This window comes from Halobacterium yunchengense (genome assembly GCF_037031165.1).
Taxonomy (GTDB): Archaea; Halobacteriota; Halobacteria; order Halobacteriales; family Halobacteriaceae; genus Halobacterium; species Halobacterium yunchengense.
The window spans coordinates 495,107-552,777 of the sequence record NZ_JAYEZL010000003.1; the positions used below are offsets into that span (position 1 = coordinate 495,107).

Genomic DNA, 57,671 nt, shown 5'->3' on the forward strand with positions numbered 1-57,671 from the left:
TCACCAAGCCGACGTGGGGCGGCTGGGAGATCCCGGACGATCTGCGTCGTCGTCTCGCACCATACAACACGATTCGTCTTGCTGACGGAGAACCTGACCTCCTCGGTGTGGGGATGCCTGCTCTCGAAGTCCTGAATGCTGACGCCGCGACGACCCCTGTCGCCGTCATCGAAGCGAAAGGCCACAACACCGACCCGAGCGCAGCCAACGTCAAAACCGGAATCAACCAGGCGCACGGCCACCTCTCCGAAGTCAACATCGGGTACGTCGCCGCCCCCATCCAGAGCATCTCTGACCAGGCACGCGCTCTCGCCCGCGATCTCAACATCGGCGTCATCGGCGTCGAAAGCCCGCACGACGCAACGCTCGTTGAACCTGCCCGTATCACCGGCGTCGGTGACTTCTCAACCACTATCGACGCCATCCGATTTCAGGCCACGACGCACCGACTCACCGAAGGCAGCTTCCCGGTAAACCATCCGAAGAACTACCTCGGCTACGCACTCGCCCTCGCTGCAGATGGCGACACCGCTGACATCTACTCCGAACATGTGATCAACAGCGTGTCCGGTGGTCGCCGCGGAGCAATCCTTCTCGGTCTCGTCGACAATCAGCCCGGTGGAGAGACGCTCACCCATCTTGGTGCAGAAGTCGTCCGCTTCGCGCGTTCCCAACACGGGACCGTTGCTGCCGCACTCAACGAATTCGCCTCGTGGAAAGGACGGTCAACTCGATTCACGATGCTCGCTCCCCGCTGGGCGCAACTCGCCCGCTCAGTCGCCATCCAGTACGAGCCAACGCAGCTCATCATCGAAGCACTCGAACGCCTCCACCAACGCGGCATCAACCCCGCAACCATCGACGCCGTCGCCCGAGAAGCCTCCCGCATCAACCAACCCCTCACTGTCGAAGTGTTCTTCACCCAATCCCGGCGCGAAGACGTCCTCACAGCTGACGGCGAAATCAACGAATCAGTCCTTACGGATCCGACCGTGTACAAATCAGGGATTCACTTCCAGTTCAAATACCACCTCCGTCACATCGGACTCCTCACAGAAGGCGGAACAGACGACAAGGACGAGGTTCTATCGAACGAGTGGGCGCTAAATCAGGCAGTCGGGCTCTGACTGGCTCACTATTCGCCTGACTTACTCACCTCGGTGATGAGATTCCCGAACCGTCGGAGCAGGACTTCTGCATTCTCCTTGGTTGTTGTCGGCTGGTATTGCCCCTCTTTGTACTCTGCCAGTTGGATGCTTGGGTGAGCTAATAGGTTGAGTGACTGTTCAATGACGTGTTGCTCCGGAACGCGCTCCTCATTGTACATGCCTTTCAAAATCAAGCGGAGCCGGTTGGCGGTTCCTTCCTCTGGGTCTGCTCGTTGAAGCGCTTCCATCACGGCCAACAAGTCCTCAGTACCGCCAAGCCGAGTCCGGAGTTCATCATCGATCTGATCAAGCCGGTCATCTTGGAACGCCCCCGGTTCGGTGAGATACGTTGAGAGTGCTTCCGGCGGAATCCCATAGGCATCACGCCGTTCCAAGAGCGCCTGGAGGTGATCGGTCGCAAGGAGGACAATCCCTTGTCTGTCGGCATCTTCAATTGCTGCCGGAGTGAAGCCAGGCGCAACAACAATCGCTTGGTCAGCCGAGTGCCGCTCCTTATGCCCCTGGATTCGTGTCGCATCCGGCGAGGCCAACGTCCCACTGCTTCGCGCCTTCACCTCGATGACCGCGTGAATCGGAGCCGTGATTTCAACGTCCGTATCATCTCCCCCTTCAATCCAACGCGCTTCAAACCCCAACCGAGAGAACGCCTTGGCGACCAGTTCCTCCAACTCCTCATATTGGTCACCATCCCGACTCGCCGCAACAATACGCTCTCCCAGATCCAGTTCTTGTACCTCTTCAGATTCCTCCTGCGACGGCTCCTCATCGAACTCATGAACCCGGACACCGCTCCCTGTCAACTCATTAACCGCGGTTTCGACGGACTCATACGCATCCTCTATGTCGCGGATACGCGAATCAGACACACGACTGAATCCCTGCGGGATATAATTGTCTTGGTACCCCGCAAGTTCGTTGAACGACTCAACGTCCACATCAATCTCCTCCACCCCAGTCAAGAACACCAAATACCGCCACGGACTTTCAGGATCCCACGGATTCCCCTCCGTCCGCCAGAGATGCTCAGCCAGGTCAAGATCTTCACGTGTCCGCACAACCGTTGCCTGCGCGATGTACCTCCCATCCCGGTAGATTAACGCGATGTCCCCACCCTCCACGAACTGCCACTTCGAGTCAACTGATGTCCCCCACAGATGCACTTTCCCCGTCTCCGAATCAGTAACCGCGTCAACTTCGGCATCAGAAAGATACTCCTCAAACTCTGCCGGGTCATGCCCTTCCTTCACAGACTGCAAATAATCCTGATAGGCGTCCTCCCGTCCAGCTGTAATAATGGCAATCCCCGTCATTCGTGTGTAACAGAATCACTACTTGGCCAGGAGAAAAATCAAAGGGGTAGACACTCACCGAACCTTCCGTTCTCGCTTACACTGTCACCGAAACCCCAATTCACTAAACGAAGGTTAGTCTGTGAGCGTTACCTCCGCTGCGTAGTCCAAGTGCGGGGTCTGACGGTCGCGGTGTCTGGCGACCGCGTCGTATAACGCCTCTTTCGAGATGTCTCGGATGGTCGCTTCCACGTCATCACTCACGTCGTAGTTGACATAGTTCTCGATGAACTGCGTTGTTGCCCGCTCTGCCTCAATTGACAGAGCCTCCTCTTCGTGCGCGGTCCACGCGGTGTGGTCCATCCACCCGGCTATCCCTTCGTATAACCGTTCTCTCACGACGTGGTCTGCGCCGGTTTCCCACTCTGTCACGAGGAGTTCCGCGACATCCTCGGCGTGCCGAACAAGCGCGGTAAACGGTTCCACGGGCCGCCCGACCGCGTCGTGACTGTCAATGGCGGCAAGCGCTTCGTTACAGATCCGGTTTGCAACCTGGTCTTGGTCCAGTTCCACCACGTCCAACGCCAGCGTTTCACCGTGACTGTCCACCGCGATCCCGGTGTCGCCGCCAGGCTCTGCCCACGTTCGAATCGCCATCCATTCTTCCTCAGTCCTGATGAGATGGTGCGTCACGCCATTGTTATCGCACTCCCGGTTGTGCGCGCGAACGGTAACAGCACAACTCTCCAGAGGATCATCGTGCGTAAGTGCTTCTCTGGCTTTCTCTACTATCGTTTGGAACTGCTGGCGGTCATTCTCCTGCGCTGTGCAGTCGTCATCTTCAGTCGAGTGTTCTCGCGCCATTGGTATCACATGCTAGCCGCTGTTCGCACAGCGAGCATGCGACGTCCGATGACGCGCTGGCACCGCGCCGGCACAGTGCTAGGATACCAGGGTTTGAGGTATCGGTGGGTCTGCCAGAGATATTTACGCATCGTCCGGTGTACAGATGCAAGGGTGATCTCGGGCGTCGCGTAACCCGAATTATTACTGAGTCACGTATAAACACTCGCCCTCAGATAGGGCAAACAACAGCCCCGCTACTCCACCTGTACGCCTCACTCAGAGCCACGCAAGCGATGAATTGTGCTGCGTGACGTACTGCGGGTTCAGGCTCTCTTCTTGAATCGAGATTCGCTCCCCTTCGCGGTCAATAATCGTCCGCTGTAACACGTCACTCTCAGTCTCGAACTCAGGATTTACGCGCAGTCGGTAGTCCTGGTCAATCGTGAACAGCTCCCGGTCGAACGCCGCGTGATGCGTCTTACTGAGCGCCAGCACGTTCGAGAGATCGGCCCTGTACTCCGGGTAGTCACTCCACGACAGGACATGCGCCACGTCCAACAGGCCGGGATGATCCACCCCGGACACCGGGCACGTCCGGCCATGACGAGACAACACAGTCGCGCGGAACTCCGGATCGACCGACCGTGCGTGGGCAGTCGTTTCGTACGTCCCGGCCTGACTCCCAGCATCGCTCACCGATGGCGTCCAGTCAGAATCCGCCCACTCCTCCACCGCGCTCTCAACGAACTGTAGACCGTCATCCGTCAACGCGTACTCGTCGCCACGCTTCTCAACGAGTCCCATGCTCCGCAGCCAATTCACCCGCTGCTTCGCCATGTCCGTCTCGCCACGGCTCCACCCTAACTCCGGGTGGGTATCGAGTTGCTGCTCACTCACCTCCGCCATCGTCATCGGCCCAGCAACCAACGCATACAGAAGACTCCGAAGCCCGACGTTCCGATCACACATAATTCGAAGCAACGTCGCCACATCGCCCTGCTCAATGTACTCCCGACCAGCATCACCGAGTTCCCAGTGGTCATTCGTCTGATGGAGGAATCCGACCTGCTGTAGATAGCTCACCCGCCGAATAATCGAGTCCCGACTAGAAACATTCTGGAACGAACCACGGTGCCACCCGACAAGTTCGTCCGTCGTCGGCTGATGCGCTTCAACGAACTCAAGAATCGTATCCAACGTCTCAACATACCGAGTCCCACCACCAAACATCGGGACGATACTACGGAGCCGATCCGGAGGCATGAAGAAACAGTGACAGAGCCAGATGATGATCCTTTCCCCAGTAGATCTGTCCTGGAACTGGTCGAGAGCTGCCGAGGTCTATGCTTGTGAGGCGTCGTCGACTGGTGGTCGCAAGTCACGCCACCGGAAATCAACCGTCTCACCTGAATCAAATGCGACCCGGTAGAGCTGCGCATCCCGCTCGTCAGCAGTAACCGAATCCGCATCATCACTCAACACGGCAACGACCTGCCCGTGTTCGCCGTGATACTCCTGATGATCGGGATCCGTCTCATCAGGAATATCGATCCGGACGCGATCTCCCTCAGAGAAGCGCTGCATTATCGGATCAGACGACAGCGATGGTTATCAGCACTCGGTATTCAGTAGCATTCACGTCCATATTGAGGGAGTTTGATGAAACGCGTTCAACAGACCTAGCTGGTCAAATTGTTCTCAATACGTCCGCTACTTGTTCAATATCAGTAATAGGGACTACACGATATCCCATCTGTTTGAGTCGGGTCCGCTTTTGCTCGTCGTCTTCTTTGACGTAATCCTTCTCGTGGGCAGGCCCATCTACGAATACAGCGATAGATCTTCCTGACCGCTCGTAGAAGAAATCCGGCTTTGCGACTGGCTCATCTCCGTCATAGATGACTTTCTGGGCATCGTCGGGTAGCTCGAACCCTTGATCTCGGATGGTATGAAGCACTTCACGCTCAAAGCTGGATTCACAAGCCTCCAGTAGCTTATCGAAGTTCCCCTTGTCCTCACCACCACTTCCTCCGGGCAGTTCCGTCAGCGTCCCAGATTCCATATTCTCTAACCACGACTCAACGAGTGTTCTGTCAAGGAACTCGTGTTCTGGCTGATTGTAGAAAGACAGGAGGCATTCATAGCACGCTCGCTCACAACCATCGTCATCGGGATCTCCGTGAAGGACGGTCTGTGCCTCTCGAACTGCCTTTCTGAAGCGTGCCTCGTCCATCAGCGAGTGGAGCACACCTGCGCCACCCTCACTGGTTTCGTAGATTACGATGGTAACCTGTCCGTATTCCCCTGTTCCTGGTTTGACGAACGTGTCGATCTCCTCCTCGTCCAAATCGAACGCAACCAGAATGCCCTGATAGACGGTTTCCTTGAGGGTTCGATAGAATTCCTCAGTCTGTTCTGGCTCCAGATCGCTGGGGAGTGGCGTAGTCAGTGTCACCGTGTCGTGTTGCCCCTCAGAGAACAACTCGATTTCACGCTTGATCGCCTCCTCTGACGCATTAGCGTAGCAGTCCGGATCGTCTTCGTCGACGTGACTCTCGATTTGGTCCTCGCTCGTCAGCCAGCGGTTACACTCCATACAGAGGGCGAATCCGTTGAGGTCGTCTTCGTCAGCATCTCGAAGCCCGCTATTGACTAAGACAATATTCGCACTCCCTTCGTATGTCACTCGGGCCTCGATCCCGTTTCCTTCTAAGTCGTATGCTTGGGGGTCGGACCGTTCGTAGTAGCTGTTGATGTCGTAGCCCTGTCGACGGCGTTCCTCCTCGTCGCTGGTGATGTACTCTTCCGGTCGAGCGTGTTGGTTCGGGAGCTCCATCGCATTCGGATTCGGATGGGTCCCATCGAAGGAGGTCTCACAGGAGGGACACGCTGCGGCCTCCTGAGCATCCTCTCCCATCAGGATGGTTTCGCACTCCGGACAGACACGGAGATGTCGAGTGACTGGCTCCGAATCTTTCGTCCGAGGCCGAGCATACCGAACAGCAAACCGCTCTCCAGCGTAGTAAACGTGGTTTCCAGGTGCGAATTCGCTGATAGCCCTTGTCTGATCTCGCTGAATGTCGTCCTCTCGGGAAGTGAACGTTAGCGTCGTACTCTGTCTGGGGAATCCGTAGTTCGGCAAGAATCCCTGTGAGCGGAGGTACTGATACGTGTAGAAGCGTTTCTTCCCCGAACGCATATCCTCTAGGCGGTCCTCGATGGCGTTGCGCTCGATCCGATCCTGATACGATCCTCCTTCTGTGGCGAGGAGTTGGTTCAACCGCCGCAGTTCACGGCTCAGTCGGGTGTACTCACGCCGCCATGGATCGAATGCCGCATCGAGATTCTCGACGAAGTTGTCCACCTGGCGCTCGATGAAGGCATCAGTGAACCACTCCCCGACGGTATCCTGTTCACGCTCACGGGCGAACGCTTGCTTCACCGCTTGAATAATCTTCTGTCGGTTGTTCTTGACGGCATTCTCCAGATCTGCCCGATAATCGGGCATAATCTCGTAGTCGCTTCCCTCCTCGATGACCAGCATCTGGCGGGGCTTGCTCTGGAACTTCAGTTCGATCTGTTCGAGAACGAGGGCGTTGATGTGCGCCTCAACCAAATCCTGATTGTTGAGCAGGAACGTTGGCGGACTGATCTCCCCAGCGATAATCCGTTCCGGATTTCGGTAGAAGTACTGGTCGTGGGAGCCACGTCCGAACCCACGGCCACAGAACGTCGTGACGAGTGACGGTTGGTTTTGTCGCCCGGCTCGCCCGGAACGTTGGGCGTAGTTACTCGGGTTCGGCGGGACGTTTCGCATATAGACGTTCGAGAGGTCACCGATGTCGATCCCGAGTTCCATTGTCGGCGTCGAGACGATGGTGTTTACCTTCTCGCCTTCTCGGAAGTCCGACTCCAGCTGCTTCCGCTTCTCGTTCTCAACCTGACCGCTGTGTTCGCCGGCGATGATGTCGACGGCGTCGTCGAACGATTCGGTATAGAGATCGTAAAAGTAGGACGATTCGAGATCCGTCTCCTCGGGCGTAATCGAGTCGCAACTGTAGTTCAGACAGACGTCGAGTTCATCCCGAGTCGTCGGTGTTCCACACTTCGGGCAGACTCGCACGTCCTCAGGATCGGCCTGCGTGACCCGAATCGCACTGTGGTTGAGCATATACACCTTCCCGGTGTACTTCAGCGACTCCTGCGTCAACAGTTTGAGTACCTCGTCGTCGCTGATGAGGTCGATGACGCTGTTGATGATCGCTTTCGCAGTATCGGTGTCGACGTCTAACGCACGGGCTGTCCAACGGACGTGTCGAGAACGGGGGTGTGTGAGTCGACGGACACGGTGTCTCCCACTGGTACTTGCCGTATCGCTGTATCCGACTGGGAAGTTGAAGAACTCCTGTCCGTGGAAATGGACCTCTTCGTCGAGTTGGTTGATGACGTTCCGCTTGAAGTCGGCGAAGTTCGTGGTGCTTTCGTGGTCTATCGCAATGCTCCGGCGGAAGATGTCTAAGAATCCGTGGACGTATTCCTCCCGCACCGTCGGATTTGCATTCGAAAGCACGGGGATCGAGTCCCAAACGTCGTCGACGTCCGCCAGCTTGTCGAGGTTCTCGTATTCGACGTCGATCAACCCGACGTCTTCGAGACTCTGCTGGGTGCGTTGCTGTTCACGACCGAGTTCGAGAATGACGTTGAACAGCAGGTAGTCGCTGTAGTTCTGACGGTCCTCTGCCGACGGCCCGAACATTCCCGTGTCGATGGCTGGCGGAAGGGCTTCCTCGTCATCAAGGAGGTCGAAGACGTCGTTCCCGAGCGTGGTGAGGCTAACGTCGTCGCCCTCTGCGAGAGTATGGTACAGCGAGCGTCTGAATCGAACCCGCTGGTAGAGGTTGTTGAGGTGAGCCGCTTGTAGCGCAGTGTCCTGTCGATTGTCGGAGAAGGCGATAGTCTTCTGCTGGTCGTCGGGGAGATTCCGCATCGTGTTTCCGATAAGAACGTCCGTCGCCGTCGAACGACCGACCGTCCCGAACGTGAACAGCTTGTTGAACTCGTTCTTGACCCGACGAGTGTAGTGAACCCCGCAGTTCGGGCAGAACAGGAACGGCTGGTTGACTCGCATCACCTCGACGCCCTGTGCAGCGAAGCATCCGCATTCGAGCTGCCCCTGTTCCACTCGTCCGGGGGTAAGCTGGTCGCATTCCGGGCAGTAGGTAGCTGGTCGGGGTTCGGCCTCAACGTAGGTGTCTCGAAGCTGGCCGTTCTCATTTAGCCACTCATCGGGGAGGGGAGCGGTTTCTCGGTCCCAATCGCCCCGCATCAGGTACGCCTCTTCTTCGTCCTCTTCGGTGTCTACGAAGGTACTCAGCGCACCCTGTGTGACGGTGTTCTCTTGATCGACGACCGTGGTGTAGTACTCCTGACCGCATCCCCGACAGAACGAGAGCGGGTAGGCAGTCCGGGTACGGTCGTGTTCTTGGGCGCACGTACGACACTCGATGTCGCCGGCGTCACTCAGGTGGGGATCGTCGTCCTCAAAGGATTCCTCGGTGAGACAGGAGACGAGACCACTCCCTTGACTGAAGAAGGTGTGGAGCTTCGGGATGAAGATCGGTTGTTCCTCGCCCTGTATCTCGGTCGTTCCAACCGTTCCGACGAGCAGAGCGGCCTGAAGTTCTTGCTCGATGTCGTACCGAGATGCATCGGGTCGGTACTGTTCCTGATAGCTACTGACGAGATCCTTCCCGTCTTCGCTTTCGTCGTCCTCGCCGGCGAAGATCTGCTGGCTCTGGGTGCTGAGCTCTTCGTCGAGGAACTTGATCGTGGGATGATTCTCCAGTGTGTTTCCGAGTGCTGACGCATCGGTCGTTTCCGCCGGCATTAGATCCCGGTCGAGGAGCTTCTCGGTGAGGTCCTGTGCGGCTTCGAGACTCCCATCGAAGGTTGCGATATCGCCCTCGGTGACTTCAATATCGTTGGGGAGTGGTTCGTCGTCAGAGAGGGGCAGCGGATAGTGGGACTCCCGAACGACGTTGTCGGCGTCGACTTCCTCGCCGAAGATCTTCCCTGTAAACTCGGCGATCTCGTCATTGGCGTCGATTCCCTCGTCACTCTGGACCGTCGCAGAGGTACCGACACAGACGAGTTCCTCTCCGGCGTCGGTGTTCTGCTTCAGCCGGCGGACGAGTGCGGCGACGTCGGCTCCCTGATGGCCGGTGTAGGTGTGGATCTCGTCGAGAACCAGATACTGCAAGGCTCCTTCGTGCATCTCTGGGAAGAGCTTCTTGTCGTCATGCCTGGTAAGGATGAGGTCGAGCATGACGTAGTTCGTCATCAGGATGTCCGGCGGGTCGTTCTGCATTTCTTCCCGAGAGACAACTTCGGAGTCGAACGCCTCCTCACGGCCGAACTGCCGGAGGAACTCAGGTGCTTCGTCAGGGTTGTGAGGCGTGTCCCCTGTGTAGAGCCCCAGTCGGAGCCCCGTCCCTTCGAGCCGCTCCGCGAAGTCCTCGTACTGGGAGTTCGCCAGAGCGTTCATCGGATAGATGATGACCGCCTTGATCCCGTCCTCATCCCGCTCCTTGGCTTCGAGACAATGGCTGACGATGGGGATCCCGAAAGCGAAGCTCTTCCCCGATCCCGTTCCCGTGGAAACGATGGTGTTGTTCCCGGACTGGATAGACTGAATCGCCTCTGTCTGATGTTTGTACGGCTCGATGGGATCGCCGCCAGCACCGGTGAACACGTCCAGAATACCCTCGTGGAGCTTATCGTCTGCAACAAACTCTTCGAGGGTATCGCCGTACTGGAAGCGCTGATTCAGTTGGACGAACGGTTCCTTCCACAGTACCTTTCCCGTCTCGATGCGATTCTCAATCCAGGCGTTGATCGTCTCGTCGTCGACGTTCTGGAATGTCTCGACGTAGGAGCGATAAGATGATTGGACGTTATCGAGGGCGTCGAAAGGATTGAGACGAGTGGCCATTACATTGTCAGATGGCCAAGTGCGACAAAATGCTTGTGCTGAGTTAGTCTAGAATGCCCCATTCAGATAATTCGCTAATTAAATCCCGGAATAGTTGTTCTGCGCCATCAATAGTTGATGTGCCTGTAATCACAACTTTTCCACTAGCAAATATAAGGTATACTGCTTGGGAATTGATTGCTCGATAAATTAATCCAGGAAATTGTTCCGGCTCATATTCTATCTGTTCAAGGCCGGCTTCAATAGCAATACGTTCAAGATTGAGGTTTTGCTTTATTTCTCCAACACAAACTAAATTTTTGACTTCTAAAGTAGGACTTTCCCGTATAACGGGACTCATACTATCTATGATTCTCTCAGAGATCTCATTCAATTTTTGAATTGAATTACAACCCACTATTGCACAAGTTCCAGAACGATAGAACGCCACATATTTTGACTCATTATCTATTTTGAACCTGGTTTGAAGCCAGTGGTTCTCTGCTGGTGAATAATTTACTTCAGATACCGTATCTGTGGACTCCAATAAGTCGGCAACAGCTTTTAGATCGAGCTCTCGATGAAAATCGAGAACACCCACAATATTGGCTATAGTAACTTCGGTCACACTTGTTGCTCTTCAGTAAAAGAACGGTCGGGATAATTGTATTGTTAATCTCGGCAGACGGAGAATATAGCTGAGATGAATAGTGATGGTTCAATAGGTGGCTAACTCTTTTACTTTATAAACAAGAACTCAGACTAATGTCTGGGAACAGTTATTCAGTGGAAAATGGTCATCCTGCCCTTGGCAAATTAGAAGACGGGACCAAACTACGGCATAAATATAGACGAGGAGATCAAGCGGGCGAGATGATTAAAGCAACAGTTCGGGAGGGGCACGTCGTGTACCAAAATGAAAAATACTCCCCGACAGGAGCCGCTCGCCAAGCCAATCTGGATGCTACTGGGAAAGAATACGAGGTTAATGGATGGCGGTGGTGGGATTATTATAATGAGGAAGACGATGAGTGGAAACAACTGAAGACCTTACGTGGGAACGAAGAATAGATACACCACTTATTCCCTCAACTTAATATCATCATATGTATTGAGGCAATCTTTCTTTTGTTTATAATCTCCATGGAGACTTACTTGCTGTTTCTTTAATATATCGAAGGAATCTAATACAAATTCAAAGTCTGATCTGTTCAGTCCGTATAGCTTTGCTATTACCGCATCAATTTCGGCTCTCAATTGTTCTCTTTCTTGAGTGTCCCACTCATAAGGGCCAGAACTTATGTCGAGATCTTCCCCAAGAGGATCCAGAGAATGAGAAGTCCACATCAACTTTAAACCTCTCTTATACAGAAATTCTTTCAGTGAAACTGATCTCCCCTCATATTCAACTTCGAACTTGTTGAGGTATGTCGGCTCAGGCATGGGAAGTTGTTTTAAAATGTAGAGATTTATGGAAGCACCACTCAGAGATTGTCTAAGAGCAAAATCAAAGGTGAAAGACGTGAATAAAGTTGTGAAACACACCGCTTCCTCAGCATCGACCCAGTCTTCAAACGTTAGGAATGGGGCTTTGTTGCTGAAAGGGTAAAACGGAGTAATAGTTCCCATAGCAGTACGTCGATCACTAGTGACTCTCGCAACATCTCGAAATGCGAAAACCCACTCTTGATCCCATTCTAAATTCTCGATATCTTCTCTGAAATCGTCTTCTGCCACCCAATATCGAGGGATTATTTCGTAGTCTACATCCTTCTTCTGTTGGTCTGTGAGATCCCTAGTGCTTGCTCGCCTTTTGAATCGGTCTTCTTTTGGGATCCCCTCGAAAGTACCGTATCTGTGGTCAAACTGGTGTATATACTTCGCTTCATAGAGAGGAAGATACGTCTCAGAACCTTTTTTGAATATTCCGTCTTTACCCAATGAGAACCCATCATCCTCAAGTGATTCTTTTGTGTTTTCATCGAACACATCAGAGTCATTCGTCATGTGATATAGCGTGTGGTAAGTTATTCCCCAAGGATTCGTGTTTTCGACGTCATTAATTAGGACAGGGAATTTATTGTAAATAGACACGGCAATATCCCTTACTCTCTGATTTTCAAAAGTTGGGGCTCCTTTCGTATTCGGATTAATCTTTGCCAGCTGATCAGCTGTCAATGTGTATCTTCGCTCCTCATCCCTCAACATCTCTATATTTGTGTTATAAAATGATAACGAGAAATTGTCTATATTGATCTGAGAACCACATGTCGTTAATAAACAGAACCGTTCATTTGGATGAACATCTGGGAAGAGACCTTCACTATTTACAAAGCTGAACAGGGACACTATGGAATTGCTGTCAACAAGATCAGCAAATAAATCTTGAGTGCCGAAATCAGTAGCAATACCTGTTTTAACAACCATCCCCATTTGACCTTTTGGTGCAGTCAACTCCTTGTGTCCTAATTCAGCGAATATTGGGTATGTGTTTATCTCACCCCTGCCAGATAAGGGAAAACGACCCGATTCTCGTATAAACTTCGATGTTTGAGCCGCTCTCTTGGATGCAAGTTTCCAAGAATCATAGATCTCTTTATTAGAGTTCGATAATTCTTCAATTAGTTGTGTTCGTTTACGTTTCGACTCTTTCTCTGCTATTTCATTTACTCTGCCTGCGAACCATTCGCGTTCTTCCACTTTCACCTTATCCCAAGGAGGATTACCGAGGATACAATCAAACCCCGGTGAAATACCTCCAAATATCTCCGGGAATTCTAGCTCCCAGTGGAAGAACAGTTGTTGTTCTGCAATCTTCGTAGCTCGCTCTATCAGATCCTGGAGTGCGTCATCATCTGGATTCGGATTCCGGCGAACCTTTTCGATGGTGGATGGAGACGGATATTCTTTCGTAGAGCCATCCATTGGCCAGTAAAACGCTGCTGTCCAGATATCGTATGCTAGCTTCTCTTGCTGGTACGCTTCTGTCTGTTGCAGTTCGTTGTACAGCTCTCTCTTCTTCTCAATATCTTCAGTATCTTCCTCTTCAATCTCATCAAGTCGTTCAGCAATATCCACGTACTCCTCTTTACCCGCTCCCCATTGTTGTAGCGACGACTCGGAAGAACCCTTAGACCGCTCTTTGTTTTCGCTCCTGACTCGCTTTCGGATCTCGTTCCCGAGATGCCAGTCACGTCCTCCGGAGGTTTCGTAGGCGTCTATGGGGAACTCGCCTTCGACAAGCTCCGAGTTGGCTCCAATTAGGGAGTTCCCGCATTTGATGTGATGGTCAAGGAAGTTCAGCGGTTTGTCCTCCACAGCGGAGTTGATCCACAGACTGACCTTGGCCAGTTCGACGGCCATCGGATTGAGGTCGACAGCATAGATGCAATGTTGAAGGACGTCTCGACGGGCCTCTCGAATCTGCTCTTCAGGCGGATAGTCGCTGTCAGACCGAATGCGAGCGAGGCGCTGTGCGAGGAAGTTGTTTGCAGCAATCAGGAACGCCCCACTTCCGCTTGCTGGGTCACAGACCGAGATATCGAGGAGAGCATCTTCTTTTTCGTCAGTTGTGGCAGCATCTTCGAGGCGGTCCTCTACGACGGGCTTGAGCGAACTCTGAACGAGTTCTTGTACCAGTCCGGGATCGGTGTAGTAGCTCCCGGTCTCCTTTCGCTCCGTACCTCGATCATCAAGATAGAATTCACCGTGAGAGACCGTTCGGTCTTCTAGCTCGACAACCTCGGTTGCAAGCTTCGGTGTGAATTCGAGAAGGCTCTCGTAGACGGAACCGATCTCCTCAACGCCGAGGTCGGCGTACGAGATGCGCTGGCGAGTTCCTTCGTGTTCGATGAGCGTTAGATCCTCTATTGCGTCCAAGAGGTCGTCGTTGTAGCACTCGCTTTCTGACACCCATTCGAGCCGATCCGAGTCGAAGAGCATCCCGTTGTAACAAGGGACACCCAGTTCATCATCGCCCTTCTCGACGAGACGAAATGTGGACTGCAATCCGTGCCACAGGTCGCTGTTCCGGTCACTACTGTTCGTGCGTGTTTCCGCCTTCTCACGGAGGTTTGTGATGCTGTACTCGTCGGTGTACAGACTATCACGGGAAGCCATCATTCCCCGCTGCTCCGCATACATCAGGAAGAGCAGGCGATACACCAAGAGCAGAACCTCCTGATAGTACTCCTTGGCCTCTTCTTCTCCACCTTCTTCGAGGTATTCTCGAATCTCCTGATTGAGTAGCCCCGTTCCCAGCGTCTCGATGGCGCTTACGACGTTGGACTGGAGGTCTTTGCCAACCTTGACCCCAGTAGACAGAGCGACCTGATACAGCTGCTCCAGCGGAGTCTCGATGTCATCGTCTTCATCGTCGGCGACGACCGGCTCGATGAACCGTGTAGCGTGGCAGAGCCGGTAGAGTGCCCGGAAGTCCCCATAGTTCCGGCTCGTGAACATATTCTCCAGATCGAACTCCACGTACCCACGGGTATACGTGTGATAGAAGTCACGAAGAATCCGGAGCGTCAGTCCGTTTGTTACGACTGCCCAGTCGTGTTCGTCGCTGGCGTTCAGGAACTCCTGGAGTGTGTCGTGGGGACTCTTGGCACCACGGGGAGCATCCTCCGGTTTCTCGTCCAGCTTCTGTTCTGGTTCGACGGTATGGATAATCGGAGCCGTCCGCCCCTCCATCTCACCGTAGCTTTCGATCTCGCCGTCGGGCCACCCCTTGTGTGAGAGGTTCGCCTCGATGCCGCCCGCTTCGAGATTCTCCCGCTGGAAGACCGGCTCGAACCCGAGATTCTGGAACAACTTGAGGATCCACTTCGTACGAGCGTCCGAGACGTCCATATGGAACAGCGTCTCGTCCATCGTGAGCTCGTCCCACCGCTCTCGAAGCGTGTCCCACGTATCCCCGATCTCCGCTTCGACGTCGGCCTCTTCGGGCGGCTCTGTGTTCGGTAACGCAAAGGTCTCCGGTCGGACGGCGGACTCCCCGCAATGACGCTGGCGGAGCTTGCTCACCAGTTCGTCCGTGAGCAAACCGCCGCTGGTGTTGATGAACGTCGTCGATCCGGTTCGTGGCGTACTGGAACTCGATTCGGCTTCGGCGTCGGTAGAGGGTGTATCGATACTCATCGTTAGTTGCTCCCGTAGTAGACGGTGACAGTCAGCAGATCTTTGCTCGCAATCTCGACGTCGTCAATCCCGGACAGCCAGCTTCCACTTCCGGACTTCTCAAGCTCCGCTCGCATCTCAGTCCGCTGTTCGACGATCTTGTCCCGCCGCTGTTCTGCTCGCCGTTGTAGCGTCTGCTCGAACGCCTCGTGTCCGAGTGCTGCTTCGAGATCGTCTTCCTTCTCCATCTGTGTCAGCTGAACCGGTTTGGCTTCGCTTTCCTCCAGCGCCTCGACGATGTCCTGATCGAGGGGCTCGTCCCTGTAGATCGGCAACCCGACCTGCACCAACTCCTCCATAATCGTTGGGTCAGGCTCGGTGTCCGCCACGTACCGAACCAGTGCTGTATACACTGCCGTCGGCTCACTCACCTCATCGGTTCCCCGTATGGCAGTTCGCCCATAGCGATCCTCGTCGGTCAACGCAGTTTCTTTGACGGCTTCGATGAGCCGCTGTACGAGCGGATGGGCGATGTCGAGCATCACCGTGTCCGAGGACTGGGACGCCTCGTTCGGATCGAACGTCACGTCCTCGTACTCTCGGTCGATATCCGGTCCTTGAAGCCGGTCAGCGGTGATCTTGATGTCGAGGTGGCCTTGGACGTTCATCTCGTACGAGCAGCTGAACAAGTCCAAAGCGCTCTTCACGAACTGTTCCAGGGTTCCCTGACCGCCGATCCGCTGGTGCGTCTCTTCTTGGCGCTTCTGAACCTCTTGCAGTCCGACTTCGGTGTGTCCGTAGAAGGACTCGGACTTAATCCGGTCGAGTGTCTCGTCGTCGAAGACGCTTGCACTCTCACGCTCTGCTGGTGCGGAACCGCCTCCGAACTCTTCGAGTGTCGCCTGTGGAACGCCGGCGTCGATCCCCTCGTCTTTGAGGAGTTCGAGGATACCCTCGTCGTCACCGAAGTACGGCGGTGAGAAGCCGTACTCCTGCCTGATGTTGTTCGCTTTCTGGACGAGCTTTTCGAGGATGGCGACGTCCATCTGGTCCTCGACCACCATCGTCCGGATGACGACCTCGTCGTTCTTTTGACCATACCGGTCGATTCGGCCGTTCCGTTGCTCCAGACGATTGGGGTTCCACGGCAGCTCGTAGTGGATGATCTGGTTCGCCGCGTGCTGGAGGTTCATGCCCTCCGATATCACGTCGGTGGCGATGAGAACGCCCCGTGTAGAGTCCTCAAACTCTTTGAACCGTTCCTTCCGCTGGGCTTCGTTCAGCGATCCGTGAAGCGTGAAGACCTCTGTTTCGTCGCTCTGCGAGTCCTTGATCTGCTCTTCGAGGTACTCCAGCGTGTCCACGTACTTCGTGAAGATGATGACACGGGGGTACTGGAACCGATTGGGAAGTGTCTCGTCGAGAAGCCGCTGAAGCTTTGCGTCACGGGTTTTGGTGACTCGCTCCGCCTTCTCTGCGACGTCTTCGAGAACGTCCAGCTCCTGTTCGATGGCGGCTTTGTCACCCGTGACGACTCGCTCGACTCGTTCCCCGACCTCCTCCTCGCTGTACTCTTCACCGGGGTCGTCGTCGAGTGCATTTGCCTGTGCCATCGACTCAGAGATCCCGGCTGTTTCCTCGATTACAGTCTGGGTGTCTTCCTCGTCAAGATCCTCCAACCGACCTTCGAGTTTGTCCTGGCGGTTCTTCAGAGATCGTCGGAGGGCTTCGGGACTGCTCAGCGCTCGCTTGAGGAAGTGAATAACGGACCAGCGTGCCAGTGTCTGGCTCTTGGAACTGGAACGCTGTGCGGAGGACATCAGCAGTTCACCGTACTCCCGAACGGCGTCGTACGTCTCCTTCTCGTACTCCGTGGGTGTGACCCGAACCTCGTCTTGGTCACGCTCCGGGAAGGGACTCTTCCCCTCGCTATCGGAGAACCACTGCTTGACGTCATCTCGCCGGCGTTGAACCACGTGCTTTCGGGCAACGTCTCGATGAATAGTGGGATCGTGTCGAGGCCCGGAGACAGCGTCGACGTCGAGCATCCGGATCAGACTGGCGAACGAATCCGTGTACCCGTTGTGAGGCGTAGCCGTCAGGAGGAGACAGTGTTCGGCGTGGTCGGTGATCTCGGTCGCAAAGTCCCAGCGCTGCATATCGACCGTTTCGTTCGCCCCGGATTCGTGGGGCTTCGCCGCTTGGTGCGCCTCGTCAATGATGACGAGGTCCCAATCTTGATCGAGAATCTCGTGCCGGACGCTATTCTGCTTCGCATAGTCGATGCTGACGATGAGCTTCGAGAAGTGTTCCCACGGACTGGTTCCTGGCGGGATCTCCTTTTCCATCGCCTTTCGGTGGCGTCGACTGATGATGTCCGCATCGATGTGGAAGAAGTAATTGAACGCCTCACGCCATTGTTCCCGAAGATTCGCAGGCGTGATGATGAGGATTCGATCCGCCTTGTTGCGAGCCATGAGCTCGCTGGTAATGAGCCCTGCCTCAATGGTTTTCCCGAGACCGACGTCGTCCGCCAGTAGCATCCGAACACGAGGCATATCGAGTGCCATCACCACTGGAGTGAGCTGGTACTCGGTCGGGATTACCCTTGAACGCTGAAGGCTCACAAGCGGGGCTGTCCCGTGGAGCATCGAAAGGCGGTACGCTCGATTCAGTAGGCGTTGAAACTCGGGATTGCCGAGCTTCTCTGAGTCCGGGGGTTCTAAGCTCCCCTCTCTGATGTTCTCGACAGGGGTATAGAACCGGTGCCTGTCAGCTGTATTCCCGTCTAGAGGGGTTGCCGTGACCACGTTTCCATCAACGGCGTCAACCCTCCAGAGTCTATTGCGGTTTTCTACGACGGTTCCAGGTTGGATATTCGAAGGGAGTTTTGAACTCATTTGTTAGAGGTTAGTATGGTCTCGCGTTAGCTGCTGAAGATGCTTGTTACCTGCAAAGAGAACGCACTTATCTCTACCGGGGACATTTCGCTGTTCGGTGATTATGTGAACTATTCGTCCCGTTCCCAGAGAAGAGAATTTCCGACCTTTCGGCTTCGGATTTCTCCTTCGTCTTCGAGCGTTTTCAATTTGAGATAGGCCGTTCGACGATCACAGCCAATGTAGTCTGAAATATCCGTCGTCCCACTCGGACCTAGCTCAGACAAAGCTTCTAAGAACTCTTGGAGAGGGTATTCCTCTGTAAATTTCCCACTTTCTTCGTCCCGATCCCGGTCGCCCATAGTAGTGGTGTGAGTGCCATTTCACATATGACTGCTGGGAACGATGCCATTAGTCGGTCGTCCAAAGGTTTATGCCAATAGACGCTCGACTAATGGCTGGGAACGCAGCCGCTGGGCACTAATCAACAGAAGTGCCCGGGTGTTGCAGCACCCAGGCTGGGTTCCAAATACGGTCTGAGAACCCATGAAGAACTCAAAATTGGAAACACAAGAAGGCGGCGACAGACCACTAATTGAAGACATACATCAAATAAATAAAGTTTCGCTCGGGGAAGGGGCCGCGACGTATCAAGTGTGCGGTTCTTCTCTTCGGGAGGGTGATTCGGTTGTTGTGTACGTGTTTCGACCGGCTGGGGAGGTGATGTTTCAGGTCGGGTATGTAGTGTGCGGTGACGAGGAACATGAGCTCCCGAGGGAGTACACGCTGGGTGTGCGTGAACTGGTGGTTGAGGGTCGTGTTGGATGGTGTTCTGATGGCGCGACCCAGTCGTCGTGGCCGGTGTTGCTCTCACCGGAAGTTGTGGCGGTGAGTGCGGCGGCGACGAAGTCCGTCCGTCTGGTCTTAGATGGTGGCTCGGTTGCAAACGTTGTATCTGACGTTGAGACGCCGGAAACGACCAAGTCGTCGGCGGAGGTGTCTTTGGGTGAGACGAAGCGTCGTGCGGGTCGTTCAGATGGCGGCGTGGTTCGTGGGTTGTTCTGGGGTGGTGAGCGATGACGTCGAACGAGCCAGCGCTCGTGGATTCGCATCTCGATGTCGAGCTGGACCTGCCGCGGTCGGTAGAGGAGATGTTGCTGCCGGACGTGTACGTGGGGCTTGAAATCGATCTGCTGTCCCCAGGAGACGGGATCGTGACGGACCGGCATCATGCGTCGGCGGATCGGTATGAGGCGGATGATCCGATGAATCAGATCGAAGGACAAATCAGCCCGTTCACGCTGTCGGGCTGGCTGCGGCACGGTTGTGAGCAGGTGCTCCAGGTTGCTGGGTCGACGGCGTGTCATCCGGGTGAGCCGAATGCGGATTACATGCGGGCCGAGACGTACGAGCGTGACCTGGAGTCGGGTTACCACGAGAAGGGTGCGTGCCTCGACGAACACGACGAGAGGTGCGTTATTTACGACCTGTTCGGCGGGTTCGGCTCTCAGCCCGGTAAGCTGCTGCGTCGGCCAGTGTCGTTTTCACCGATTCGCCGGAACGTCGATGTCCTCAAGGGTGAGGCGGAGGCGCATTACCGGCAGGTGTCGTCGCAGGTGCGGTCGCGGAACGAGTCGGATGGTGGGCAACCGCTTCGCCAGGCGGATCGTGATGTCCTTGGGAACGTCGAGGGAACGTGGAAGTTGACGCTCCGAGAGTTGAAGCTGGAGTTCGTTGGGCTGTTGCTAGAAGCCGTGTCGTTCCTGGATGCGCACGCGGACGAGTTCACGTTCCAGCTCGGTGGGGCGCGGAACTTCGGTGCTGGTATCGCTGACGTCTGGGTGATTAATCCGCTATACAATGAGCGGGAGGTGCGGCGGGTGTTTAATCGGGCGCAGGCGGTGACGCAGGCGATGGAGGAGAAGGATGAGGTGTGGGCGTCTGAGTGTCGTCCGGCGTTCGTGCGGGCGTTGCAGGTGCGTGTGGCGGCGCGTGATGGGGACGTTGCGATGCCGGGAGGTGGGTCGGCGTGACGGATCCTGGTGAATCAGGTGGGGAGTCGTTGCAGCCGCCGTCGGAGTCGATCCGCCCGTTCGTGTCGAAGCAGGAGTCGGGTGACTCGGGTGTGGGTCCGATGGTCGCGGTGTACAGGCACGATATCCACAAGGCGCGGATGCGTGGGCACGAGCACGCTGAAGACTCGTTCTGGGGGATTCGGGTGAACGAGCAGGTGCCGTTGGGTGCGGATCGGGATGCGGCGTTACTCAGCCGGCCGCGCGGAGAACCAGAACAGATGTTGGATGCGCACGAGTCGTGGTTCAGGGTGTCGTTGCTGACCGGGAAGGTGGCGTCGACGGTGGAGCCGGTCGCTGATGTCGGCGGGTCGTTAACTGAACTGATCAGTATCGAGGATCCGGAGGCGTTGCATGCGGCGTGGTTGGATTCGGTGGTGACGTCGTTGTTCAGTGAGTCACCATACTACCCGTATACGTCGTTGAAGTACCACACGGTGCTGGCGGCGGCCCTGTTGGATAATTACCGGTCGGGGGTTGAGTTCGATGAGTTGTTCCTCGCGGTCACGCCGCCCGGCGCTGACCCGGTGGTTGTGCCGCATCGGACGGTGCTGGTGACGTCGGGGTTTGCGTTGCACGTGACTGGTGAGCCGGGTGATCGGCCGGCAGCGCGGCTTGGTGGTGCGCCGTCGCGGTCGTTTGCGGATGTGTGGGCGCGGTTGCCGGCGGTCCCGTTCGATGTGGATGGGGAGCGTCGGTGGCGGGTGCTCGATGCACAACTACGACGGATCCGGTCGTGGTCGGCGGCGCTCCAGTTCATCGAAGAGTACGTCGCGGCGTTGGATCCAGTGGCTGCTGGTGCAGGAGGTGATGGGCGTGATGCGTGACGTGTGTACCGTGTTCGATGACGAGAGCCGGTCTCGCGCCCGTGGCACTGGAAACGAGGCGTGTGAGGACACTGGAAATGGGGTGTGTGTCGAGTCGCGGCGAGTGGTGAAAGACATTGGAAACAGGGTGTGGGGGGTCCGGACACGCACCGGTCGAGATCGTCGTGCCCAGGTTCGATGGTTCGCTAGCTACAGCCGCTGTCCCGGTCGTGACGCTGGAAAGAGCGTGTGTGTCCCGTGGGGTGTCGTCGAAGTTGTGTCGCGTCGTATCAGTGTGTGGACTGGAAACACGGGGGGTTGTGCATGACGCGGCTCCAGCAGGTGTTGTTCGAGCTGGATGGGCAGTACCTCGGGCATCCGTACTTCGTGACGGGGAACGCGTTGTTCAACGCTGTTGCGCGGCGGGTTGATGCTGAGACGCGTCGGTCGCTGCACGTGAGTCACGGCGTGTTCCTACCGGGCGAGTACGGAGAGTACCCAGAGCAACACTCCAAAGACGGGTACGCGGGGAAGCTCGGGCAGTCGCTGCCTGACGTTACCTCGTACGAGGATTTGTTCGTGTTCCGTGACCCGGCGCAGCGATGGTTGCTGGCGTCACGGCCGCGAGACGCGCACAACGCGCACGACATCCAGTTGCACGGTGACCGGGTCGCGTTCGACGGGACGTGTTGGTTTGGGCGACCGAGCGGTCAACGGAATCGGCGACGGTCGGTGTCGTGGTACGTTCACTGCTACCTGCACGCTGGCCGGGGTGACGACGGGGTTGTGCCGGTCGATGAGGATGTGCTTGACGGGCTGCAGGTCGGCGGGGCGCGGAACTACGGGTTCGGTGAACTGTCGCTCGTCGACACGCAAGTCGTTGACCTGGAGGCGCTGGACTACTCGCGGCTGGAGGCAGCGCAGTCAAGCGCGGAGTCGTGCCGGATCGAGTTGGTGTCGCCGTACGTGCTGGAGTCCGAACATCCGAGTGGCGATTCGCAGAGCGTCCCGTGGTGGTGGCGTGTCGACACGGAGGAGACGAATGCCGCGTCATCGACCGGGTTGCGTCGTCGGGAGACGCGGCTCGTGGACGGTGATGAGACGTACGCGGTACAGACAGTAGATCACGGACAGGTCGTCCGGTATGTTGGTGATGACCCGGTGGAGACGGCGAAGAATGGAGTGCTGCGTGTCGGGACGCATTCCCGATTCGGGTTCGGTGAGTTCCGTGTTCGCCCAGCAGGTGAGGATCGGGTCCCGGAGCGCGGCGCTGCTGCGGCAGGGGGTGAGGTGTAGTGGTGTTGGAGCAGGTGGCGTTCGATATTGAGACGACCGGATTCGACGTCGAGGACGAAGTGACGGTGGTCGGGTTCGGGCTGTCGATGGGGGTGCGCGTGTTCGTGCAGACGGCCGGTCGGCCGCCCAGTGACGTGACGAGTGAGGTGGAGGAAGCGACGGATGCGCTGGTGAATGTGTCGACGCACGCGTCTGAGGAAGAACTGCTCGTGGCCGTGAAGGAGTTCGTTGCGGAGCGGCTCTGCGGATCGGACGTGTTGCTGGTCGCGTATAATGGGGAGCGGTGGCGCGGCGGGTTTGACGTGCCGTTCCTCCGCACGCGGTACGCACGGCTCGGGGTGGCGTGGCCGTTCGCTGATGTGCCGTACGCGGATGTGATGTCGGTCGTCGCCGACCGGTTCAACACGACCGTTGACGGCGAGGAGCATCGAGACCTGGCTGGTGTGTACGAGGTGCTGTGTGATGGCGAGTACGGTGCTGTGGATCCGTTCGATGGGAGTGAGGCGGCTGTGGCAGCGTTCGAGAACGGGTGGTTCGCAGAGCTCGCCCTACACAACGTAGCGGATGTGCTGCGGACCCGGGCGCTCGGCCGGGTCGCTGAGCGGTACTGTAGCAAGTCGGATTTCGGTGTGAAGTCGTTGACACCGACGAGGGCTGGCGAATGAGAGGGAGGCTGACGAGGTTGGTTGTGGATGCGTGAGTTTGAAATCTGGGGGTGTCCGGACCGGTTACGGTCGGCGGGGAACGAGTCGCCAGAGCACCTGTGGGCAAAATTCGCGTTAGACCGGCGGAAACGTGAGAAGCGAGACCCGTGGTTCCCGGGGGAGTACCGGTTTGAGCGGACGGTCGCGGATCGGGTGCCGGACTGTATGATTCTCGGTGAAGGGGTGAATCGGTGGATTGAGTTCGTGGCGGGGTCGGAGCAACCGTACCGGGAGAAGACGCGGGAGGCACTCCGGTTAGGGTTCGTGATTCACTGGGTGTTCCACAAGGACCACGACGACCAGCGACGGGCAGCACGGCAAGCACTCGAACCTGAGTTAGCGGAGCCGTTCGAACTCGGCGTGTACGACCCGTGGGGAGACGTGTTGGAGTTGAAGACACCGATCACGTACAAGAACTACGAATTCCCCGTCGAAAGTATGGCCGAGTTCCGTCCGAAGCTGATTCTCGGGTATCGAGCTGGTGCGGCTCACATCGGCCGGCTCAACGACGGGCTGGATCTCGGGATGTTCGAGATCGCCGGGTGTCAACGCCGCCTCATCACGAACGGCTACGGGTCGCATTTCCGCGCGATTGCGCCGAATCAGCAAGTGGAGGAAGCACCGTGGGGATGGCCGACCCGCGACGGGCTGAAACGACTCGTGGAGGCCGGTCGAGTGCGACGACTCGGGCCAGTCGGGAGTGGCGACTGATCGGGTTCAGGCCGTTCTGTCCTTTGCCCCGAATCAACAGAGTTTCTCTTTTTCACCGTTCGGCTCTGTTGAATGCCTTAGCGTCAGAACTCGGCTATGCTCAGACAGTCCAGGAAATGAATTCGGAGGGATTGTTGTGGTTCAGTCCGTGTTTTGGTACAGCCGGAAGCCGCTGACAGCGCACCCGAGGAAGGCAATTCCTTCCCAGACTAGAATCTCGATTAGTCCGGTGGTGACAGCTCGTCGCACAGAGGTGATTCCCCAGAGAGCGGTAGTTCGGTGTAGACTTATCGCTCCAACTGTTTTGATGGCTTCTACCGGTGAGACGCCGAGGAGTGCTGATCCGGCGAGGGTGAGTACTACGAGAAGACTTAGTTGCTGGCGGCCGAACTGGAAGAAGTTACCGACGGCACTACTGAGATAGGTATTGATGACGTATCGGATCGACCCGAACACACCCACCATTTCTTACCTATTCATTTTCATATAAACGCATAAACTTTCTCACTAATCCGGGATTCTATTGGCCGCCGATTCCTCGCTTACGTGCGATCCAGAGGATCAATGATTCAGGTGGGTACTGAATCCGGAGACGGATCTTGCGAAGGAGTCCAGCATCTGATTCCTCCTTAACCTCGTCGAATACGGACCGGTACTGTGACCGTCCAATCTTGGAGATAGCAAAGAGCTCGGCCAGTGCCTCATCGATCCAGCAAACGGCTGCAAACGGAAGCATGGCAGCGACGGTGATCCCAATCCCTACAACAAGATACGCAGGTACCATAACTGTGGAAGGTGCGAACTGGAAGGCTGCAACGAGGGTTTGTGGTAAGGCTATTATCCCGGCGAGGAGGAGCAAGCCGAATGTTGGGTAGAATGCCCAGAATAGGGTCCTTCCGATGAATCCCATCTGGTCGTGACCGACCTCGTGGAGGAAGACGTAGTCGACGACGTCTTCTGAGAAGTCCTCCTTGGCTTGCTCGTTCAGTAATAGGGTTCCAAACGGAGAGTAGTCACCCATCCGTTTGCTCTCGTCGTGGAACCAGTACACGGTCCGTGAGATCCCGCTGGCAGAGTATTCTCCGGTATCTGTGACCCCTCCCCGGTTCCATGCGTAAAGTCGAGTTAGCCCGGACTGCATTTTTCCGAACATGACCACGTAGCACCGTCTTTGCCGGCATATACGATTAACTGATATTTAAGCGGAGTGATGGTTGGGGTCATCGGAGTCCTGAACCAGTTGTCTATGGAAGCGGACCACCGTTGACATAGCAGTATTTAGAGGAGTTACCTACTTGCGCGCTCCATTCAGCACGACTGCTGGAACCGATCATCAATATAGGGTTTCAACAAGGCCACCCCTTCGTTTTCGGCGGTGGTCTCGTACAACAGGTTCCTGATGGGCACTGGGAGAGTCGGTCGCGGGATAACCAGGTCTATATGATACATCACGACAAGCCGTTCGTATGGCGGTTTTGAAGGAATATGCTGATTCGAATGAGAAGGACGGGTATTACGTTCACGCACGGGTTTCTGGTCGGAGTCATCCGATTCCGTTGCAGGCACCGGAGGTCACGGAGGAGATCTACCGGCAAATCGGGTACAAACCAACGAAGAAAGGACCGAGCGGTGGGGTTCAAGTCCCGAAAGACCTGACGTGGACGCTGTACGACGTCGGACTGCACTGGACGGAGAAATCAGGGCCGCAGGGAGACCCGTCAGACCTCGACCCCGACGACCTCCGCGATGCGGCAGGCCCAGGCTTGACAGAGGACGACATTGATGAGATTTTGGGCTTCACTGAGGACTACCGAGGGCAGTACCAGTCCCGGGTCAAGAATCTCCGCGAGAAGTTCACCGACACGTCTGGTGATGACTCCAGCGGGACCACACCCCCTTCGATCACGAGCCTGTTGGAGGAACTGTCGGACAAGCCCAGCTTCAGCGATGACGTAGAGGAACGATTGGATGCGTGGGAACCCGAGAGCATCAAAGACGACGACTACGACCCAGACGAAGATGGTGGACTGTTTGATCTGCACTACACGACCCGGTCTGAGTATCGAGAGTCTCTTTCCCTTGTTCCCGATCTACAGACTCGTCTGCAGGAATACGACGACCACCCATGGGAGGTAGCAGAGGTGAAGGCTGCGAGTGGGGACACGAGCGATGATAGCAATGGGTTACGCGTCTCGTTCCACACGACCGGAACACCAGAGCTGAATGAGTGGCGTATCGCAGATTACCGGGGAACTGGGGACGGGCGCGAGTTCACGATCTCTACCGGGATTGGGAGTCGAAGCTACGAGTTCGAGATTGAGGAGAACTTCGTCAGCGATTTCGACATGACGATCACGTACGAGTCGGTCGGGAAATTCGATATTCCGCCTGAGGACTTCTGGGGGTATGAGGTTGAGGAGCAGAATCCGAACGAGATGATGCATGCCTTGATCGCTGATTTCCACCATCTCATCACGGTTATTGAGGAGTTCTTCGACGGGCTCACGTCGTTTGAATTGGAGTCGATGAATCCGTCGGACTATTCGGTCTACCTTCCCTGACCCCCGCCGTGTGAGATTGGGGTGGCTGCATAAGGTAATTAGTTCTACACTGGGTTGGCGTAGATATGCAGTTCTTCACAGCGGACGACGTGTTATCTCATAGTACAGCCGCGTCGCCGGATGACCCAGTGACGGTCGATATCGACGATTCGATTCAGACTGCGTTGGAGATAATGTTGGAGAATGATTTTGACCAGCTCCCGGTGGAGAGTGAGTACGGGATCGAGGGTGTTGTGACGTACAAGTCGATTGCAAGGTACGTGAAATCGATGGAGGATGTGAGTGTCGAGGAGACGTCGGTGAAGATTGCGTTGAATACGTCGCCGAGGTTTGTCGATCCTGACCACGATATTTTCGAGCTGTTCAAGACATTTGCTGAGGACGATTTTGTCCTCATTGGTGATTCGGATAGCTTAGAAGGGATTCTGACGCGGTATGATATCCTGTATTTCCTTGAACTCCAAGTCGATCCGTTCCTGAAGATTGGTGAGATTGAGGAGAGCCTTCGACATATCTTCCGGGAGTCTGTCGATGATTTAGACCAGTGCATGGAGGAGGCGTTCGCTCCTCGTGCCGAGAATGACGACCGATACGATCCCCCAGAACGGCTTGAAGATTTCTCGTTCGACGAGTACCGACTGTTTATCACGAGGAATGTAGACCAGCTTCCATCCCGATTGTCGCAGGAACGCTCAATGGTGGAAGATCTACTTGAGGATATCCGGGATACCCGGAACGCGCTATTCCACTTCCGTGCGGAAGCCGATGAAGTTGATCGGGATCAATTGGACATCGCTCATTCGTACTTCACTGGTATCGCCAACACAGTATAGCCAGTGTTCGCTGCTTCTCTGAATAGTCGAGAGGCGAGACCAAGAGAAGGCACTGACGAGTGTGGTTTGTGGTCATACAGCATTCCACCATAATGCTAATGCCCCATAAGAATATATTTTGTAGTAGTTATGCTTAAAGGGCATTTTCAGTCGGCGGGGGCGAGTATCGAGCACGGGGAGGCGAGTATGCTCTTTCCCGTTGAGGAGCTTGATGCGACGGTACTTCAGCGTCGAGATGCGGAGCTCGCGCTTGCCGACGCTGACGGAGAGAACGTCATCGTCATCGCTCCGACAAGCCAGGCGAGCAGTTACTTTCTCACGCAGCACGCCCTCACCGCAATCCCCGTCGACGAGCTTTCACCCGGAGTCCGGTCGAAGCTCGCCGATGGGCTTGACACCCCGATTGAGACGTTTGAACTCATCCAGATCGGCAAGTGGGTCACCGATAGTCTCGACCATTCACTCGCCGAATACACGGACGCGTGACCGGCAGTATGGACGACGAATCGGAGACGAACACCGCGGCACGACCATCCTTTCACGATGACTGACTCGCTTAGGGACGACTACCCGGAGGCTGCCCCGTTCATTCAGCGAGCGGTTGAGGAGCACGGTGAAGAGTGGGTGCTGGAGCACTACTACGAGCAACTGTACCCGCTTGGGCGAGTGATGGCGATGCCTGACAAGGACGAACTCCCGTTCTACGACCCGGAGGAGCACGACACGATGACAGAGGATGAGAAGGTGGAGATGTATCAAGCGTGGTCGGAATACAGAGAGAATCTCCGCACGGGAACGAAACCCGACGAGTGACTGTCGCCCTACATTTTTCTCAGCGGTAGTCGTTGAGTGAGGTATGGATTCGGATCGAGCCCGTGGGATTCTTCTGGGGTTGGCGTGTGGGGATGCGCTTGGCCGACCAGTGGAGTTCAAGTCTGCATCGAAAATCAGCGCTGAACACGGGCGGCTCGACGAGATGATTGGGCACGGCACATGGAACCAGCCCGCTGGGACAATCACTGACGATACCGAACAGGCACTGTGTATCGCTCATAGTCTCGTCGAACAGCAAACGTTCGATCCGGCGGATGTCGCTGATCGGTTCGTTGCGTGGTACGACACTGGCCCGTTCGACATTGGAGGGATGACAAGGCGGGCGCTCACCCGGCTCAAACGCGGTGACGAGTGGGACAAGGCCGGTCAGCAGGTCTGGGAGCAAAGTCCGGAAGGCCAGAACGCAGGGAACGGGAGTGTGATGCGGTGCGCGCCGCTCGCTATCCCATACGCGACAGACTGGGAGCGACTCGCCGAAGTGAGTCGGCAGTCCTCGCAGATCACACACGCGGACTCGCGGTGTATGTACGGGTGTGCAGTTCTGAATCTCACCATCGCTGGCCTGCTCGACGACGCAGCAACGCCGTTGAGAGACGCCCTTGACTACGTCGGTTCCAACGCACCTGACGAACTCGTAGCAGCGCTCGAACCACTCGCCCGCGGTGAATCTCCCGGTACGTTAGAGACGTCAGGCTACGTCGTCCATTCGCTGCAAACAGCACTCCACGATGGGTTATTCGCCGAGAGTGCTGAGGAGGCGATTGTGACCGCTGTCAATCGCGGCGGCGACACCGATACGATTGGCGCGGTAGCGGGCGCGGTCGCCGGTGCACGGTTTGGAGCATCAACGCTTTCAGACCGATGGCTTGCTGCTCTTGATGAGGCCGAGGAACTCGAATCATTAGCCGACCAACTTACTTGATTCCGTCTCCGTGGGGACTCAGGAGTTGCTTGAAACACTAACAGCCAGGCCCGGTAGTATCTTCTAAATCAAAGTCGGAATCAGAGTGCTTTGGATGGCCGTGGATACCAACACGGTGATTTGAGCGAAGCCATTTCACGAACGGTGCTACTTTCTCGCTACCTCTCTCGGTGCGGCCTGAGTTTCGACCGTTGTGGTCACCGGAGCCTGGAACGACCAAGTCGGCGATTTCCTGAGGCACGGTAACCGGATTCTCCCCGAAATAATAGAACTCACTTGAAATGAGAACCTTCTCCCGATTTCCTTGCTTCTCAACATCTGTCGAGTAATTCGATAGGTCGTGATATCCCGAATGGAGTTGGAAGTAGTCTCCTCCCTGGTGAGTATAGCATAGCTCCCCGTCAATCTCGCCTCGTTCATAGCGCGTTCCGGCCGTCGCTCCAGAACTCTCTGGGAGTTCGGATCCGTCTACGATGGAGATCTCTTCTACCGCAGGACGAGGAGCATAGATGTTATCTCCAGCGCGATTACTATTCTCGGAGAGCGGTTTCCGGGCGTGGAATCGTGGATCAGAATAGTAGTCATCCATCTCGGTAACATACTCTGTTCTAAAAGCGTACACCAATTCACGTCGAGTTGGGTAGTACCGATTACCGACAGCAAACACCCAGTCTCCTGGTTTCGTTGAACTCCGAACCTGCGGAGCACAAGTCGCCAAGGAAATTAGCCCTTGATGCACGTGCGGTGCGAACCCAGTATCTGTAGCGATGACGTATCCTCTCGACGTTGAAGACTCGGAAGCTTGACCCGAACCTGCTTTCTCTCCGTCAGAGAGATAATGCTTCGGCGGCTTCGCACGAGACTGAACCTCATACAAAACATCACCCTCCAACCACGATCTGATTTCGTCTGGCTTCCCACGCAGCTTCTTGGGCATAGACCGTTTGAGATCGGTAGCGTTGATGCCGAGCAAAGTATTCGGCGTCGAGAGTGGTCGGTACTTGCTGTACCACAGTCCAGAGCCAGAGACGGTCGGAGAGGTCAACGGAACCGCACGCTCCAGCAATTCACTCCGGTCTGGGTCGCCACTTACGATTATTGGATAGCTGTCTCGACCAGGGGTTTTACTCTCTGGTGACAACTGTTCCCGCTTGATATGCGCATTGTTCGGGTATTTCTCCAAGACTCCAGCGCGCTCCTCGGGCGTTAGTTCCTCCAGATCGTAAACGGACTCCACGGTGAAGTAGCCGATAATGTACAGCCTGATTGATCCAAGTCCGTTCGAGGGCTCCAGGCTTGAATAGAACACCAGCAAATCGCCATTTGACAGTTTCCGTAACGACTGCCGTTTCTTTTTCCCTACTTCGCCATATGTGTACGTCTCAAACTCGGGGTCATAGTGTAGCGTAGTGGTTCCATCTCGTGTCGTATGCTCAGACGCAGTTGACCCTATTCTACTCGAAAACGAATTGTACGTCGTCTCTTCTGTAGTATCCGCATCTTCGGGAATCGGGATATAGTCAAACCGCCCATCGTTGTCTATCGGACTATGGCCACCACCACCAATCTCTCCAGAATCCAGCCCTACTCGAATCAGATATCCTGACATTATCGCAACCAGTGTTCCAACGGAGTAAATAGGTTCACCAAACTGAGCTGGTCGCCACTGGGGAGAGACGGTTCGTCGGTCGTTGCGGTCCAGATGTTCATACCTCGTGGCAAGGTGTTGTTCTGGTACGTGACGGCGTCACTTTGATTTTCGTCGTGGGAGACTGAAGCGTATGAGTCGAAGTATCGCAACGGAACTGACGAAGATACAGCGGCGACTTGCCGCGCTCCCAGAAGCCGAGGAGCCTCCACCGACCACGCTACAGGTACTTGGTCGGAGCACACAAGAGCGTGACTGGCAGCAGTTCCTCGTTCATTTTCTGACGCCCGACGCCTCACACGGACTCGACCACGCTGTCTTGGAGCACGTACTCGCTGCGCTGTCTGCCCGTGATGATTCTGGGTATGCGTTTTCGCGGTTTGACATCGATGAGATACAGATCGCACAAGAGGTGCCCACGTCCGATGGCGTTCCAGACGTCGTGATGTGGGCGTCCGACGAGTGGTTCATCTGCTGGGAGTTGAAAGTGCACGCATCAGAAGGAGAAGACCAGACAGATCGGTACGTTGGCGTCGATTCGTTCGACGGGATCGGGCTTGACAAAGCCGACGTACCCACTGACGGCCAGCACTACGTGTTTTTGGCCCCTGAGTCGGCGTCGTCGCCGGCTGCAGACGAATTTGTGCATATCTCGTGGGAGTGGCTGGCGGCCGAGCTTCAGTCGTTCTTGATGGAGAGTTACGATGAGTACCCGGCGCGAACCACGGCGCAGTTGAAAGACTTCGTCGATACGATTCGGAGTGAACTCACGATGACCGAATACCAAGAGAACCAGCAAGAGATGGTTGAACTGTACGTCGAAAACTACGGTGTGATCTCGGATCTGGAGGAGGCGTTTGAGGAGGAGTGGTCGGAGTTCGAATCGACGTGGGGCGACCGGCTGGCACAATCCCTGGCGGGCGCTGAACGTACCGAGGATACAGAGGTGCCCGCAGAGTATGCCGCGGTCCAGATAGAGATGGAGTCTGGTGAGCGTCGGTGGACGTTCCGTCAGGGAAAATCCGACTGGTCATGGCTATTCCCTCGGGAGTGGTGGACGAAACTGGATGAAGACCTGGCGGTTTCGGATGCGACGAAACCGAACGCGAGAGTCGGGCTGGTCCACCGGCTTGACCGGCATCAAACGGAGGCCGTCCGGGATCACACGTTGGTTGTCCACCTTCGAAACGCACCGTCAGGCCACGATAGCTTCTATGACAATTTCGCAGCGCGGTTCAGTGACGCCCGCACGGAGATCGAGGAGGCAATTGACGGAACGAAGTTCACGATTACGGGTAACAAGTCGAATCTCCTCCGTGCCGAGTACCCCATCAACGTTGATGCCCACGATGATTTCTTCGACGCGTACGTCGAAGCATTAGCACAGGCTATCCGCGAGGCTACTATCGAGAATCCCGAGTTGGTCGAGAAGATCGACCGGTTGTATGAGACGACGGTTGCGGAGGACGTCTCAGTGTGAGCTGTAGAGGCGTTTGTCCGGGCGTGTCTGTGAGACTCAGTCCGGTGTGAATCCGATTGGAACAGTGAGGGTGTCGGCGTCGTCGCCCCATGCTAAGTACCGATACTGTCGGTAGCGAGATCCCTGCCGTGGATCCAGGCCAGAGTAGTCGATTACCGGGGACGGCTCTTCCCGGTCTTCTCCGCCCTCCTCGTCGTCCGGGTACGTCAGCAGCGCCGCACGGATTGACGCACGCCGGTTCACATCCAACTGCTCGGGTTCAAGCAGGTACTCGTGCGATTGCAGCACCTCGTATTGGGACGAGGTGAGTGAGTCCCGCGTCGGCCGGTCTTCGGTAATCGCGTAGCGTACCTCTCGACTAAGGCGCTCGACTTCGTTGACAACGGTCTCAAAGGTGTCCCTGTTTCTGGGCTCGGTGGATTGGTGCGTTTCAAGCAGGTTCTCTGGGAACCGGGATTCGAGTAATTGACTCTCGTATCCACGTAGCTGCTGGTATCCTGCGGCTGGGGTTGTACTACTGTGTGTTCGGAGTGGGGCACCAATAAGCGGCGCGCGTATGAGCGCCCGTATCTCCGACCACTCGTAGAGGAAGTCGGAGTCGATACGATGGTACGCGCGTGGCTCCGAGTATCGCGGTTCGGTTTTGTCTTTGAGGTAAACCGATGAGAATGTCGGGCTGGATCCGTGTACTGGTACCCAGAACGCGGTGTACTCGTGCAGGTCGTCCTGGTGTTTTGGGAGTGTAGCGAGTCCTTCGACGTCGAGGAAGACAGTCGCGTTTAGCACGTCGCCGAGGCCGGTGAGATCAGTGACGACTGGGAGGGCATAGAACGTGAGTCCGGGGAGTGGGGCGCGGCCGAGTAGTGTTTTGGCCTGTTGGCCGTTGAACGGGAATTTAACTGCTGTTTGCGGGTGACCGGGATCGAAGGTGCGGTCGTCGATTTCACTATAGACGGCCTTGTACTGGAGTTCGAGGCGTGATGCGGTACTGAATTCAATGTCGTAGCCGCCCTCGGCTTCCTCATGCTGCGTCGGGACGATAGCGACCCCCGCATCAAAGTCACCCTTTGCTAGCTGTTGCTGCGTCGCATTCACCAGAAGCGACGACTCAGAGGGGTAGTCAGTCATATCTCGACCGTGGACTCTTAGTGTGATTATTCTTCGGCTGAAACGTTCTGTGACGAGTATTGTTTTGTCCAGCTGGGCGAAGAGGCAAAACGGTTAGACTTTGAGTAGATGGTCGTAGACCCTCTCAGTCGTCTGAATACTTCGGTGACGAAGCCGATTGCGGACATCGTATAGTGTGTTCCCGTCTTCTTCGTTCATCATTCGATAAGCAACGCCGTGCCGTAGTGCGTGAGGTGTGACGTCGCTTGGGTCGCCTCTACTCCCATCGAGTTTGTAGGGACGAATCCCGGCTTCCTCCGCGATCTTGTGAAGCATATTCCTCACGCCTTGTTCGCTAATTCGTTCGGAGGATCGAGACGGGAAGAGGGATGGCGTGTCTTTCCATCGGTTCGTGAGGTACGCTGAGAGCAATCTTGTCGTGTCGCCAGCGAGTTCGAGGGTCACCGGTGGCGGAGAACTCTCATTGGGGTAGTCCTTCTGCAGTTCCGTGGGAAGGTAGAGCTCCGAGTTGTTGTTCCGCAGGAGTTCGATGTCGACCTGGACGAGCTCGCCTACCCGGAGCCCAGTATCGTACATCGTCGTGACAATTGCTTCATTTCGCTGTTGGAGATACTCTGCGCCAGTCGCGTAACATGCCGACCGGAGGGATTCGACTTCGTCGGGGGTCACCCACACTTTCGCCCGAACTTGGGAATTTGCATAGTCACCCATTTTGAAGAATCCTCTTTATAAATAGTACTGTGCCACAACCACTTGAACTTTGGAGTCCACAAGTAGACTCCAAAGTTGATGGATGCCAGAGCAATCAAACGCTTCAGAAATACCACCAGTACGAAATGGTATTAAATAGACGCCCAATCTTCTCTACGTAGTGAAGGGGCGAATTCAGAACTTCGTCGACAATCATGACTGGACCGATCTGCTCTTAGGCGCAGTGATCGGGGCAGTGATTGGATTGTTGCTGACCTCGTTTGCCACTCCGTTTCTAAACCCACATGTAACACGGTTCTACGAGGATACTGGGTACTACTCTGCTCCTCCAGTATCGGTCGAAATTCAGGAGACTGGGGAATACCACCCGATCAACAGTTCTGTGCAGGATTTCGATGGTTTACAATGGCAAAGTGACTACTCGGTCTATCGGATTCAAATACGGAATGATGGACAGAAGGCAGTTGATCAACTAGAATTCACGTGGCGAGCACCAGGTTGCGTCGTCTATTCGAATACTGACGGTCCCACTGCTGGTGGGCAGTTCACACTCGACGATAGGGGTACCTACGGAATTTTCTCAAATGTGTCATTGGACACAGACCGCTACCAGTGCACGAAGGTCATTCAGGTCATAGAGGGTGAGCTCTCACCGGATGAGTCCTTGGCCGTTGAATTTGTTACCACATCTGACTTTGACCGATGTGATGTGCTTATCGACCTGAACCCAAGGAATCAGCATCTCCTTGAATACAGTTGGGAAAAGAATGGGATTCGATTCGATGAGCAGCGCCCTGTGCATCCTACCCATCTGAAGTCATCGTATCAAGAGGTTCAGAATGTAACTTTCGTAGGGACGCGAGAGAGCCTCACCATGTCCTCTGGTGAGCATATCCACAGCTTTGCTGTTGGCGTACGAGGTGACGACCTACAAGACGCGGTCAAGAAGTGTTCGAATGCCTCTAAGTGACTGGTTCGGCACCTGGGTAGACAATAGAGGGGTCGCAGGCGGGATCAGCATCATCTGGAAGGGTTGAGTAGTCCCCTGAAGATTCGCGTGCTGTTAGGGCGAGGATGGCGGCATCGAGGACGTCGTCGACGCGGCCAGACTGGATTCGGTGGTGCCATTGGCTGTTTGCTCGTCGCTCGTCAGCCAGGTCGAGCACTGGTTTGAAAGATTCGCCGCCGTTCTTGATGAGACACTCTTTCCGGGCTTCGAAACCGGCGTCGCTCTTCTTTGACGGGAGATCATCGCCATTGTACGCTTTGAAACATACCTCTGGATGGCTTTCGTAGACCGTCTCACCTGCAGTCTCGACTTCATCCAGCAATGCGTTTACTTCTCGGATTCGCGGAATGAGGCCCCAGCTGTGGCTTCCCAGCCCCCGAGAATTCTTCGTTACGGCCTCGTCATAATCCCTTGCTGTCACTGCGTCTCTGTTCGGTGTCCAGAAGACAGTGCTGCCACGAGAACCAAGTAGGTCCTTAGCTTTTTGATCACACTCTCGGTTCTCTTCACTTTCCAAGTGAACTGGGATGTCCACGAGGATCTCGCTCGCCTGATCTCCATACTCGTGCCAGACGTTCAGTAACGAGGGTTCTGCACCGACGCTGGTGGTCTCTGTGGTCGCTTCGACAACGACCCATGATCCGCTTGCCCAATCCACGCCGACGTGTGAATCCATAGAGGAGAGAACTGCCAGTCACACTTAGTTTCCAGTTACTCTATGGGCCTTGTTTAGACTCTGTGTACGCTGAGCGGTTACAAGGACAACTTTCACCGAGCGGTCTCCCAACGGGTACCTTTATTTATGACTGGATTTAGAGTCTATGTAGGCTGAGCGGCTATGGGGTCAACAAACGAGGAGGAGACTCAACGGAAGAGCCTGTCGGCGCGTGAGTCGCAGGCACTGTCCCGGCTCGCAAGTGAGGGCCGACAGGTCATCAGCATTAGTGACATCACGGACGCGCTTGACATCCCGCGGAAGTCGGCTAAGGACATGGCGTATGCCCTCAAGGAGAAAGGCTGGCTTGAGCGGATCGCACACGGGAAGTACCTCATTCTGCCGCTCGCTGCGGGCGAGAATGCCGTGTATACTGAACACGAGTTCGTGATTGCGTCTGCACTCGTAGAGCCGATGTACATCGGGTACTGGAGTGCACTGAACCATCACGGACTGACAGAGCAGCTGTCCCGCACTGTGTACGTCGTGACGACAGAACGTGCCCAAGAGCGTGAAATCCACGGGGTCACGTATCGACCCGTGACCGTCACTGAGCAGAAATTCTTCGGCTATCAACCGACTGCAGTCGGGCCGAACCAGGTGAATATTTCGAGTATCGAGAAGACGCTGGTCGATTGTGCCGACCATCCGGAGTTCTGCGGGGGTATCAGCGAGCTTGCGAAGGCAATGCAGAACGCTGTCGACACGCGCTGTTCGTGGGAACGCGTCGTTGAGTACCTGCGGAGAGTTGGGAACGGTGCCGCAACGAAACGACTCGTGTATCTCGCCGACCAGTTGGACATCTCCCTGCCAGAGTACGAGGCCCTCGTCGAAGACTTCACGACCGGGTACCCGCTGCTCGATCCAACGCGAGAAGCGACGGGAATCCGGGACAGCACGTACCAACTTCGTCTGAACGTCAGCCCCGAATCATTCCTCCCGGATGACTCCTCATGATTTCTGAAGCGCAACTTCGACGGCTGGCCAGAGAGTTAGATGTCCGCCTCGGCTATGCGGAGAAGAACTACGTCAATTCGTGGATCCTCTGGGCGATCTACACGAGCTCCTACGGCGACAACCTGCTGTTCAAAGGAGGCACTGCACTCAGCAAGCTGTACTTCCCGGAGACGTGGCGCTACTCGGAAGACCTTGATTTCGGTGTTGAGGGCGAGTACCACGGAAGCGAAGCGGAGTTGCAAGGCGCATTGGAAGACGCTGCCCGAGCCTCTGGTATCAACTTCGAGGTGACCAAACACCGTGAACTACAGAAAGAAGCGTATCCGACGCACTACGTCGATATCGACATCCAGTATAATGGTGTGCTCGGTCACAAGAACACGACGAGTCTCGACGTTATGATCGATGAATACGTTGCGTTCGATTCAGTGAATCATCACCACAGCTACGAGGACGTTCCCGAATTCGAGTTGACTGCATACAGTCTGGAGGAGATTTTCGCTGAGAAGTTGCGGGCGCTCTATCAGCGGTCACAGGCTCGTGATTACTACGACCTGTATCGGATGCTTACGGAGGCCGACGTTGATGACTCGGTCATTCTTCCGGCATTCACGCGGAAGTGTGAACACGACGGTCTAGACATCAACCTTCGGGACGGGCTTCCCGGAGAGAAACGGGGTGAGATCCGTGACGGGTGGCAGCACACGCTTCCCGATTTGGTCGCAGATCTTACTGAGTTCAGTGCCGTGTATGAAGCACTCGAAGACTACATCGATTCGCTGGTAGACGATTAGCAGTATTAGTCCTAGAGAGGGGCGACGGCACGGCCGAGTTCCCGTGCGTGTTCGCTCTCATCCATGTCGTACCGCGCTTCTATCGAGCGGAGTAGTTCTTGAAACGTCACTAGGTGCACCTCTGGATACTTCTTATGTTAACTGTGGAGATAATAATACAAGGACCTTTTCCTGACCGTGTCGAGCGGGAACGAGTTGAATTCTGTTGCGGCTGTGGTGTCGAAACGGGCAAATTAGAGCCACGAGAGACCAGTATTGAGTACCTCCAGGAACGACGCCTTCGAAGAGGCTGGTCTCGCATGACGCACCGCGACCGCCTCCTGAAACTCCCGACGCGGGGCTATCCAACGCCGTATCGTCCAGGAGGAACTCGGGAACCGATAAAGAGGCCCGCAGGCGGGTGGAAGTCTGTTACGTGACCGAACCGAACGTGAGCGACCAGGAGACGAGGACGACGCACGCGACGTACGCCACCTTCGCGGTTACGACCGGATGCGCGGTTCCCTCCTCGTCCAAGTCGAAGTCGAACAGGCCCGAGCGCCGCTCTTCATCGTTTTCTCCCGGGTCTTCCTGCTGGTTCTGGTAGCCGATCCACTCCCGGAGGTCGGCGTCGCTGTCCTTGCGCTCAACGTCGGGGTCTTCGAGGCCGGGACCGTCCGGATCAATGTGGCCCGGGATGCTGTGCCGGTCGGGCTCGTACGGGATGTCCTCGAACCGACGCTCTCGCCGAGGATTGAACAGCGGCTCTTCCTCGTTCGCTCGCTGCTGGGCCCGTTCTCGCCGGGCGGCAGGGTCGCCCTCGCGGGGATCGACGTCGACCTCCGCTGCGAACGGCCGCGGGTCGCAGGCCACCGGGAATGTCTCGCCGGGGTCCTCCGGGACGACCTCGGGGGCCCAGTCGTCCCGGCCGAACATCTCGTAAACCTGCGTCGTCAGCTGACGGCCAGACGCGCGAACGTAGCGATTCGCCTGTGACCGGTCGCTCCAGCCCATCAGGTCTCGCAGCGGTTTCGAGAGCAGGCCAGCGTCCGCGTAGAACGTCGCTCCGGTCGCCCGTAGTGGGTGCGGCGTCAGGTTGGTTGGATCGACACCTTCGGAAAGACCTGCGGCCTTCCGGACGTCGTTGCGCATCTGCTGCTGGGTCACGCCCACGTACTCGTTCTCGTCGAAAAACCTCATCAGCCACGCGGTGATGCGCTTCGACCAGCCGAACGGGACGACACGAGCACTCGCGCCGGGCTTCGGCTCGTACTGGTGCTGGTAGACGTACTCCAGGACGTCGGGGTCGTCGCGGGCGACCTCACTATTCGGCACCTCCCTCCCCGTTGCGATCTTCCCGCGGGCGGCATCGATACACCACTTGCAGAAGCATGGGTCGTGCGCCGGAACGCGGATGACGCCCTGCTCCCAATCGATCCAGCCTTCGTGCAGGTGTTGAATCTCGTTCGCTCGCAGGCCCAACCGGCCCGCCAGGAGCACGATAATCACCGTTCGAACGCGTTGGGTCTCGTCCTCAATGGCGAGTGCGCCCAGGAAGAGGCGGAGGAACGGCCTCACTTCCAGGGCGTCCTCCCGCGAGTACGTCTGTCTGTCCCTACTCATGGACCGTTCTAGTAACCAGTCTGGTAAAAGGCTCAGCCCCTGGTCTTTTTACGTTGACCCCCGGGTCTGGCTTGGGGTTGAGTGGGCTCCGAGCCAAGTGAGTTAAGAAAGTATCAACGATCAGGTGACGTCGGCGCGTCCTCGGGCCCGTGTCAGACGACCGCACAGTCGTCGAACTCCAGGAGCCAATCGTCCTGAGCCGGCTCGTACGCCAAACACACATCATATCTCTAAATAGAGTAATCACTAAAAGCGTGCGTGAGAATTTACAAACGAATGATGCGGGAGTTCCTACTGGGTACCCCCGACTGCAGTGAAGGCTCACACCGTGGGTGCTTACCGTCTGAATGGATCTTTTGGAATCGCAATACGAGGGTAGGCTTGATTGAGGATTGGTCTCTGATTCATTGCCGGTTTTTATGTTCGGGCAAGGGGAGCTGGAAATCAGAGGAGGACAGCGCCATCGCTTGAACAGATTATTTAGAACCGACGTACTGCGGTGGGTTCCGCATCGTTTCTTCACCGGAAAGTGAGAGGCGAATAGTCCCAATTACCAGTAAATATCTCCGCCATCAGCCGTCGAGGGCTAAGTGCATTAAGTGGGTGATTACTGTACTGAATTGATGACCGACCGGCGCGACGACGTAGAGTTCGTGAAACAACGCCTCTCTGAGGATCCCACTGAGGAATTCTTAGAGCAGATTGCGTCTACTGTCGTGGATCAGATGGCGGATTCGTTTCCTGAACTCTCGTTAAAGTCGCGCTCAATGGAAGAGGTCCTGAATGAGTTTCGGGAACAGAAATTGGATGAGGTGAAGTCGACGGGACAGTACAGACGGAAGTTGGACTATCTCCAGACGTACCTTGAAGAGGAGGCGCGTGTCGAAATGACCGACGATCTCACGAGCGAGGATGTTGGGCGATACGACAAATGGCGAAAGTACGAGTCTCTGCCTCGGGACGAACCGTTAATGGACACTACGCTTCGGGACGATATGTATCTCTTCCGTGAATTTATTCGTTATCTGATCGAACATCGTATGGCTCCGGTTCGCTTCGAGACGTGCGTCAACATCCCGGAAATAGACTATGCCGGTGGCGAGGGTGTCGACGAGAAGAAGCTCGACCCGGAGATAGCGAAAGCATCGCTGGAGTACCTTCGGAAATACGAGTACGCCGATATCGAGCATGTATCGATGGAATTGATGTGCCAGTCAGGTCCCCGAAAAGGCGGATTGATTGGCTGTGATGTTCCTGGCTTCGACTACGAGGAGCGGGTTCTCAAGTACGAGACTAACGAAACGACACCGCTCAAGAACGACGAGAGTAGTGAACGGGAAATAACCCTCTACGGCGATATTCCAGAGATCATTCAGGATTATCTCAAAGATCAGCGGCCGCCAGCGACTGACGAGGAGGGGAGAGAACCATTGCTTACGAAGGGCGACGGGAGAATGAGTCCGTCGACGCTACAGAAGATCGCCTACAAGTGGACTCGTCCGTGTAAGGTTGGGTTAGACTGTCCTCATGACCGCAACCCTGAGGACTGCGAAGCAGCGCAGAAGAACAACTCCGCCTTCAAATGTCCCAGCAGTCGAGCCCCGCATCACATCAGGAAGGGGTATATCACCGATCAGAAGAACAGGGGTGTTTCGGCGGATGGGATCGAGCACCGTTGCGATGTTTCGCCCCGTGTCCAGAAGCTTCACTACGACCTTCCGGACGATGCTGAAGAACGCGAACGCTTCGAGGACGAGTTCCGGGACGCCGACGACGATCCCAACTCCGGTTTCAATCACGACTAACCTTTCCAAGAGAGGGTAAATCATCAGATGTACTCAGTCATCGGTCAGCCCTTAGATTCTACCAGTTCGACTCTGATCCTCAGAGGGATTCACCATGAATCGTTGCCGATTCCCTATTACTAGCTCTACACCTCAACGGAGGAACGCGACTCCACTATGAGATGCCAATGGAGTCATCAAGTGCCCGTAGTGCCTGGCCGCGACTCCGCCTTTCGACACTTTTGTCGTGGACTTCGTCGATAGCTATCCATACTCCATCTGTGGTTTTCACTAAAGTGATGTCTCTCTCAATCTCCTCCTCGCTTAGGAGAAAATCTTGATCTCCGTCAACCGTTGCAGGGTCGGTCATAGTTGATACTTGTTTTCTGACTTCAAGAATCCCTTCCGTCTAAATTAGCACAGTAGGTCAAATCAGGTAGATTCCTTTATTCGACATCTCAAAGCCGATCTACGGATACGCGTATACCATCTCCATCGGGAGATCACCGGTCGGATCGCCCTGATCCCTCTCTAATCCCTCGTCAGGAAGAGTGTGAAGCGGGCCGGTCTTTGGACTGGCAGTAAGCGCTAACGCGAACGCATCGATGACGTCATCATTACCGACCTCAGCATCGAGGTCGGTCGTAACATCGCGGACGGCATCAACGATAGAACCGTCGATGGCTTCGAGTATCTCGATTCGTTCCCAGAACGCCGCAGCCGGTTGGCCCGTTTTCGAGTACTCCGTGGAGGATTCCCCGTTCAGCGCCCAAAAACAGACTTCAGGGTGAGATTCACGGATCGTTCCAACGGCATCCGGCTCTGTCTTGCGGAGGAAGGTATCCAGTTCGGCAATCTTATCGGCGATACCCCACGACTGAACGCCGAGACTTCCATCAGTGCGGTCTTCCTGCGTCTCTTTTGCGTCCTCGTAACTTTCCTCGTGAACAGCAGCCCGCACTGGAACGGGAAACACGCTGGAGTGACGCTCCGGACGAAGTTTCCCACGAGCTGCATCGTCGCACGGGCGCTTCGCGTTGGAGTTCTCCCGAAGACCGATTGGCACATCGATCAAGATCCTCTCCGCCGTCTCGCCGTATTCCTGCCAGAGATCTTCGATATCCTTGCATAGACAAGAGGATTCGTAGCCGCCCTCGTTGAATTGAACTGTAATCCACCCGTCCGGACATCCATCGACACCGATGTACATGCGACTCTTCTCGTATCTACGGCTATTGATATATGATAGTCTGGCTCAGTTCAAAAATGGGTTCGGGTTGATCGACGAGCGATCCTAACCTCAACGGGCGTATTGCGTGAATATTGTCTACAGATTATCGAGGTAGTCCCTCCGCTGTTCCATCTTCTCCTGTTCCGTGCGGCGGTCGTAGTGCTGTTCGATCACTCTCGGACTGACGTTCGCGCGGTCGCTGACGACCTTATCCGGCATATCGTTATTGAGGCTGTGCGTGATGCTTCCGCGCCGGATGGCGTGTGGGCTGACGCTCGATGGGCACTTCGAGGCCGCGTGCTGGACGGTGCCCTCACAGGTTTCCGGATCGCGGTCATGAGGGCACTCTTCGCCGTACGTGCACGGACGCGTCCATCGGTACACGTAGGTGCGGAGTGTCGTCTTCTGCAGGCGACCTTGCCGAGAGGCCAGTAACGGCTCTCGGTCGTATTCGTCGGTTACGTTGGGTCGCTTGTTGTCCAGCCAGTCGTCGAGGAGATCGCAGATGTCGTCTGAGAGTGCAACGAGTCGCTCACCATCGCCCTTGTTCTTGATCGGGGTGCCGGTATCGGGGCGATGCCGGATTTTCACGTACTGTTCTTCTGAGTTGTAGTCATCGACGTCTATCGCGTGGACGCCGCCGACTCGCATCATCGTGTGCCACATCAACGTGAGTGCGACGTGCTGCGGTTCGGCGTACTCGTATTTCTCCATGTGCGAGAGGACCGACGATGCCTGGTCGCTGTCCATCATCACGTCCCGGGAGTTCTCGTCCGGGGTGATCGCCGGGGACAGCACTTTCTGGCTGAGATCCTGCTCGACGCCGTCGACGGCTTCCAGCCACCGGACGAACACTCGCAGGGTGTCCATCTGCGTCTTCTCACTGACCTTGTTCAGGTCGCCGTCGTCACGCCGCCAGAGTCGGTACTCGTGCAGCTGGCGACCCGTGAGGGTGTTGAGGTTCTCGATGCCCTTCTCGTGACACCAGCGGACGAAGTGCTGGAGCCGGTACTTCTTCCCCTTGAGTGAGGCCTCGGCCAGTTCGTTCTGCTTGTCTTTCAGGTACAGTTCGAGCGCGGTCTCGGGATCGATTGGTTCGAGATCCATAGTTGGTCGTTTCAGGTTAAGCGAATCCCACGAGTCCCGGTTACTGCCTATCCCGAACCAACTGCTACAGCGCCTGAGGCGGCCAAAATGAAGGGTAGTCACGCTCAATGACCAGGGCCTGCAGCGCCCATCCCGTTCCGGGACGGTCCGCAGCCAACGCGGGACGAGTCCCAGCGCGAGTGTTCTCCGACCGGTACGCGACTCCCGGAGCCCCGACCAGGTTCGCCGCGAGTGGCTGCTGCCGTGCAGGGAGCGACCGTCGACGAGCCTACCGGTCCGTACACTCCCGGCAGCCGCTCGGCGTCGTGAGCCGGATCCGGTACTCCGTCTCGACTGACCCCTCGTCCTCGCTCTCGACGATGGAGTCCCACCTTGGGAAGAAGAGCTCAGACTCGTCGCCGCAGTCCAGGCACGCCACCAGACCGACGTTCGTGGATTCGGCGTGCCCGTTCATCCAGGTCGCCTCGCAGTCGACGCAGAGACTGCCCTCGACGGTCCCGGAGGACCGACTGACGGCGACGCGGTCGTAATCGGTGCTGCGACCGCAGCGTAGACACTCCATCTGTTCTCCCGGTAGGCGGCGGTTAACTCGTCGTCCAGGTAGCCCACGTGCGCATGACCTTATCAGTATTTTGTTACCGGTTCGACATCCGGGGACGAGGCGTCCGGGGGCCCGAGTCCGCACCCCTCGTCGAGACGCCCGTGTGCCCGGCGTCCCACGGGCGGCCGCGGTCAGTCGTCGGTCGCCGTCGGCGTCGCGTCACGGGCGACGTCCGCGCTGCGCCACGTGTCGCGTTGGTACCACGCGTACGCGGCGACCGCTCCGAGGACGTTCGACACGGCGAACGACAGCCAGATGCCGTCCGCGCCGATCACGCTGGAGGCGCCGTACGCGAGCGGCAGGCGGACGACGCCGAACGTGCCGACGGCGATGACGGCGGCGGTGAGCGTCTTCCCGGCGCCGCGGAAGCTCCCGTTGTAGGCGCGCATGATGCCCATGAAGCCGAACGTGGGCGCGACGTACCGCATGAACGTGATGCCGATGACGACGACCTCGGGGTCGCTCGTGAACACGTCGATGACGGGTCGGGCCCACACCCAGCCGACGACGCCGACCAGCGACAGCAACACGAACATCGCCCGCGCGGCGAACCGGCTGGCCGCGGCGGCGCGGTCGTACTCGCCGGCGCCGATGTTCTGGCCGCTCATCGTCTCGACGCCGCGCGCGACGGCGATGGCCGGCATGAAGACGACGGAGAGCACGCGCGTGCCGATGCCGAACGCGGCGACGACGGGCGTCGGGAACAGGCCGACGACCAGGAGCATGAGGTTCACGGAGAGCGCCCGCCCCGTCCCCTCGACTGACGCCGGCAGGCCGAGTTCGAGGATGCGCCGCGCGAACGCGGGGTCGGGGGCCATGTCGCGGAGGTTGATCTGGACGCCCCGGCGCCCAGTGAACATCACGCCGAGGCCGACGGCGAGCGCGAGAGCGCGCGAGAACACGGTCGCGACCGCGGCGCCCTCCAGGCCCATTCGGGGGAACACCCACCAGCCGAAGATGAGGAACGGGTCGAGCGCGATGTTCAGGACGACCGACCCGAACATCACGACCATCGGCGTGACCGTGTCGCCGTACCCCCGCATCAGCGAGATGAACATCAGGAAGCCGAACAGGAACACGAGGCCGAGCGCGATGACGCGCATGTACTCGACGGCGAGCGGGTAGACGTCGGGCGCGGCGCCGAAGAACGCCAGGAGGTCGTCGACGACGAAGTAGCCGATGCCGCCGAGGACGAGCGAGACGACGACCGCGAACGCGACCGTCTGGCTGGCGGCGTACTCGGCGCGGCGCTCGTCGCCGGCGCCGGTGTACTGGGCGACCATGACGCTGCCGGCGACGGACAGCCCCATGCCGAGGGAGATGAGCAGGAAGACCATGGGGAACGCGAAGCTGATGGCGGCCAGCGCCTCGGTGCTGTACCGGCCCACCCAGAACGTGTCGGCGAGGTTGTACGCCACCTGGAAGAGGTTCGTGACCACGATGGGCGCCGAGAGGTAGACGAGCGGCTTCGCGATCGGGCCCTCGGTGAGCTCGAGGTCGTCCTGGTCGAGGGCTTCGGCGAGCGCGGCGCGGAGCCGTGCGAGCGCGCGACGGGGTCTCACGGCCGCCCCTCCGAGCGGGCTCGGGACCGGGTGGCGGGCGCGGCGGCTGCCGCGAGGGACACGGGACGCATGGAGGACTCACGTCGAGAGACTGTCCGGTCGGCCATAGGCGTTCTGCATTCGGCACTTCGAACCGAGACCACGTCCGTGGGCGGGAGGGACTGGCCGGTCCCCGGGAGACGCCGAGCACCGCGGTTGGCACGCCGCCACGAGCGACCGAGAGGATTACTGCTAGCACCGCGGCACACGCTCACGACGCGACCGCCAGCACCGCGCCGGTCACGCCGCCCCAGGCGACCGCTGCGCCGCCGGCGACGGTGAGCAGGGCGCCGTCGACGAGGACGCCGGCCGCGACCCACGCGAGCACGCCAGCGCCGGCGAGCGCGTGGGCGACGCGACCGCGGTACGGCGGCCGGCGGCCGCGGAGCGAGAGGTAGGTGCCGTATCCACCGAGCGCGACGCCCAGCCCGTAGAACGCGCCGCCGAGGCCGCCCCAGACGGTGAACAGGCTGTCGAGTGGGGACCGCGCGTCCTCGCCACCGCTGCCGTCGGTCCCGGTCGGCGGCGCCTCCGTGGTCGTCGTCGACGGCGCGGTCGTGGTCGGCCGGGTCGTCGCCGCCGCTTCGACGCGGACCGTGACGGACGCGGCGGCGAGACTCTCGACGCCGTGTTCGTCCTCGACCGTGACGGCGACCTCGTAGGTCCCGGGGTCGTCGAACGACCGGACGAGCGTCGGCGACTCCTGGGCCTCGATGTCGGCGTCGTCCACCGCGAAGGAGTACGCGACGACGCGCCCGTCGTCGGTCGACTCGCTCGCGGAGAACCGCACCGCGTCGCCCGGCCGGACGGTGGTCTCGTTGGCAGTCAGCGCGGGCGTCGGACGCTCGAACACCGGACCGAACGGCTCGCTGGCGTACGGCGCGGGGACGGCCTTCCCCCGGTCGGTCACCACGGCGTCGCCCGTCCCGTCGGGGTTCAGGGTCGCGTGGTACGGGCCGGACGCCGCGCCCCAGTAGTTGTGCTTCGCGTCCACCGTGCCGTTCGCGGCGCTTCGCAGCCCCGTGATGTGGCCGTAGACGTCGTTCCGGGAGAGGCTCGTTTCGGGGCTCGCGTCCACGAGGTGGACGCCCGTGGACGCGCGCTCACCGGCGGCGTCGCCCTCGCGGCTCGCGGTGTTGAGCCCGACGGAGTTGTTCGTCACGCGGACCGGGACCGGTCCGGCGACTCGCAGGCCGTCGCCGTTGGCCACCACGGTGTTCGCGTCCACGGCGCTGGTCCCGACGTCCCGGCGTTCGTCGGCCGCGAGGGCGACGTCGACGCCGTACGCGTCGTTGTCGAGGACGTCGTTGTCCGCCACCGCGAGGCCGCGGAGTTCGTCGCGCGCGCTCACGGCGACGCCGGCGCCCTCGTTGTCCACGACGCGGTTCCGGACCACGTCGAGGCCGCGCAGGCGCAGCGTCGACGCCTCGACGCCGGGCCCGTCGTTGCCGCGGACGACGTTGTCCGCGACGGTCGTCTCGGCGAGCTGCTGGGCGGCGACGCGCACGCCGCCGCCGCTCTCGGCGACGGTGTTGTTCCGCACGCCGACGCCGTCCACGACGACGTACCCCAGGTCGAGGTCGACGCCGAAGCCGTCCGCGCGGCGCAGCTCGTTCTCCGCGACCGTCAGCGAGACGTGCCGCAGTCCGCCGCCGGCCCGCTCCAGGCCTGCCTCGACGCCGGCGGCCGCGTCCGTGACGACGTTCCCCTCGACGCTGACGTCGTCGGCGTCCGTCGCCTCCTCGAAGTGGACGCCCGCGCCACCCACCTGCCGGAACTCGCCGCCGGCGACGGAGACGTCCCGCAGCGCGCCGCCGACGAAGTGGACGCCCGCGCCGCCCGCGTCCCGGACGGCGACGCCGCGAAGCGACACGTCCGTCGCGCGGTGGTCGTTCGTCGCGGTCGGCCGGTTCCGTGGCGACTCCGTCTGGACGCGCACGCCGTCGCTCTCGACCCCGGCGACGGAGACGTCGCGCATCGTGACGTGGTCGACCTGGCGCGCGTGCACGGCGACGCCGTACCGTCCGGTCCGCTCGAAGGACGTCCCCGCGACGGTCAACCGGCCCGCGTCCTCGAGGTAGGGGTTCGTCTCGTCGACGCCGTACTCGACGCCGGCCTGCCCGAGCGCGGTGAACTGCGAGTCCCGCACCGCGACCGTCGGCGCGCCCGCTCGCGCGGACGCCAGGAGCCCCGACCGGACGTGGTCGGAGACCGTCGCGCCGTCGAGGACGACGCGGCCGGCGTCGGACGTCGCGGTCACGGCCGTCTGGCCGTAGGCGACGCGCGCGTTCCGGAGTCGCAGCACGGAGTCGCCGGCGCCGTCGTACTCGATGGTGTCCCACGCGCCGGCGGACGGCGACGGCTGCGCGGTCGTGATGGCGACGGGGTCGGTCGCCGTGCCGTTCGCCAGGAGGCTCCCCCGGACCGTGATCCGGACGTCCTCGCCGACGTTCACGGTCGTCCCCGCTTCGATGGTCAGCGTCGCGCCACGGGCGACCGTCACGTCGTCGCTGACGAAGTAGGGACCGTCCTCGCGCGTCCACGTCGCGTCCGACGTGACGTTCTCGTCGACGTACGTCGGGTCGGCCGCCGCAGCGGCGGGCCCCCGCGACGCGCCAGACAACTCGCCGGACGACACACCAGACAACTCACCCACCGACGCACCTGACGACACACCAGAAGACGCACCAGAAGACGCACCGACCGGCGCGACGGCGCCGGCCAGGGCTGCAGCGACCAGCGCGAGCACCGCCGCCGCGGTCAGCGTGCGAGCGTTCATAGCGTCGAAACCAGCGCGTAGACGGTCTGTGGAGACACCAGCCACGCGAGCAGGCCGGCGCCCTCCAGCGTCTCGCGCGTCAGCGCCGCCGACGCGTCGCCGGTCGCCGCCCCACCGCCGGTGTCCGCAGCGTGTTCGTCCGCCGCCCCACCGCCGGTGTCCGCAGCGTGTTCGTCCGCCGCCCCACCGTCGATGCCGGCCGCGTTCTGGTCGTCCTCGTCCGTCGGCGCAGTCGGGTCCGTGCCGCGCAGTACCTCCTCGCCGTCCTCGATGCCGTCGCCGTCCGAGTCCGCGTCCGTCGGGTCCGTCCCGTACCGCTCGACCTCCATGCCGTCGTCGAGGCCGTCGCCGTCTGAGTCCGCGTCCGTCGGGTCCGTCCCGTACCGCTCGACCTCGTCGAAGTCCGAGAGCCCGTCGCCGTCCGTGTCGCGGTCGGTCGGGTCCGTGCCGAGTTCGCGTTCCACGGGGTCAGTGAGGCCGTCGAGGTCCGCGTCCGGGTCGGTCGGCGACGAGTCGCCGGCGAGCTCGGTGGGGTCGTCGAGGCCGTCGCCGTCGGAGTCCGGTAGCGTGTAGTCCGTGTCCTCGCGGACCTCCTGGTCGTCCGGGACGCCGTCGCCGTCCGTGTCGCGGTCGGTCGGGTCGCTGCCGAACTCGTGGACCTCGAAGCCGTCCGGCAGGCCGTCGCCGTCCGTGTCGGGGTCGCGGAAGTCGGTGTCGCCGCGGAGCTCCTCGCCGTTCGCGTAGCCGTCGCCGTCCAGGTCGCCGCCCTCCGTGATGACGCGGACCTCGAAGGACTCGTCGTCGAGGCGCGGCGACGACCCGGGCTCGTCGTCGTACATGCTCGCGTACAGCGTGTGGGAGCCGCGCTCCAGCGAGCCCGCGTCCACCGTCACGTTCACCGTGCGTCGCTCGAGTTCGTGCAGCGTCACGGCAGTGGCCGCCATCGAGTCGTCGCGCGTCGGGTGCAGGGACGCGTCGCGCTCGTCGGCCACGGTGACGCGGTAGTCCGCGTAGTAGGTGTCCGAGACCCCGAGGTAGTCGCCGACAGTCACCTCGAAGGTCACGGGCTCGTCCGCCCACACGTAGAAGACGCCGCCGTCGACCGTCGCCGCGCCGGGACCGGTCATCGAGACGCCCAGGACGCCCGACTCCACCGGTCCGTCCGCCGCGGCGGCGCCGGTCCCGACCGCCGCGGCCGGCGCGGCCGCCACGACGGCGAGGACGACCGCGGCGACGGCGACGGGCCGGAGTGCTGGGCGCCGAGACACGTTCGTCCCTCTTACTGTAACGCACTTGAATATAGTGGTGCGGGAGAGCGCGGTGGTAGGCAGCGCTTACTCGGTCGCGCTCCCGTCGCCGGTCGTCGGAGCGGCCGGCGGCTCCCACGCGAACACGCCCGCGCCGCCGACGAGCAGCAGGCCGCCCAGCGCGGCGAGCGCCGCGACCGGCGTCGCGGCGTCGGCGACTACACCACTGACCGGCTGCAGCGGCAGTCGGACGAGCGCGTACGTCATCGACGCGGCGCTCAGGACGGTGGCCCGGCCCGCCGCGTCGACGTGGTCGTTGAGGTAGCCGTTCGCGATGGGGGCGACCGCGGACCGGGCCGACTTCAGGACGAAGAACGCTGGGAGCGCGGCGACCGGGAGCGCGAACGGCACGACCAGGAACGCGGCGACGAGCGCCGGGACGAGCACGACCGCCCACTGGGTGGACAGGAGGCGTTCGACGTCGCTGGCGTAGTAGCTCGCCACGGCCGCGGCGACGGTGAAGCCCGCGTACAGCGGCCCCAGGCCGGATTCGGGGAGGCCGACCGCGTTCACGGCGACGGGCTGGATGTACTCGTCGGCGGCGCTCGCGACGCCGAAGAACAGCGCGAGGTACGCGACCGTCGACCGCAGCGGCGGCCGGGAGAGCTGGCGTTTCACGACCGGGACCGCGTCGCGGACCCCGAGCGCGTCGCCGTCGGTGTGGTGGTCGGTCTGGGGCATCGACAGCAGGACCGGGATCCCTGCGGCGAGCACGACGCCGCCAGCGAGGAACGGCAGCCGCGGGTCGGCGCTGTACAGCACGCCAGCGGCGAGCATCGACCCCGCGCTCACCCACTGGTTGACCGACCCGCCGCGACCGCGGACGCGAGTGAACGCGGACTCGTCGAGGCGCTCTTCGAGGGTCTCGTACAGCCACGCGTCACCGCTGCCCGAGCGGAACGCCATCCCGAGCCCCCAGACGACGTACAGCGCGGCGAACACCGGGAAGGTGTGGGCGGCGACGAACCCGAACACGGACGCGGTCATCAGCGCGGCCCCGACGAGGAGGCTGTTCCGGCGGCCGACGCGGTCGCCGACGTAGCCAGTCGGAATCTCGCCGACGACGACGAGGGCGGCGGAGACGCTCCCGAGCAGCCCGATCTGCGTGTACGTGAGGCCGCGGCGCAGCAGGAACAGCGTGAACACCGGCCAGAACAGCCCGTAGGTGGCAGTCGCCTGGTAGAGGTAGTACTTCGCGACGACGGGCGGCGGCCGCTCGGCGCCGACGTTCAGCACGCGTACTCACGGCCCGCTGTGAGCGCTGGCGTCACCGCGGAGGGAGTCCGCATGGGAGGCCGTCGACGCGTGCAGAGCAAAAGCGTTCCCTGAAGCGAAAACAAGTGCGTCCGCTGTCAGGTCGCCGGTGGGAGCGTCGCCGCCGTCGAGTCGCCGGTGGGAGCGTCGCCGCCGTCGAGTCGCCGGTGGGAGCGTCGCCGCCGTCGAGTCGCCGCGAGCTACTGGTCGCGGCCCATCGCGTAGAACTCGTCGTTCGGCCGCATGTCCGCGACCACCGCCATGCGGTTCGAGAGGTTGAAGAAGGCGGCCGTGGCCGCGACGTCCCAGACCGCCTCCCGGGAGAAGCCGGCGTCGCGGAGGCGCTGGACGTCCTCGTCCGTGACGGCCTCCGGGGACTCGGTGAGCTTCACGGCGAAGTCGAGCATCGCGCGGTGCTGCTCGGAGACGTCGGCGGCGCGGTGGTTGGTGGCGAGCTGGTCCGCGAGCTTGGGGGCCTCGGCGTAGATGCGACAGAGCGCGCCGTGCGCGACGACGCAGTAGAGGCAGTCGTTCGCGCCGGAGACCGCCACGGTGATCATCTCGACCTCCTCGCGGGCGAGCGGCGAGTCGTCGACGAGCGCGTCGTGGAACGCGAAGAACGCGCGGAAGTGACTTGGCTTGTACGCGAACGCCTCGAAGACGTTCGGCGTGAAGCCGGCTCGCTCGGTCTCCTCGGCGATGCGCTCGCGGAGGTCCTCGGGGAGACTGTCGGTGTCCGGGACGGGGAACCGCCGCATGGCGTCCTCGCTCATGCGTGAAGCGGCGGGAGCCGAACCCATAGTTGTAGGGGGTCCCCTGGGCGACCGCGGCCGGCCCCGGAGCGGGGCGTTCAGCGGCGGTAGATGGTGGCGTACACGCGCGGCATGAGGTACGCGAACCCGGCGGCGACGACGCCGAGCAGCAGCCCGAGCGCGAGTTCGACGGGACCCATGTGCTAACGTATGGCACACATCGGCATAAGCTCCGTGGCCGCCCGGCCCGCGGCCGCCGAAGAGAAAACGGTTTGCGTCCCCCCGAGCCACGAACGATTATGAAGGTACGAATCGGCGCCGGCGCGACCGGCGAGGAGGCCGCCGCCGTCGCCGCCGCCCTCGCGGCGCACGTCGGCGACGACGTCGAGGTCTACCTCGGCGACGCCGACGAACCCGCCGCCACGCACGACGCCCCCGAACGGGAGACCGGTTCCGCGGCCGACCACGACGACGACCTCGGGCCGACCGAGCGCGAACAGCGCCTCCGCGAGGAGATCGCCGACATCCTCGAGGGCGGCCCGGAGAAGTACAAGCAGCGCCTCGGCGAGCAGGACAAACTGTTCGTCCGCGACCGCCTCGATCTCTGGTTCGGGGACGACGGCGGCGACGGCAACGGCGACCTGCTCTTCGAGGACGGGAAGTTCGCGCACTTCGACGCCTGGCACCCCCACAGTCCCGACGTCGACGACGCCGACCCCGACAACCGCCTGCCCGCCGACGGCCTCGTCACGGGCGCCGCCGAGTTCGAGGGCCGGGACGTCCACTTCATGGCGAACGACTTCACCGTGAAGGCGGGGTCGATGGCCGAACGCGGCGTCGAGAAGTTCCTCCGCATGCAGCAGCGCGCGCTCAAGACCGGCCAGCCGGTCCTCTACCTGATGGACTCCTCGGGCGGCCGCATCGACCAGCAGACCGGCTTCTTCGCGAACCGCGAGGGCATCGGGAAGTACTACTTCAACCACTCGCGGCTCTCCGGGCGCGTCCCCCAGATCTGCGTCATGTACGGCCCCTGCATCGCCGGCGCGGCGTACACGCCCGTGTTCGCGGACTTCACCGTGATGGTGGAGGGCATGTCCGCGATGGCCATCGCCTCGCCCAGGATGGTGGAGATGGTGACCGGCGAGCAGATCGAGATGCAGGACCTCGGCGGCGCGCAGGTGCACGCCGAGGAGTCCGGCAGCGCGGACCTCGTCGCCGAGGACGAACAGCACGCCCGCGACCTCGTCGCGAAACTGGTCCAGTACCTCCCGGACAACAGCGACGAGAAGCCGCCGAGCCAGCCCGCGGAACCGCCCGCGAAACCCACGGAGGGCATCGACGGGCTGATTCCACAGGAGCCGAACCGCGGCTACGACATGCGCGACCTCGTCGAGCGCGTCGTCGACCGCGACTCGTTCTTCGAACTCAAGCCCGAGTACGGCAAGGAGATCATCACGGGGTACGCGCGCATCGACGGCCGGACGGTCGGCATCGTCGCGAACCAGCCCGCCGAGCGCGCCGGCGCCATCTTCCCGGACGCCGCCGAGAAGGCCGCCGAGTTCGTCTGGAAGTCCGACGCGTACAACGTCCCACTGCTGTACCTCTGTGACACGCCGGGGTTCATGGCCGGGAGCCAGGTGGAGAAAGACGCCATCCTCGAGAAGGGCAAGAAGATGATCTACGCGACCAGCGAGGCCACCGTCCCGAAGCAGTCCGTGGTCGTGCGGAAGGCCTACGGCGCCGGCATCTACGCGATGAGCGGTCCCGCCTACGACCCCGAGTCCGTCATCGCACTGCCGTCGGGCGAGATCGGCATCATGGGCCCGGAGGCAGCCATCAACGCCGTCTACGCGAACAAGCTCGACGACATCGACGACCCCGAGGAGCGCGCCGAGCGCGAGCGCGAGCTCCGCGAGGAGTACCGCCGCGACATCGACGTCCACCGGATGGCCTCCGAGACCGTCATCGACGAGATCGTGCCGCCCTCCGAGCTCCGCACGGAGCTGTCGAACCGCTTCGACTTCTACGAGGACGTCGAGAAGGACCGCCCGTCGAAGAAGCACGGCACCATCCTCTAGGCGACGCCAGCGGCCGACCGTCGAACGCGGCACCAGCGACCACCCCAGAACGCGGCACCAGCGACCACCCCAGAACGCCGCTTCGGCGCACCCTAGCAACACCTTTTGTGCTGGCTCTGCGACGGGCCAGTACGCGATGGACGCTGTACAGCGACGACCGCCGGCTGTCGCGGGGAGGAGCGACGGATGAGCGAGGACGCCGCGGCGGACGAGGGCGCGGAGCCGACGCCGCCGTCCGAGCGCATCGTCGGCCTCGACGCCCTGCGGGGGTTCGCGCTGCTGGGCATCCTCGTCATCAACATTCGGCTGTTCTCGATGCCGGAGATCGTCCTGCTGAACCCGACGGTGTACGGCGACTTCTCGGGCGCGAACTACTGGGCGTGGTTCGTCGGGCACGTCTTCGCCGAGCGGAAGTTCCTGACGCTGTTCACGATGCTGTTCGGCGCGAGCCTCCTGCTGTTCACGCGGAAGTTCGACGAGGACCTGACGACACTGCGCCTGCACTACCGCCGGTCGTTCTGGCTCATCGTGTTCGGCGTCGCCCACGCCTACCTCCTGTGGTACGGCGACATCCTCGTGTCGTACGGCGTCACGGCGGTGTTCGTCGTGTTCGTGCGCGACGAGTCAGCGAGGTTCCTCGCCGCCGTCGGCGCCGCGCTCTTCGTGGTGCCGTCGGTCGCCGAGGTGTTGACCGCGACGTACGGCGACCTGTCGTCGTTCGCGGCGACGTGGCGGCCCGCCGAGTCGGTGCTCCGTGCGGAGGTCGAGACGTACCGCGGCGGCTGGCTCGAGCAGTTCGACCACCGCGCGGAGTCGGCCTGGAACCGCCAGACGACGAGCTACCTCGGCGCGACGGCCTGGCGGACCGCCGGCTCGATGATGGTCGGGATGGCGCTGTTCAAGTGGGGCGTGCTGACGAACGAGCGGTCGGCGCGGTTCTACCGGCTGCTGGTCGCCGTCGGGGGCGTCGTCGGCGTCGCGACGCTGGTCGCCGGCGTCGCGTACGTCGAGGCGGCGGGCTGGACGCCGCGGGCCGGCATCTACTGGCAGCAGTTCATCTACTTCGGGGCGTTCCCGCTCGCCGGCGCGTACGTCGGCGCCGTGATGCTGCTCGCGCGGAAGTGGCCGCGGGGCCGCGTCACGAAGGGGCTGGCGGCCATCGGCCGGACGGCGTTCAGCAACTACATCCTCCAGAGCGTGGTCGCGACGACCGTCTTCTACGGGCACGGCCTCGGCCTGTTCGGGCGCGTCACCAGGGTCGAAGCGCTCGGCGTCGTCGTCGCCATCTGGGCCGTGGAGGTGGTGCTGTCCGTGGCGTGGCTCCGGCGGTACCGGTACGGGCCCCTGGAGTGGCTGTGGCGCACCCTCACGTACGGCGAGCGCCAGCCGCTCAGGCGCAGCGACGACGCGTCCGCGGCCGGCGACTGAGTCAGTCCGCGCGGAAGGCGTCGGCGACCACCGCTAGCGCCGGGACCGCGACGCGTCGACGCGGCAACACTGGTCCGGCCCACGCGAGGACGGAGGCTCCCCCGGAGACGGTTCACTCCGCTGCGGCCGCCGCGAACGCGTCGACGTACCGGTCGAAGGCGGCGACTGCGTCGGCGACGGCGTGCCGACTGGTGGCGTCGACACCGAGGTCCTCGAGACGGTCGACGGCGGGCGCCGACGTGCCCGCTTCGAGGAACCCTACGTAGTCCGCTGGCCGGAGTTCGTCGCCGAGGCCGTCCGCGACTGCGAGCGCGCCCGCCGTCCCGAGAATGTAGGGGCAGTGGTGGTAGAGCGGAACCGCGTAGAGGCCGGTCGTCCAGCCCGCTCGCAGGCGGTCGGTGGCCTCGAGCGCCGGGACGAACTCCGCGTACAGGTCGCCGTAGGTCTCGTCCAGCCACTCCGCGGTGAGGCGGTCGCCGTCAGCGGCCCGCTCGTAGAGTTCGCGGGTGAACGCCGCCCAGCGCGCCGAGAAGAAGAGGTTCGCGCCGACGCTCCGCACGGCGCGCGCGGCGACCGCGGTGCGCTCGTCGCCTCTCGCGGACGCCAGGAGGTGGTCGGCGAGCAGCACCTCGTGGAGCTTGCTCGGGAGCTCCGCGAGCGGGGCCGGGATGCCGGCGGTTGCGTGGGGCTGGGCGTCCTGTGCGAGCGACGCGTGGACGGCGTGCCCGAGTTCGTGCGCGAGCAGGAACACGTGCGCCAGCGACCCGTTCCACCGCGCGAGCACGAACGACCCGGCGTCTGGCGCGTGCGTCGCGTAGCCGGCGCCGCGCTCGGTCTTCCCCGGGTAGTCGAAGGCGTCGATTCGGCGGTCGTCGAAGACGCGGTCGACGCGGCGACGGTAGGCGTCGCCGAGCGGCGCGACGGCGTCCAGAATCAGGTCGCGGGCCTCGGCGTACTCGTACTCGGGCGCGTCGCCGTCCAGCGGCGCGGCGTTGCGGTCCCACGGCTCCAGGGTGTCGACGCCGAGCGCGTCCCGCCGGACGCGTTCGAGGCGGTGTTTCGGCGCGAGGTTCGCGCGAACGCCGCCGACGAGCGCGTCGTAGACGCCCCTGGGGAGGCGCTGCTGCGGGCGGCAGGCGACGTAGGGGTCGTCGCCGGCGAGCGCGGCGTCGAGCGCGCTGTCGTAGCCGCGGAGGGCGGCGACGCGGACGTTCCGGCGCGCCATCGCGTCGAGGGTCGCGGCGAGCGTCTCGCGGCGCGCGACGAACTCGTCGCGGACCGCGCGGAACGCGCGCCGCCGGACGTCGCGGTCGCCGGTCCGCTGGACGCGCGAGCGCTCGCTGCGCGTCAGTGCCACTTCGTCGCCGTCGACGTCGATCGTGGGGGGCTGGAAGTCGCCGTCGACGAGCGCGCGGTGGGTGCGCTCCGGCGCGTCCAGGACGTCCTCGAGCGCGGCGAGGACGTCGGCGCCAGACGGGTCGAGCGCGTGGTCCGCGCGCCGGTGGACGTCGGCGACGTAGCGCTCGAAGCGCGGCGGGACCGCCGGGTCGTCGGGCGCGACGTCGGCGTCGCGGACGCGTCGCTCCACGTCGTCCCGGAGCGCCATCACGTCGCCGTGCAGGGACTCCGCGCGGTACCGGTCGGCCTGCCGCCGGTCGTCGCCGGTCCGCACGTCGGCGCGGAGGTCCGCGTACGTGCGGAGGCGGTGGTCGCGAGCGGACAGGGCTTCGAAGGCCGCGAGCACTTCGGCGAGCGGCCGGTCGAGGTCGAAGGCGTCGACGGCCGACGCGAGTTCGGCGGCGGCGTCGGCCCAGTCGGCGCGCGAGTCGAAGACGGGAGTCAGGTCGAAGCGGTGCGGTTCGGGGACGTCGTCGCGTGCGTCGTACATTCGTGGATTCGTGGGCCGCGAGTCGGTAGTCGGCGGGCGGCACGGCGAGAACCCGGCGCGCGTCCGGCGGCCGTCGCGGACGAGGCCGTCACGGACGAGGACGGCGCGGACGAGGACGGCGCGGCGGGTGCGACGACGTCTAGTCGAGCACACTGGACGGCGCCGCCGGACCGGCAAAAGCGCTTCCCCGGTGTGCGAGGACGTGCCGCGGCTCGCGGCGGCTACGCGGCGTGCTCGCGCTTCAGCGAGAGCACCGTGCGGTCGAACTCGCAGACGAGCGGTTCGTCCTCGCGGTTCACCGCGAACACCTCGACGTGGAAAGTGACGACGCCGCGCTCGCCGTCGCTGGTCTCGCGCTTGTCCGCGATCGTCGACTGCACGCGGACGGTGTCGCCGTGGAACACGGGCGCCGGGTGTTCGACGTCGTCGTAGGAGAGGTTCGCGACGATGGTGCCGTCCGTCGTCTCCGGGATGGTGATGCCGACGGCGAGGCTCATCGTCAGGAGGCCGTTGACGATGCGCTCGCCGAACTGCGTGTCCGCGGCGAACTCGGCGTCGAGGTGCAGCGGCTGCTGGTTCATCGTCGCGTCGCAGAACCGCTGGTTGTCGGCCTCGGAGACGGTGCGGCGCTTCTCGTGTTCGATGGTCTCCCCGACCTCGAACTCCTCGTAGTAGCGTCCGGGCATGCGCGAGTGGTCGCGGGGCCGCGGCAAAACGCCTCCGGAAAAGTACAAGGACGCGCCGGACGCGTGGTCGCGTATGGCTCGACGAAGCGTGCTGTTCTCGCCCGGCGACCAGCCCGAG

General features: G+C 59.9%; 47 protein-coding genes (3 of these 47 only partly in view). 21 read left to right on the top strand and 26 right to left on the bottom strand.

All coding sequences use genetic code 11. From position 1 onward, the window contains the following. On the top strand, window positions 1-1,127 hold the 3' portion of the coding sequence (locus tag U5911_RS11645; protein ID WP_336034321.1) for a hypothetical protein. It extends 106 nt beyond the left edge of the window; the window shows 1,127 of its 1,233 coding nt (coding positions 107-1,233); its start codon lies beyond the left edge, outside the window; the stop codon is at window positions 1,125-1,127. An 8-nt stretch (window positions 1,128-1,135) separates the two neighbouring features. Here the strand turns inward: U5911_RS11645 and U5911_RS11650 are convergent, their stop codons facing one another. The 6 genes from U5911_RS11650 to U5911_RS11675 all read right to left on the bottom strand — a co-directional run bounded on the left by U5911_RS11650 (window position 1,136) and on the right by U5911_RS11675 (window position 10,902). Continuing rightward, a complete protein-coding gene (locus U5911_RS11650; RefSeq protein WP_336034322.1) occupies window positions 1,136-2,479 on the bottom strand; it encodes a restriction endonuclease in 1,344 nt (447 codons plus the stop codon). 114 nt (window positions 2,480-2,593) lie between these two features. Then, window positions 2,594-3,322: a hypothetical protein gene (locus U5911_RS11655; protein ID WP_336034323.1), complete on the bottom strand. Its 729-nt coding sequence runs from the start codon at window positions 3,320-3,322 to the stop codon at window positions 2,594-2,596. A gap of 258 nt (window positions 3,323-3,580) precedes the next feature. Next, window positions 3,581-4,534 carry an HNH endonuclease gene (locus U5911_RS11660; RefSeq protein ID WP_418771515.1) on the bottom strand — a complete coding sequence of 318 codons (954 nt, stop codon included), beginning with the start codon at window positions 4,532-4,534 and terminating at the stop codon, window positions 3,581-3,583. A gap of 111 nt (window positions 4,535-4,645) precedes the next feature. Further along, window positions 4,646-4,888, bottom strand: coding sequence for a DUF8139 family protein (locus U5911_RS11665; protein ID WP_336034325.1), 243 nt, complete (start codon window positions 4,886-4,888; stop codon window positions 4,646-4,648). A gap of 103 nt (window positions 4,889-4,991) precedes the next feature. Continuing rightward, window positions 4,992-10,295, bottom strand: a complete 5,304-nt coding sequence (locus U5911_RS11670; RefSeq protein ID WP_336034326.1) for a DEAD/DEAH box helicase — start codon at window positions 10,293-10,295, stop codon at window positions 4,992-4,994. Between the two features lie 43 nt (window positions 10,296-10,338). Next, a complete protein-coding gene (locus tag U5911_RS11675) occupies window positions 10,339-10,902 on the bottom strand; it encodes a hypothetical protein (RefSeq protein WP_336034327.1) in 564 nt (187 codons plus the stop codon). 137 nt (window positions 10,903-11,039) lie between these two features. Between U5911_RS11675 and U5911_RS11680 the strand changes: the two genes are divergently transcribed. After that, entirely contained in the window at window positions 11,040-11,345 is a 306-nt protein-coding gene (locus U5911_RS11680) for a hypothetical protein (protein ID WP_336034329.1), read from the top strand. Between the two features lie 9 nt (window positions 11,346-11,354). On the opposite strand, the gene U5911_RS11685 is transcribed toward U5911_RS11680, so the two are convergent. Beyond that, a complete protein-coding gene (locus tag U5911_RS11685) occupies window positions 11,355-15,416 on the bottom strand; it encodes an Eco57I restriction-modification methylase domain-containing protein (RefSeq protein ID WP_336034331.1) in 4,062 nt (1,353 codons plus the stop codon). Between the two features lie 2 nt (window positions 15,417-15,418). Beyond that, window positions 15,419-18,295, bottom strand: a complete 2,877-nt coding sequence (locus tag U5911_RS11690) for a helicase-related protein (protein WP_336034333.1) — start codon at window positions 18,293-18,295, stop codon at window positions 15,419-15,421. A gap of 525 nt (window positions 18,296-18,820) precedes the next feature. Here U5911_RS11690 and U5911_RS11695 point away from each other — a divergent pair. The 6 genes from U5911_RS11695 to U5911_RS11720 all read left to right on the top strand — a co-directional run bounded on the left by U5911_RS11695 (window position 18,821) and on the right by U5911_RS11720 (window position 23,863). Next, complete coding sequence (locus U5911_RS11695) at window positions 18,821-19,354, top strand: DUF8112 family protein (RefSeq protein ID WP_336034335.1); 534 nt, start codon at window positions 18,821-18,823, stop codon at window positions 19,352-19,354. After that, window positions 19,351-20,307 carry a hypothetical protein gene (locus U5911_RS11700; protein ID WP_336034336.1) on the top strand — a complete coding sequence of 319 codons (957 nt, stop codon included), beginning with the start codon at window positions 19,351-19,353 and terminating at the stop codon, window positions 20,305-20,307. The genes U5911_RS11695 and U5911_RS11700 overlap by 4 nt, the downstream gene beginning before the upstream one ends. Window positions 20,308-20,408: 101 nt before the next feature. Then, entirely contained in the window at window positions 20,409-21,173 is a 765-nt protein-coding gene (locus U5911_RS11705; protein WP_418771516.1) for a DUF8168 family protein, read from the top strand. Between the two features lie 303 nt (window positions 21,174-21,476). Further along, on the top strand, window positions 21,477-22,448 hold the full coding sequence (locus U5911_RS11710; protein ID WP_336034340.1) for a hypothetical protein: 972 nt from the start codon (window positions 21,477-21,479) through the stop codon (window positions 22,446-22,448). Further along, the gene (locus U5911_RS11715; protein ID WP_336034341.1) at window positions 22,448-23,113 is read left to right on the top strand and encodes a hypothetical protein; all 666 of its coding nucleotides are present in this window, start codon (window positions 22,448-22,450) and stop codon (window positions 23,111-23,113) included. Before U5911_RS11710 ends, U5911_RS11715 begins: the two co-directional genes overlap by 1 nt. Window positions 23,114-23,140: 27 nt before the next feature. Further along, the gene (locus U5911_RS11720) at window positions 23,141-23,863 is read left to right on the top strand and encodes a hypothetical protein (protein ID WP_336034343.1); all 723 of its coding nucleotides are present in this window, start codon (window positions 23,141-23,143) and stop codon (window positions 23,861-23,863) included. 141 nt (window positions 23,864-24,004) lie between these two features. Here the strand turns inward: U5911_RS11720 and U5911_RS11725 are convergent, their stop codons facing one another. Together U5911_RS11725 and U5911_RS11730 are read right to left on the bottom strand one after the other, a co-directional pair. After that, complete coding sequence (locus U5911_RS11725) at window positions 24,005-24,328, bottom strand: hypothetical protein (protein WP_336034345.1); 324 nt, start codon at window positions 24,326-24,328, stop codon at window positions 24,005-24,007. A 55-nt stretch (window positions 24,329-24,383) separates the two neighbouring features. Further along, entirely contained in the window at window positions 24,384-25,016 is a 633-nt protein-coding gene (locus U5911_RS11730; RefSeq protein WP_336034346.1) for a hypothetical protein, read from the bottom strand. Between the two features lie 313 nt (window positions 25,017-25,329). Here U5911_RS11730 and U5911_RS11735 point away from each other — a divergent pair, with 313 nt between their 5' ends. From U5911_RS11735 to U5911_RS11755, 5 genes are all read left to right on the top strand, one after another. Next, window positions 25,330-26,424, top strand: a complete 1,095-nt coding sequence (locus U5911_RS11735; RefSeq protein ID WP_336034348.1) for a hypothetical protein — start codon at window positions 25,330-25,332, stop codon at window positions 26,422-26,424. A gap of 65 nt (window positions 26,425-26,489) precedes the next feature. Continuing rightward, on the top strand, window positions 26,490-27,257 hold the full coding sequence (locus tag U5911_RS11740; protein WP_336034350.1) for a CBS domain-containing protein: 768 nt from the start codon (window positions 26,490-26,492) through the stop codon (window positions 27,255-27,257). 129 nt (window positions 27,258-27,386) lie between these two features. Continuing rightward, window positions 27,387-27,743, top strand: a complete 357-nt coding sequence (locus U5911_RS11745) for a DUF8165 family protein (protein ID WP_418771475.1) — start codon at window positions 27,387-27,389, stop codon at window positions 27,741-27,743. A 57-nt stretch (window positions 27,744-27,800) separates the two neighbouring features. Next, the gene (locus U5911_RS11750) at window positions 27,801-28,070 is read left to right on the top strand and encodes a DUF8110 family protein (RefSeq protein ID WP_336034352.1); all 270 of its coding nucleotides are present in this window, start codon (window positions 27,801-27,803) and stop codon (window positions 28,068-28,070) included. A gap of 43 nt (window positions 28,071-28,113) precedes the next feature. After that, window positions 28,114-29,013, top strand: coding sequence for an ADP-ribosylglycohydrolase family protein (locus U5911_RS11755; RefSeq protein ID WP_336034353.1), 900 nt, complete (start codon window positions 28,114-28,116; stop codon window positions 29,011-29,013). A 37-nt stretch (window positions 29,014-29,050) separates the two neighbouring features. Here U5911_RS11755 and U5911_RS11760 read toward each other — a convergent pair whose 3' ends face one another. Continuing rightward, window positions 29,051-30,622 (bottom strand): Nmad2 family putative nucleotide modification protein, encoded by a 1,572-nt coding sequence (locus U5911_RS11760; protein ID WP_336034354.1) that lies wholly within the window; start codon window positions 30,620-30,622, stop codon window positions 29,051-29,053. Window positions 30,623-30,794: 172 nt separating this feature from the next. Here U5911_RS11760 and U5911_RS11765 point away from each other — a divergent pair, with 172 nt between their 5' ends. Continuing rightward, window positions 30,795-32,141: a PD-(D/E)XK nuclease family protein gene (locus tag U5911_RS11765; RefSeq protein ID WP_336034356.1), complete on the top strand. Its 1,347-nt coding sequence runs from the start codon at window positions 30,795-30,797 to the stop codon at window positions 32,139-32,141. Between the two features lie 36 nt (window positions 32,142-32,177). Here U5911_RS11765 and U5911_RS11770 read toward each other — a convergent pair whose 3' ends face one another. Continuing rightward, complete coding sequence (locus tag U5911_RS11770) at window positions 32,178-33,269, bottom strand: hypothetical protein (RefSeq protein WP_336034357.1); 1,092 nt, start codon at window positions 33,267-33,269, stop codon at window positions 32,178-32,180. Between the two features lie 93 nt (window positions 33,270-33,362). Beyond that, complete coding sequence (locus tag U5911_RS11775; protein ID WP_336034359.1) at window positions 33,363-33,980, bottom strand: tyrosine-type recombinase/integrase; 618 nt, start codon at window positions 33,978-33,980, stop codon at window positions 33,363-33,365. Between the two features lie 160 nt (window positions 33,981-34,140). Here U5911_RS11775 and U5911_RS11780 point away from each other — a divergent pair, with 160 nt between their 5' ends. Next, on the top strand, window positions 34,141-34,950 hold the full coding sequence (locus tag U5911_RS11780) for a hypothetical protein (RefSeq protein WP_336034360.1): 810 nt from the start codon (window positions 34,141-34,143) through the stop codon (window positions 34,948-34,950). On the opposite strand, the gene U5911_RS11785 is transcribed toward U5911_RS11780, so the two are convergent. Further along, entirely contained in the window at window positions 34,943-35,665 is a 723-nt protein-coding gene (locus U5911_RS11785) for a DUF429 domain-containing protein (RefSeq protein ID WP_336034361.1), read from the bottom strand. The two genes, U5911_RS11780 and U5911_RS11785, sit on opposite strands and share 8 nt — an antisense overlap. Before the next feature lie 162 nt (window positions 35,666-35,827). Here U5911_RS11785 and U5911_RS11790 point away from each other — a divergent pair, with 162 nt between their 5' ends. After that, window positions 35,828-36,661 (top strand): type IV toxin-antitoxin system AbiEi family antitoxin domain-containing protein, encoded by an 834-nt coding sequence (locus U5911_RS11790; protein ID WP_336034362.1) that lies wholly within the window; start codon window positions 35,828-35,830, stop codon window positions 36,659-36,661. Beyond that, window positions 36,658-37,455 (top strand): nucleotidyl transferase AbiEii/AbiGii toxin family protein, encoded by a 798-nt coding sequence (locus U5911_RS11795; protein WP_336034363.1) that lies wholly within the window; start codon window positions 36,658-36,660, stop codon window positions 37,453-37,455. Before U5911_RS11790 ends, U5911_RS11795 begins: the two co-directional genes overlap by 4 nt. A gap of 411 nt (window positions 37,456-37,866) precedes the next feature. Here U5911_RS11795 and U5911_RS11800 read toward each other — a convergent pair whose 3' ends face one another. Further along, entirely contained in the window at window positions 37,867-39,057 is a 1,191-nt protein-coding gene (locus tag U5911_RS11800) for a site-specific integrase (RefSeq protein WP_336034365.1), read from the bottom strand. A 623-nt stretch (window positions 39,058-39,680) separates the two neighbouring features. Between U5911_RS11800 and U5911_RS11805 the strand changes: the two genes are divergently transcribed. Next, entirely contained in the window at window positions 39,681-40,862 is a 1,182-nt protein-coding gene (locus tag U5911_RS11805; RefSeq protein WP_336034367.1) for a hypothetical protein, read from the top strand. 154 nt (window positions 40,863-41,016) lie between these two features. On the opposite strand, the gene U5911_RS11810 is transcribed toward U5911_RS11805, so the two are convergent. The 9 genes from U5911_RS11810 to U5911_RS11850 form a co-directional block, all read right to left on the bottom strand. Beyond that, a complete protein-coding gene (locus U5911_RS11810; protein ID WP_336034369.1) occupies window positions 41,017-41,211 on the bottom strand; it encodes a hypothetical protein in 195 nt (64 codons plus the stop codon). Between the two features lie 99 nt (window positions 41,212-41,310). After that, complete coding sequence (locus tag U5911_RS11815) at window positions 41,311-42,051, bottom strand: DUF429 domain-containing protein (RefSeq protein ID WP_336034371.1); 741 nt, start codon at window positions 42,049-42,051, stop codon at window positions 41,311-41,313. Window positions 42,052-42,168: 117 nt separating this feature from the next. Continuing rightward, a complete protein-coding gene (locus U5911_RS11820; protein WP_248897105.1) occupies window positions 42,169-43,179 on the bottom strand; it encodes a tyrosine-type recombinase/integrase in 1,011 nt (336 codons plus the stop codon). A gap of 268 nt (window positions 43,180-43,447) precedes the next feature. Then, a complete protein-coding gene (locus U5911_RS11825) occupies window positions 43,448-43,741 on the bottom strand; it encodes a hypothetical protein (protein WP_336034374.1) in 294 nt (97 codons plus the stop codon). Window positions 43,742-43,911: 170 nt separating this feature from the next. Then, entirely contained in the window at window positions 43,912-45,342 is a 1,431-nt protein-coding gene (locus tag U5911_RS11830) for an MATE family efflux transporter (RefSeq protein WP_336034375.1), read from the bottom strand. Between the two features lie 250 nt (window positions 45,343-45,592). Beyond that, window positions 45,593-48,160, bottom strand: coding sequence for a right-handed parallel beta-helix repeat-containing protein (locus tag U5911_RS11835; RefSeq protein ID WP_336034376.1), 2,568 nt, complete (start codon window positions 48,158-48,160; stop codon window positions 45,593-45,595). Beyond that, entirely contained in the window at window positions 48,157-49,428 is a 1,272-nt protein-coding gene (locus tag U5911_RS11840) for a calcium-binding protein (protein WP_336034377.1), read from the bottom strand. Before U5911_RS11840 ends, U5911_RS11835 begins: the two co-directional genes overlap by 4 nt. A gap of 66 nt (window positions 49,429-49,494) precedes the next feature. Beyond that, window positions 49,495-50,703: an MFS transporter gene (locus U5911_RS11845; protein ID WP_336034379.1), complete on the bottom strand. Its 1,209-nt coding sequence runs from the start codon at window positions 50,701-50,703 to the stop codon at window positions 49,495-49,497. Window positions 50,704-50,921: 218 nt separating this feature from the next. Continuing rightward, window positions 50,922-51,494 carry a peroxidase-related enzyme gene (locus U5911_RS11850; protein ID WP_336034380.1) on the bottom strand — a complete coding sequence of 191 codons (573 nt, stop codon included), beginning with the start codon at window positions 51,492-51,494 and terminating at the stop codon, window positions 50,922-50,924. Between the two features lie 278 nt (window positions 51,495-51,772). Here U5911_RS11850 and U5911_RS11855 point away from each other — a divergent pair, with 278 nt between their 5' ends. Together U5911_RS11855 and U5911_RS11860 are read left to right on the top strand one after the other, a co-directional pair. Then, window positions 51,773-53,551: an acyl-CoA carboxylase subunit beta gene (locus U5911_RS11855; protein ID WP_336034381.1), complete on the top strand. Its 1,779-nt coding sequence runs from the start codon at window positions 51,773-51,775 to the stop codon at window positions 53,549-53,551. 186 nt (window positions 53,552-53,737) lie between these two features. Beyond that, on the top strand, window positions 53,738-54,979 hold the full coding sequence (locus U5911_RS11860; protein ID WP_336034382.1) for a DUF418 domain-containing protein: 1,242 nt from the start codon (window positions 53,738-53,740) through the stop codon (window positions 54,977-54,979). A 112-nt stretch (window positions 54,980-55,091) separates the two neighbouring features. Here U5911_RS11860 and U5911_RS11865 read toward each other — a convergent pair whose 3' ends face one another. Together U5911_RS11865 and U5911_RS11870 are read right to left on the bottom strand one after the other, a co-directional pair. Then, entirely contained in the window at window positions 55,092-56,867 is a 1,776-nt protein-coding gene (locus tag U5911_RS11865; protein WP_336034384.1) for a M3 family oligoendopeptidase, read from the bottom strand. Window positions 56,868-57,088: 221 nt separating this feature from the next. Continuing rightward, window positions 57,089-57,671: the 3' portion of a MaoC family dehydratase gene (locus U5911_RS11870; RefSeq protein WP_336034385.1), read on the bottom strand. The gene runs 5 nt beyond the window's last position; only the last 583 of its 588 coding nucleotides appear in the window; the start codon falls outside the window, past its right edge; it ends in the stop codon at window positions 57,089-57,091. Then, window positions 57,627-57,671: the 5' end (the start) of an HpcH/HpaI aldolase/citrate lyase family protein gene (locus tag U5911_RS11875; protein WP_336034386.1), read on the top strand. The gene runs 810 nt beyond the window's last position; 45 of the gene's 855 nt are visible here — the first part of the coding sequence; the start codon lies at window positions 57,627-57,629; its stop codon lies beyond the right edge, outside the window. The two genes, U5911_RS11870 and U5911_RS11875, sit on opposite strands and share 50 nt — an antisense overlap.

What these genes read in the sequence shown, in the direction of transcription:
- U5911_RS11850 (WP_336034380.1), bottom strand. Translation starts at nt 51,494, where the DNA reads ATGAGCGAGGACGCCATGCGGCGGTTCCCCGTCCCGGACACCGACAGT.
- U5911_RS11720 (WP_336034343.1), top strand. Translation starts at nt 23,141, where the DNA reads ATGCGTGAGTTTGAAATCTGGGGGTGTCCGGACCGGTTACGGTCGGCG.
- U5911_RS11815 (WP_336034371.1), bottom strand. Translation starts at nt 42,051, where the DNA reads ATGTACATCGGTGTCGATGGATGTCCGGACGGGTGGATTACAGTTCAA.
- U5911_RS11690 (WP_336034333.1), bottom strand. Translation starts at nt 18,295, where the DNA reads ATGAGTTCAAAACTCCCTTCGAATATCCAACCTGGAACCGTCGTAGAA.
- U5911_RS11695 (WP_336034335.1), top strand. Translation starts at nt 18,821, where the DNA reads ATGAAGAACTCAAAATTGGAAACACAAGAAGGCGGCGACAGACCACTA.
- U5911_RS11800 (WP_336034365.1), bottom strand. Translation starts at nt 39,057, where the DNA reads ATGAGTAGGGACAGACAGACGTACTCGCGGGAGGACGCCCTGGAAGTG.
- U5911_RS11835 (WP_336034376.1), bottom strand. Translation starts at nt 48,160, where the DNA reads ATGAACGCTCGCACGCTGACCGCGGCGGCGGTGCTCGCGCTGGTCGCT.
- U5911_RS11805 (WP_336034367.1), top strand. Translation starts at nt 39,681, where the DNA reads ATGACCGACCGGCGCGACGACGTAGAGTTCGTGAAACAACGCCTCTCT.
- U5911_RS11730 (WP_336034346.1), bottom strand. Translation starts at nt 25,016, where the DNA reads ATGTTCGGAAAAATGCAGTCCGGGCTAACTCGACTTTACGCATGGAAC.
- U5911_RS11740 (WP_336034350.1), top strand. Translation starts at nt 26,490, where the DNA reads ATGCAGTTCTTCACAGCGGACGACGTGTTATCTCATAGTACAGCCGCG.
- U5911_RS11785 (WP_336034361.1), bottom strand. Translation starts at nt 35,665, where the DNA reads ATGGATTCACACGTCGGCGTGGATTGGGCAAGCGGATCATGGGTCGTT.
- U5911_RS11685 (WP_336034331.1), bottom strand. Translation starts at nt 15,416, where the DNA reads ATGAGTATCGATACACCCTCTACCGACGCCGAAGCCGAATCGAGTTCC.
- U5911_RS11810 (WP_336034369.1), bottom strand. Translation starts at nt 41,211, where the DNA reads ATGACCGACCCTGCAACGGTTGACGGAGATCAAGATTTTCTCCTAAGC.
- U5911_RS11770 (WP_336034357.1), bottom strand. Translation starts at nt 33,269, where the DNA reads ATGACTGACTACCCCTCTGAGTCGTCGCTTCTGGTGAATGCGACGCAG.
- U5911_RS11665 (WP_336034325.1), bottom strand. Translation starts at nt 4,888, where the DNA reads ATGCAGCGCTTCTCTGAGGGAGATCGCGTCCGGATCGATATTCCTGAT.
- U5911_RS11790 (WP_336034362.1), top strand. Translation starts at nt 35,828, where the DNA reads ATGGGGTCAACAAACGAGGAGGAGACTCAACGGAAGAGCCTGTCGGCG.
- U5911_RS11660 (WP_418771515.1), bottom strand. Translation starts at nt 4,534, where the DNA reads ATGTTTGGTGGTGGGACTCGGTATGTTGAGACGTTGGATACGATTCTT.
- U5911_RS11725 (WP_336034345.1), bottom strand. Translation starts at nt 24,328, where the DNA reads ATGGTGGGTGTGTTCGGGTCGATCCGATACGTCATCAATACCTATCTC.
- U5911_RS11860 (WP_336034382.1), top strand. Translation starts at nt 53,738, where the DNA reads ATGAGCGAGGACGCCGCGGCGGACGAGGGCGCGGAGCCGACGCCGCCG.
- U5911_RS11650 (WP_336034322.1), bottom strand. Translation starts at nt 2,479, where the DNA reads ATGACGGGGATTGCCATTATTACAGCTGGACGGGAGGACGCCTATCAG.
- U5911_RS11700 (WP_336034336.1), top strand. Translation starts at nt 19,351, where the DNA reads ATGACGTCGAACGAGCCAGCGCTCGTGGATTCGCATCTCGATGTCGAG.
- U5911_RS11670 (WP_336034326.1), bottom strand. Translation starts at nt 10,295, where the DNA reads ATGGCCACTCGTCTCAATCCTTTCGACGCCCTCGATAACGTCCAATCA.
- U5911_RS11855 (WP_336034381.1), top strand. Translation starts at nt 51,773, where the DNA reads ATGAAGGTACGAATCGGCGCCGGCGCGACCGGCGAGGAGGCCGCCGCC.
- U5911_RS11705 (WP_418771516.1), top strand. Translation starts at nt 20,409, where the DNA reads ATGGTCGCGGTGTACAGGCACGATATCCACAAGGCGCGGATGCGTGGG.
- U5911_RS11735 (WP_336034348.1), top strand. Translation starts at nt 25,330, where the DNA reads ATGGCGGTTTTGAAGGAATATGCTGATTCGAATGAGAAGGACGGGTAT.
- U5911_RS11825 (WP_336034374.1), bottom strand. Translation starts at nt 43,741, where the DNA reads ATGGAGTGTCTACGCTGCGGTCGCAGCACCGATTACGACCGCGTCGCC.
- U5911_RS11755 (WP_336034353.1), top strand. Translation starts at nt 28,114, where the DNA reads ATGGATTCGGATCGAGCCCGTGGGATTCTTCTGGGGTTGGCGTGTGGG.
- U5911_RS11750 (WP_336034352.1), top strand. Translation starts at nt 27,801, where the DNA reads ATGACTGACTCGCTTAGGGACGACTACCCGGAGGCTGCCCCGTTCATT.
- U5911_RS11765 (WP_336034356.1), top strand. Translation starts at nt 30,795, where the DNA reads ATGAGTCGAAGTATCGCAACGGAACTGACGAAGATACAGCGGCGACTT.
- U5911_RS11745 (WP_418771475.1), top strand. Translation starts at nt 27,387, where the DNA reads ATGCTTAAAGGGCATTTTCAGTCGGCGGGGGCGAGTATCGAGCACGGG.
- U5911_RS11775 (WP_336034359.1), bottom strand. Translation starts at nt 33,980, where the DNA reads ATGGGTGACTATGCAAATTCCCAAGTTCGGGCGAAAGTGTGGGTGACC.
- U5911_RS11865 (WP_336034384.1), bottom strand. Translation starts at nt 56,867, where the DNA reads ATGTACGACGCACGCGACGACGTCCCCGAACCGCACCGCTTCGACCTG.
- U5911_RS11795 (WP_336034363.1), top strand. Translation starts at nt 36,658, where the DNA reads ATGATTTCTGAAGCGCAACTTCGACGGCTGGCCAGAGAGTTAGATGTC.
- U5911_RS11820 (WP_248897105.1), bottom strand. Translation starts at nt 43,179, where the DNA reads ATGGATCTCGAACCAATCGATCCCGAGACCGCGCTCGAACTGTACCTG.
- U5911_RS11680 (WP_336034329.1), top strand. Translation starts at nt 11,040, where the DNA reads ATGTCTGGGAACAGTTATTCAGTGGAAAATGGTCATCCTGCCCTTGGC.
- U5911_RS11760 (WP_336034354.1), bottom strand. Translation starts at nt 30,622, where the DNA reads ATGTCAGGATATCTGATTCGAGTAGGGCTGGATTCTGGAGAGATTGGT.
- U5911_RS11710 (WP_336034340.1), top strand. Translation starts at nt 21,477, where the DNA reads ATGACGCGGCTCCAGCAGGTGTTGTTCGAGCTGGATGGGCAGTACCTC.
- U5911_RS11655 (WP_336034323.1), bottom strand. Translation starts at nt 3,322, where the DNA reads ATGGCGCGAGAACACTCGACTGAAGATGACGACTGCACAGCGCAGGAG.